At 68.9% G+C, this 54952-nt stretch carries 53 protein-coding genes and 1 tRNA gene (1 of these 54 cut by a window edge); 35 read left to right on the top strand and 19 right to left on the bottom strand.

Features of this window, described 5'->3' with window-relative positions:
- A partial coding sequence (gene ilvD, locus Q7P21_RS00790) for a dihydroxy-acid dehydratase (RefSeq protein ID WP_304175327.1) occupies positions 1–1366 on the bottom strand: 1366 nt, incomplete at its 3' end.
- A 99-nt stretch (positions 1367–1465) separates the two neighbouring features.
- On the opposite strand from ilvD, the gene Q7P21_RS00795 reads away from it, so the two are divergent.
- Positions 1466–2374 (top strand): LysR family transcriptional regulator, encoded by a 909-nt coding sequence (locus Q7P21_RS00795; protein WP_304164195.1) that lies wholly within the window; start codon positions 1466–1468, stop codon positions 2372–2374.
- A gap of 12 nt (positions 2375–2386) precedes the next feature.
- Here the strand turns inward: Q7P21_RS00795 and Q7P21_RS00800 are convergent, their stop codons facing one another.
- The 3 genes from Q7P21_RS00800 to Q7P21_RS00810 all read right to left on the bottom strand — a co-directional run bounded on the left by Q7P21_RS00800 (position 2387) and on the right by Q7P21_RS00810 (position 3610).
- Positions 2387–2722 (bottom strand): hypothetical protein, encoded by a 336-nt coding sequence (locus Q7P21_RS00800; protein ID WP_304164192.1) that lies wholly within the window; start codon positions 2720–2722, stop codon positions 2387–2389.
- A gap of 202 nt (positions 2723–2924) precedes the next feature.
- Positions 2925–3000, bottom strand: a tRNA-Ala gene (locus Q7P21_RS00805).
- Between the two features lie 139 nt (positions 3001–3139).
- Complete coding sequence (locus Q7P21_RS00810) at positions 3140–3610, bottom strand: TIGR02300 family protein (RefSeq protein WP_304164191.1); 471 nt, start codon at positions 3608–3610, stop codon at positions 3140–3142.
- Between the two features lie 109 nt (positions 3611–3719).
- Here Q7P21_RS00810 and aroA point away from each other — a divergent pair, with 109 nt between their 5' ends.
- From aroA to mscL, 5 genes are all read left to right on the top strand, one after another.
- Positions 3720–5051: a 3-phosphoshikimate 1-carboxyvinyltransferase gene (aroA, locus tag Q7P21_RS00815; protein ID WP_304164188.1), complete on the top strand. Its 1332-nt coding sequence runs from the start codon at positions 3720–3722 to the stop codon at positions 5049–5051.
- Positions 5048–5698, top strand: a complete 651-nt coding sequence (gene cmk, locus Q7P21_RS00820; protein ID WP_304164185.1) for a (d)CMP kinase — start codon at positions 5048–5050, stop codon at positions 5696–5698. The genes aroA and cmk overlap by 4 nt, the downstream gene beginning before the upstream one ends.
- 155 nt (positions 5699–5853) lie before the next feature.
- A complete protein-coding gene (gene rpsA / locus Q7P21_RS00825) occupies positions 5854–7563 on the top strand; it encodes a 30S ribosomal protein S1 (RefSeq protein ID WP_304164181.1) in 1710 nt (569 codons plus the stop codon).
- Positions 7564–7756: 193 nt separating this feature from the next.
- Entirely contained in the window at positions 7757–8041 is a 285-nt protein-coding gene (locus Q7P21_RS00830) for an integration host factor subunit beta (protein WP_242563789.1), read from the top strand.
- 85 nt (positions 8042–8126) lie between these two features.
- Complete coding sequence (gene mscL / locus Q7P21_RS00835; RefSeq protein ID WP_304164178.1) at positions 8127–8546, top strand: large-conductance mechanosensitive channel protein MscL; 420 nt, start codon at positions 8127–8129, stop codon at positions 8544–8546.
- Positions 8547–8556: 10 nt separating this feature from the next.
- Here mscL and Q7P21_RS00840 read toward each other — a convergent pair whose 3' ends face one another.
- Complete coding sequence (locus tag Q7P21_RS00840; RefSeq protein ID WP_304164176.1) at positions 8557–9075, bottom strand: GNAT family N-acetyltransferase; 519 nt, start codon at positions 9073–9075, stop codon at positions 8557–8559.
- Between the two features lie 83 nt (positions 9076–9158).
- Between Q7P21_RS00840 and Q7P21_RS00845 the strand changes: the two genes are divergently transcribed.
- Genes Q7P21_RS00845 through Q7P21_RS00865 form a run of 5 tightly spaced genes read left to right on the top strand, consistent with a single transcriptional unit; the run spans position 9159 to position 14185 of the window.
- Positions 9159–9803, top strand: coding sequence for a phosphoribosylanthranilate isomerase (locus Q7P21_RS00845; RefSeq protein WP_304164174.1), 645 nt, complete (start codon positions 9159–9161; stop codon positions 9801–9803).
- A 42-nt stretch (positions 9804–9845) separates the two neighbouring features.
- Entirely contained in the window at positions 9846–11069 is a 1224-nt protein-coding gene (gene trpB / locus Q7P21_RS00850) for a tryptophan synthase subunit beta (RefSeq protein ID WP_304164173.1), read from the top strand.
- Positions 11066–11899: a tryptophan synthase subunit alpha gene (gene trpA, locus Q7P21_RS00855; protein WP_304164170.1), complete on the top strand. Its 834-nt coding sequence runs from the start codon at positions 11066–11068 to the stop codon at positions 11897–11899. Before trpB ends, trpA begins: the two co-directional genes overlap by 4 nt.
- A 6-nt stretch (positions 11900–11905) precedes the next feature.
- Positions 11906–12838 carry an acetyl-CoA carboxylase, carboxyltransferase subunit beta gene (gene accD / locus Q7P21_RS00860; RefSeq protein ID WP_304164168.1) on the top strand — a complete coding sequence of 311 codons (933 nt, stop codon included), beginning with the start codon at positions 11906–11908 and terminating at the stop codon, positions 12836–12838.
- A 27-nt stretch (positions 12839–12865) separates the two neighbouring features.
- Positions 12866–14185 carry a folylpolyglutamate synthase/dihydrofolate synthase family protein gene (locus Q7P21_RS00865; protein WP_304175330.1) on the top strand — a complete coding sequence of 440 codons (1320 nt, stop codon included), beginning with the start codon at positions 12866–12868 and terminating at the stop codon, positions 14183–14185.
- 54 nt (positions 14186–14239) lie between these two features.
- Here the strand turns inward: Q7P21_RS00865 and trxA are convergent, their stop codons facing one another.
- The 6 genes from trxA to tsaE form a co-directional block, all read right to left on the bottom strand.
- A complete protein-coding gene (gene trxA / locus Q7P21_RS00870) occupies positions 14240–14563 on the bottom strand; it encodes a thioredoxin (protein ID WP_304164164.1) in 324 nt (107 codons plus the stop codon).
- A gap of 81 nt (positions 14564–14644) precedes the next feature.
- Complete coding sequence (addA, locus tag Q7P21_RS00875; protein WP_304175332.1) at positions 14645–18112, bottom strand: double-strand break repair helicase AddA; 3468 nt, start codon at positions 18110–18112, stop codon at positions 14645–14647.
- Positions 18109–21105: a double-strand break repair protein AddB gene (addB, locus tag Q7P21_RS00880; protein ID WP_304164160.1), complete on the bottom strand. Its 2997-nt coding sequence runs from the start codon at positions 21103–21105 to the stop codon at positions 18109–18111. The genes addA and addB overlap by 4 nt, the downstream gene beginning before the upstream one ends.
- Positions 21102–21818, bottom strand: coding sequence for a nucleotidyltransferase family protein (locus tag Q7P21_RS00885; RefSeq protein WP_304164158.1), 717 nt, complete (start codon positions 21816–21818; stop codon positions 21102–21104). Before Q7P21_RS00885 ends, addB begins: the two co-directional genes overlap by 4 nt.
- Positions 21815–22924, bottom strand: a complete 1110-nt coding sequence (gene amgK, locus Q7P21_RS00890) for an N-acetylmuramate/N-acetylglucosamine kinase AmgK (RefSeq protein WP_304164157.1) — start codon at positions 22922–22924, stop codon at positions 21815–21817. The genes Q7P21_RS00885 and amgK overlap by 4 nt, the downstream gene beginning before the upstream one ends.
- On the bottom strand, positions 22890–23351 hold the full coding sequence (gene tsaE / locus Q7P21_RS00895; protein ID WP_304175334.1) for a tRNA (adenosine(37)-N6)-threonylcarbamoyltransferase complex ATPase subunit type 1 TsaE: 462 nt from the start codon (positions 23349–23351) through the stop codon (positions 22890–22892). The genes amgK and tsaE overlap by 35 nt, the downstream gene beginning before the upstream one ends.
- A gap of 91 nt (positions 23352–23442) precedes the next feature.
- Between tsaE and zapE the strand changes: the two genes are divergently transcribed.
- The gene (gene zapE, locus Q7P21_RS00900; RefSeq protein WP_304175336.1) at positions 23443–24558 is read left to right on the top strand and encodes a cell division protein ZapE; all 1116 of its coding nucleotides are present in this window, start codon (positions 23443–23445) and stop codon (positions 24556–24558) included.
- A gap of 3 nt (positions 24559–24561) precedes the next feature.
- Here zapE and Q7P21_RS00905 read toward each other — a convergent pair whose 3' ends face one another.
- Together Q7P21_RS00905 and Q7P21_RS00910 are read right to left on the bottom strand one after the other, a co-directional pair.
- Positions 24562–25710: an MFS transporter gene (locus tag Q7P21_RS00905; RefSeq protein WP_304164152.1), complete on the bottom strand. Its 1149-nt coding sequence runs from the start codon at positions 25708–25710 to the stop codon at positions 24562–24564.
- A 64-nt stretch (positions 25711–25774) separates the two neighbouring features.
- A complete protein-coding gene (locus tag Q7P21_RS00910) occupies positions 25775–26659 on the bottom strand; it encodes a LysR substrate-binding domain-containing protein (RefSeq protein ID WP_304175338.1) in 885 nt (294 codons plus the stop codon).
- A 104-nt stretch (positions 26660–26763) separates the two neighbouring features.
- On the opposite strand from Q7P21_RS00910, the gene Q7P21_RS00915 reads away from it, so the two are divergent.
- The 7 genes from Q7P21_RS00915 to Q7P21_RS00945 all read left to right on the top strand — a co-directional run bounded on the left by Q7P21_RS00915 (position 26764) and on the right by Q7P21_RS00945 (position 32248).
- Complete coding sequence (locus Q7P21_RS00915) at positions 26764–27075, top strand: hypothetical protein (protein WP_304164149.1); 312 nt, start codon at positions 26764–26766, stop codon at positions 27073–27075.
- A 56-nt stretch (positions 27076–27131) separates the two neighbouring features.
- Positions 27132–27578, top strand: a complete 447-nt coding sequence (sdhC, locus tag Q7P21_RS00920; RefSeq protein WP_304164147.1) for a succinate dehydrogenase, cytochrome b556 subunit — start codon at positions 27132–27134, stop codon at positions 27576–27578.
- 2 nt (positions 27579–27580) lie between these two features.
- Positions 27581–27973, top strand: a complete 393-nt coding sequence (sdhD, locus tag Q7P21_RS00925; protein WP_304164145.1) for a succinate dehydrogenase, hydrophobic membrane anchor protein — start codon at positions 27581–27583, stop codon at positions 27971–27973.
- Positions 27974–27977: 4 nt separating this feature from the next.
- Entirely contained in the window at positions 27978–29765 is a 1788-nt protein-coding gene (gene sdhA / locus Q7P21_RS00930; protein WP_304175340.1) for a succinate dehydrogenase flavoprotein subunit, read from the top strand.
- A 48-nt stretch (positions 29766–29813) separates the two neighbouring features.
- Entirely contained in the window at positions 29814–30596 is a 783-nt protein-coding gene (locus Q7P21_RS00935) for a succinate dehydrogenase iron-sulfur subunit (protein WP_304164141.1), read from the top strand.
- A gap of 80 nt (positions 30597–30676) precedes the next feature.
- Entirely contained in the window at positions 30677–31906 is a 1230-nt protein-coding gene (locus Q7P21_RS00940; RefSeq protein ID WP_304164139.1) for an NAD(P)/FAD-dependent oxidoreductase, read from the top strand.
- Positions 31907–31927: 21 nt separating this feature from the next.
- Complete coding sequence (locus tag Q7P21_RS00945; RefSeq protein WP_304164137.1) at positions 31928–32248, top strand: 2Fe-2S iron-sulfur cluster-binding protein; 321 nt, start codon at positions 31928–31930, stop codon at positions 32246–32248.
- A 178-nt stretch (positions 32249–32426) separates the two neighbouring features.
- Here the strand turns inward: Q7P21_RS00945 and Q7P21_RS00950 are convergent, their stop codons facing one another.
- A complete protein-coding gene (locus tag Q7P21_RS00950; RefSeq protein ID WP_304164135.1) occupies positions 32427–34745 on the bottom strand; it encodes a PAS-domain containing protein in 2319 nt (772 codons plus the stop codon).
- An 87-nt stretch (positions 34746–34832) separates the two neighbouring features.
- Here Q7P21_RS00950 and Q7P21_RS00955 point away from each other — a divergent pair, with 87 nt between their 5' ends.
- The 5 genes from Q7P21_RS00955 (at position 34833) to mmcB (ending at position 38342) form a co-directional block, all read left to right on the top strand.
- Complete coding sequence (locus tag Q7P21_RS00955; RefSeq protein WP_304164133.1) at positions 34833–35420, top strand: hypothetical protein; 588 nt, start codon at positions 34833–34835, stop codon at positions 35418–35420.
- Positions 35413–35838 (top strand): metallopeptidase family protein, encoded by a 426-nt coding sequence (locus Q7P21_RS00960; protein WP_304175342.1) that lies wholly within the window; start codon positions 35413–35415, stop codon positions 35836–35838. Before Q7P21_RS00955 ends, Q7P21_RS00960 begins: the two co-directional genes overlap by 8 nt.
- A gap of 134 nt (positions 35839–35972) precedes the next feature.
- The gene (locus tag Q7P21_RS00965; protein ID WP_304164129.1) at positions 35973–37103 is read left to right on the top strand and encodes a ferritin-like domain-containing protein; all 1131 of its coding nucleotides are present in this window, start codon (positions 35973–35975) and stop codon (positions 37101–37103) included.
- A 202-nt stretch (positions 37104–37305) separates the two neighbouring features.
- Positions 37306–37845, top strand: coding sequence for a lipocalin family protein (locus Q7P21_RS00970; protein ID WP_304168229.1), 540 nt, complete (start codon positions 37306–37308; stop codon positions 37843–37845).
- Positions 37846–37889: 44 nt separating this feature from the next.
- A complete protein-coding gene (gene mmcB, locus Q7P21_RS00975) occupies positions 37890–38342 on the top strand; it encodes a DNA repair putative endonuclease MmcB (protein ID WP_304168227.1) in 453 nt (150 codons plus the stop codon).
- 5 nt (positions 38343–38347) lie between these two features.
- Here mmcB and Q7P21_RS00980 read toward each other — a convergent pair whose 3' ends face one another.
- Positions 38348–38905 carry an ActR/PrrA/RegA family redox response regulator transcription factor gene (locus Q7P21_RS00980; RefSeq protein ID WP_304168224.1) on the bottom strand — a complete coding sequence of 186 codons (558 nt, stop codon included), beginning with the start codon at positions 38903–38905 and terminating at the stop codon, positions 38348–38350.
- A 46-nt stretch (positions 38906–38951) separates the two neighbouring features.
- The gene (locus Q7P21_RS00985; protein ID WP_304168222.1) at positions 38952–40313 is read right to left on the bottom strand and encodes an ActS/PrrB/RegB family redox-sensitive histidine kinase; all 1362 of its coding nucleotides are present in this window, start codon (positions 40311–40313) and stop codon (positions 38952–38954) included.
- A 121-nt stretch (positions 40314–40434) separates the two neighbouring features.
- Between Q7P21_RS00985 and Q7P21_RS00990 the strand changes: the two genes are divergently transcribed.
- The 3 genes from Q7P21_RS00990 (at position 40435) to Q7P21_RS01000 (ending at position 43144) form a co-directional block, all read left to right on the top strand.
- Positions 40435–41022: an SCO family protein gene (locus Q7P21_RS00990; RefSeq protein WP_304168219.1), complete on the top strand. Its 588-nt coding sequence runs from the start codon at positions 40435–40437 to the stop codon at positions 41020–41022.
- 102 nt (positions 41023–41124) lie between these two features.
- Entirely contained in the window at positions 41125–42396 is a 1272-nt protein-coding gene (locus Q7P21_RS00995; RefSeq protein ID WP_304168216.1) for a polyhydroxyalkanoate depolymerase, read from the top strand.
- A 10-nt stretch (positions 42397–42406) separates the two neighbouring features.
- Positions 42407–43144, top strand: a complete 738-nt coding sequence (locus tag Q7P21_RS01000; protein ID WP_304168215.1) for a M48 family metallopeptidase — start codon at positions 42407–42409, stop codon at positions 43142–43144.
- A gap of 3 nt (positions 43145–43147) precedes the next feature.
- Here Q7P21_RS01000 and Q7P21_RS01005 read toward each other — a convergent pair whose 3' ends face one another.
- Both Q7P21_RS01005 and Q7P21_RS01010 read right to left on the bottom strand, forming a co-directional pair.
- On the bottom strand, positions 43148–45139 hold the full coding sequence (locus Q7P21_RS01005) for a transglycosylase domain-containing protein (RefSeq protein WP_304168212.1): 1992 nt from the start codon (positions 45137–45139) through the stop codon (positions 43148–43150).
- 133 nt (positions 45140–45272) lie between these two features.
- Positions 45273–46463, bottom strand: a complete 1191-nt coding sequence (locus tag Q7P21_RS01010; RefSeq protein WP_304168210.1) for a tetratricopeptide repeat-containing glycosyltransferase family protein — start codon at positions 46461–46463, stop codon at positions 45273–45275.
- A 77-nt stretch (positions 46464–46540) separates the two neighbouring features.
- On the opposite strand from Q7P21_RS01010, the gene Q7P21_RS01015 reads away from it, so the two are divergent.
- Together Q7P21_RS01015 and Q7P21_RS01020 are read left to right on the top strand one after the other, a co-directional pair.
- A complete protein-coding gene (locus Q7P21_RS01015; protein WP_304168232.1) occupies positions 46541–47842 on the top strand; it encodes a tetratricopeptide repeat-containing glycosyltransferase family protein in 1302 nt (433 codons plus the stop codon).
- Positions 47843–47909: 67 nt separating this feature from the next.
- Entirely contained in the window at positions 47910–48767 is an 858-nt protein-coding gene (locus Q7P21_RS01020; protein WP_304168207.1) for a hypothetical protein, read from the top strand.
- On the opposite strand, the gene Q7P21_RS01025 is transcribed toward Q7P21_RS01020, so the two are convergent.
- On the bottom strand, positions 48764–49684 hold the full coding sequence (locus Q7P21_RS01025; protein ID WP_304168205.1) for a tartrate-resistant acid phosphatase type 5 family protein: 921 nt from the start codon (positions 49682–49684) through the stop codon (positions 48764–48766). The two genes, Q7P21_RS01020 and Q7P21_RS01025, sit on opposite strands and share 4 nt — an antisense overlap.
- A 296-nt stretch (positions 49685–49980) precedes the next feature.
- On the opposite strand from Q7P21_RS01025, the gene Q7P21_RS01030 reads away from it, so the two are divergent.
- The 6 genes from Q7P21_RS01030 to atpD all read left to right on the top strand — a co-directional run.
- Complete coding sequence (locus Q7P21_RS01030) at positions 49981–50289, top strand: hypothetical protein (protein ID WP_304168203.1); 309 nt, start codon at positions 49981–49983, stop codon at positions 50287–50289.
- A 153-nt stretch (positions 50290–50442) separates the two neighbouring features.
- Positions 50443–50769 (top strand): PaaI family thioesterase, encoded by a 327-nt coding sequence (locus tag Q7P21_RS01035; protein WP_304168200.1) that lies wholly within the window; start codon positions 50443–50445, stop codon positions 50767–50769.
- A 186-nt stretch (positions 50770–50955) separates the two neighbouring features.
- Positions 50956–51510, top strand: a complete 555-nt coding sequence (locus tag Q7P21_RS01040) for a F0F1 ATP synthase subunit delta (RefSeq protein WP_304168197.1) — start codon at positions 50956–50958, stop codon at positions 51508–51510.
- A 3-nt stretch (positions 51511–51513) separates the two neighbouring features.
- Positions 51514–53049, top strand: coding sequence for a F0F1 ATP synthase subunit alpha (atpA, locus tag Q7P21_RS01045; RefSeq protein WP_304168194.1), 1536 nt, complete (start codon positions 51514–51516; stop codon positions 53047–53049).
- A gap of 22 nt (positions 53050–53071) precedes the next feature.
- Positions 53072–53941, top strand: coding sequence for a F0F1 ATP synthase subunit gamma (locus Q7P21_RS01050; protein ID WP_304168192.1), 870 nt, complete (start codon positions 53072–53074; stop codon positions 53939–53941).
- 18 nt (positions 53942–53959) lie between these two features.
- Positions 53960–54952 carry the 5' portion of a F0F1 ATP synthase subunit beta gene (atpD, locus tag Q7P21_RS01055; RefSeq protein ID WP_304175343.1) on the top strand. Its footprint extends 576 nt past the window's final position, so 993 of the gene's 1569 nt are visible here — the first part of the coding sequence; its start codon is at positions 53960–53962; the stop codon falls past the right edge of the window.

The raw sequence follows: 54952 nt of genomic DNA on the forward strand, positions 1-54952 counted from the left end.
CAAAGACCTTGGCGGGACCAGAGAACTTCAGGATGCTCTCATCGACCCCGGCGGTCTTGACGATACAGCCGTCCAGGGCGAGGTCGCCCTTCAGCACGGCCAGGCCCCCATCCTGGGAAAAGGCGTGGGCGGCGTCGCGGATCACGCCCTCGGCCCGGTCCAGATCCAGCTCCTCCCAGCGGCGGCTCTGGCTGAAGGCGACTTGCGTCGCCACCCCGCCCGGGGCGGCGCGGAAGAAGGTGCGCACGTCCTCGCTGTTGGTGCGGGAGATGTCCCAGCGGTTCAGCGCCTCGGCCAGGGTCGCGGCATGCACCGTGGGCAGGTCGGTGGTGAGCAGGCCGGCGCGGTCCAGTTCGCCCAGGATCGCCATCACGCCCCCGGCGCGGTGGACGTCCTCCATGTGCACGTCGGCCTTGGCCGGCGCGACCTTGGACAGGCAGGGCACCCTGCGCGACAGCCGGTCGATATCGTCCATGGTGAAGTCGATCTCGGCCTCGTGGGCGGCGGCCAAGAGGTGCAGCACGGTGTTGGTCGAGCCGCCCATGGCGATGTCCAGGCACATGGCGTTCTCGAAGGCCGCGAAGCTGGCGACCTTGCGCGGCAGCACGCTCTCGTCGTCTTGCTCATAGTAGCGCCGCGTGATGTCGACGATGGTGCGGCCGGCCTCCAGGAAAAGCCGCTCGCGGTCGGAGTGGGTGGCCAGGACCGAGCCGTTGCCCGGTAGGGAGAGGCCCAGAGCCTCGGTCAGGCAGTTCATCGAATTGGCCGTGAACATGCCCGAGCAGGAGCCGCAGGTCGGGCAGGCGGCGCGCTCGATGGCGGCCAGGTCGCCGTCCGACACCGACTCGTCGGCCGCCGCGACCATGGCGTCGACCAGGTCCAGGGCGACCTGCTTGCCTTTCAGCACCACCTTGCCGGCTTCCATCGGCCCGCCGGAGACGAAGACCGTGGGGATGTTCAGCCGCAGCGACGCCATCAGCATGCCGGGCGTGATCTTGTCGCAGTTGGAGATGCAGACCAGGGCGTCCACGCAGTGGGCGTTGGCCATGTACTCGACGCTGTCGGCGATCAACTCGCGCGAGGGCAGGCTGTAGAGCATGCCGTCATGGCCCATGGCGATGCCGTCGTCGACCGCGATGGTGTTGAACTCCTTGGCCACCCCGCCGGCCTGCTCGATCTCGCGGGCGACCAGCTGGCCCAGGTCCTTCAGGTGCACATGGCCGGGCACGAACTGGGTGAAGCTGTTGACCACGGCGATGATCGGCTTGCCGAAATCGCCGTCCTTCATGCCGGTGGCGCGCCACAGGCCGCGGGCGCCGGCCATGTTGCGACCGTGGGTGGAGGTGCGGGAACGATAGGCGGGCATGGCGGGATCTCGCGAAAGCTGTCGCGTCCCGATAGACCATCGCCAATTGGTGGTGAAATATATTACTCAGGGCCAATTAGGTCGTGGAAAATATCACAAATGGACGTGCGCCAGCTCCGGCACTTCGCGGCCGTCGCCGAGACCCTGCATTTCGGCCGCGCGGCTCTCAAGCTCGGCATGACCCAGCCGCCGCTCAGCCAGTCGATCCTGGCCCTGGAGGCCGAGCTGGGCGCGGCCCTGTTCGCGCGCAGCAAGCGCAGCGTGGCGCTCACCCCCTTCGGTGAACAGTGGTTGATCCCGGTGCGCGCCGTGCTCAGCGATCTCGGCGACCTGCCGGGGATCGCCCGGCGGCTGCGCGATGGCGATGCGGGGCTCCTGGAGCTCTCCTTCGTCTCGACCGCCGACTATTCCATCCTGCCGGCCCTGGTTCGCCGCTTCGCCGGCCTCTATCCGGCCGTCGAGTTGGCGCTCACCGAGGCGACCAGCGATGTGCAGATCGAGGGCCTCGTCGAGGGCCGCGGCCATGCCGGCATCATCATCCCGCCGCCGGGCGGAACCCTGCCCGAGCCCTTGAGCTACCGCGCCCTCATGACCGAGCCCCTGGTCGCCGCCGTGCCGGACACCTGGATCGAGGAGGGCCGCCTGCCGGCCGCCGCCGCGCCCCTGTCGCCGGCCGCCGTGATCGGCGCCCCGTTGATCATCTTTCCGCGCCGTTCTGCCCCGGCCTTCTACGACCTGGTCACCGGCTATTTCAACGCTCACGGCGGCAAGGCCCAGATCCTCCAGGAAGCCGTCCAGATGCAGACCATCATCAGCCTGGTCTCGGCCGGCATGGGCATCGCCCTGGTGCCGGCCTCCCTGCGCCACCTCGCCCGCACCGGTGTCCGCTACCTGCCCCTGGCCGGCGAAGCCCCCACCCTGGAGACCGGCCTCGCCTGGCGCCGCAACGACGCGACCCCGACCCTGGAGCGGTTCCTCGATGTAGCGTGGGAGGTGGCTGAGGGGTGAGGCCGAGACCGGTCAGGCGCCGGGAATGGGCAGGCGTTCCATCACCTCGACCCGGTCGCCTGGGAAGATCGTGAAGTGCGGATGGCCTACGAACAGCGCCGCGGCTTCTTCATGGCTCTCGGCGGTCAGCACCACATAGCCGCCCACGTGATTGCGGATGTCCTCGACGCCCCGGTTCGAGACGCTCTTGGTCCCGCCGACCGGGCCGCCCGCCTCGACGAGGCGCGCCGCGTTCGCCCCCATCCAAGCGCCCCAGGCGGCCATGCCCCGTGCCAGGTCCGCCTCGCTCATGTCCGGAGGCCCACCGCCATCAGCCGAACCCATGAACAGCGCCAGAAAAGTCTTCATGTCCGCATCCTCCATCCGTCGGCCGCGTGGCCGACGCCCCAAGAACGCACAGGATACCGCCGATCCGACAAGCCAGAGCGAAATCGCTCACGGCCGACCCTGAGCCCGCCGCGTTTCTCAGTTCATCCGTGCGCAAGTCGGGGGCCGCGACGCCGTGCGCCCCAAATGGAAACGGCCGCTTCCGGTGAGGAAGCGGCCGCTATGGTGGAGCTAAGCGGAGTCGAACCGCTGACCTCTTGAATGCCATTCAAGCGCTCTACCAACTGAGCTATAGCCCCGAAGTCTCGGGCCTTCAGGCCGTGGGCGAAAACCCCGTCCCCGAAGAGGCGCGGAACCTAGTCCGACAGTTTGCCGCGATCAACCCCGCCCGGAGGAATTTTTCGGGCGGGATCGTCGCAGGCGTTTCAGAGCCGGAGCCTAGCGATCGTCGTCGTCGCCTTCGCCGGGCAGGCCGTCGATCTCGGTGTCGTCGAAATCGTCTTCCTCGTCTTCCAGGAAGGGCACATCGGCGTCGTCTTCTTCCAGGTCTTCCTCGTCTTCCTGGAAGCCGGCCAGCTCGTCTTCCGGCGCGACGACGGGTTCGCCGTCCTCGTCGTCGTCGACGGCGATGATCGGCTCATCGACGGCCTCGTCGATGGCGGGGGTGACGACCTCGTCCTCTTCCTCGTCCTCCGCCTCAGGCTTGGCCCGGACTTGATCTTCGCGCTCGTCGTCGAGCTCGTGGTCGGTCGGGGTCACACGGGCCCGCACGCGGCGGCTACGGACAGCCTCGTCGGGGTCGAATTCGTTGGCGCATTTCGGACAGACAGCAGGACGACGAGTGAGGTCGTAGAACTTCGCCTGGCAGTTGGGGCAGATTTGCTTTGCGCCCAGTTCAGGATTGGCCAAGTGGAGGGCCTCTAAGCAGGGGTTCAAATTGAAGCCGGCTCACTTGCCACGCGAAGTCGCCGCTGTCAAAAGCAAACCCCCTCGGCAAAACAACAGGCTTGGTATTCCCATGACGTCAGCTGGACTGACCGCGCACCGCGGCGGCCCGCTGCGGGGTCGCGTGCGCGCCCCTGGCGACAAATCCATTTCCCACCGGGCGTTGATTTTCGGGGCGCTGGCGAGCGGCGTGACCGAGGTTGAGGGGCTGCTGGAAGGCGAGGACGTCAAGCGCTCGGCCCAGGCCATGGCGGCCTTTGGCGCCGGCGTCGAGCGGCTGGGCGAGGGCCATTGGCGGGTTGTCGGCCAGGGCGGGTTCGCCGAGCCGGCCGACGTGATCGACTGCGGCAACGCCGGCACCGGGGTGCGGCTGATCATGGGGGCGGCGGCCGGCTTTGATCTCGCGGCCACCTTCACCGGCGACGCCTCCCTGCGCGGCCGGCCGATGAACCGGGTGATGAAACCCCTGGCGGAGATGGGCGCGGTGTTCCTCGGCCGCTCCGGCGGTCGCCTGCCGCTGACCCTGAAGGGCGGCGGCCTGAAACGCATTTCCTATCGCCTGCCTGAGCCCTCGGCCCAGGTGAAGTCGGCGGTGCTGCTGGCCGGCCTGCACGCCGACGGCGGGGCCCTGGTCCTCGAACCCGAAGCCACCCGTGACCATACGGAGCGCATGTTGCGAGGCTTCGGGGCGGTCGTCCATGTTGAGGTCAAGGACGGCGTCCGACACATCGACCTGCCGGGCGGCCAGTCCCTGACCGGAGCCCATGTGCGGGTCCCGGGCGATCCGTCCTCGGCGGCCTTCCCCCTGGTGGCGGCCCTGATCACCCCGGGCTCGGAGGTGACGGTGGAGGGGGTGCTGCTGAACCCGCTGCGGACCGGCCTGTTCACGACCCTGATCGAGATGGGCGCGGACCTGGTGATCTCCAACGTCCGGGTCGAGAGCGGCGAGGAGGTCGGGGATATCACCGCGCGCTATTCCGAATTGAGCGGCGTCGAGGTGCCGGCCGAGCGGGCGCCCTCGATGATCGACGAATATCCGATCCTGGCGGTGGCGGCGGCCTTCGCCCGGGGCGCGACCCACATGCGCGGCATCGGCGAGATGCGGGTCAAGGAAAGCGACCGGATCGCCCTGATGGCCACGGGCCTGGCCGCCTGCGGCATCGGGGTCGAGGAAGAGCCCGAGGGCCTGATCGTGGTCGGCGCAGCGCAAGCCAATCATCCGGCCCGGGGCGGGGCGCGGGTGGTGACCCGGGGCGACCACCGGATCGCCATGTCCCACCTGGTCATGGGCCTGGCCTCCGACCAGCCGGTCAGCGTCGATGAGCCGGGCATGATCGCCACCTCGTTCCCCGGCTTCGTCGAGATGATGCGCGGGCTGGGCGCCGAACTGGGGGAGAGCGCGTGAGCGGCTTCGTAATCTGCGTCGACGGCCCGGCCGCCTCCGGCAAGGGCACGATCGCCAACCGGCTCGGCGCGCTCTACGGCCTGCCCGTGCTGGATTCCGGCCTGCTCTATCGCGGGGTCGGGGTGATGATGCAAAGGGCCGGCGGGGATCTGGACGACGCCACCCAAGCCGGGGCCATGGCCCGGACCCTGACGGCTGGCATGCTGACCGATCCGGCGTTCCGCACCCGGGCGGCCGGCGAGGCCGCCAGCCGCGTCGCGGTTCACACCCCCGTGCGCATGGCCCTGCGCGACCTGCAGCTCGGCTTCGCACGCCAGCCGGGCGGGGCGGTGCTGGATGGCCGCGACATGGGCACGGTCATCTGCCCGGAAGCCCCGGCCAAGCTCTACGTCACGGCCGATCCCGAGGTCCGCGCCGAGCGTCGCTGGAAGCAGCTGGCCGGCCAGGGCGAGGCCGTCGACCTGGCCGATGTGCTGGATGATATCAGGAAGCGCGACGCCCGCGATTCCGGCCGGGCCGACTCGCCCATGGTGGCCGCCGCCGACGCCGTCTTGCTGGACACCAGCAAAATGACTATAGAGCACGCCACCGATGCGGCCCGCCGCATTGTCGAGGCGGCGCGCGCGCGCTGGGAGCAGTCCCGGTAAGCAAATCCACCCGCGCCTTTCCCTCGTCGCCGCGGGCAGAACTAACCGGCGCGGGCTTCCGCGCTATCGGTCGCAACCCTTAACCCGACATGGGGATTCCGTCTGGACGCCAAGCGGCGGCCGGGCCCCATGTCATTTGAAGACGAAAGACCATTATGGCTGACGATATGGGCCTCAACCCCTCGCGCGACGATTTCGCCGCGCTGCTCGACCAATCCATGGGCGGGCGCGATTTCATGGAAGGCTCGGTCGTTCAAGGCCAGGTCGTGGGAATCGAGAAAGACTTCGCGATCATCGACGTCGGTCTGAAGACCGAAGGCCGGATCTCGCTGAAGGAATTCGGCCTCGGCGACGACGGCAAGAGCCCGATCAAGATCGGCGACACCGTCGAAGTGTTCCTCGAGCGTGTCGAGAACGCCATGGGCGAAGCGGTCATCAGCCGCGACAAGGCCCGCCGCGAGGAAGCCTGGACCCGTCTCGAAGGCGTCTATGAGCGCAACGAACCGGTCATGGGTTCGATCGTGGGCCGCGTGAAGGGTGGCTTCACCGTCGACCTCGGCGGCGCCTCGGCCTTCCTGCCGGGCAGCCAGGTCGACATCCGCCCCGTGCGCGACGTCGGCCCGCTGATGGGCCGCGAGCAGCCGTTCGCGATCCTCAAGATGGACCGCCCGCGCGGCAATATCGTGGTCTCGCGCCGTGCGATCCTGGAAGAAGCCCGCGCCGAACAGCGCACCGAGCTGGTCTCCCAGCTGCAGGAAGGCGAAATCCGCGAAGGCGTCGTCAAGAACATCACCGACTACGGCGCGTTCGTGGACCTGGGCGGCATCGACGGCCTGCTGCACGTCACCGACATGAGCTGGAAGCGCGTCAACCACCCGAGCCAGGTGCTCGCGGTCGGCGACACGGTGAAGGTCCAGATCGTCAAGATCAACCCGGACACCCAACGCATCTCGCTTGGCATGAAGCAGCTGCAGTCCGACCCGTGGGACGGCGTGGAAGCCAAGTATCCGGTGGGCGCGAAGTTCACCGGCCGGATCACCAACATCACCGACTACGGCGCCTTCGTGGAGCTGGAAGCCGGTGTCGAAGGCCTGGTCCACGTCTCGGAAATGTCCTGGACCAAGAAGAACGTCCACCCCGGCAAGATCGTCTCGACCTCGCAGGAAGTCGACGTGGTCGTGCTGGACGTCGATCCGTCAAAGCGTCGCGTCTCGCTTGGCCTGAAGCAGGCCATGGACAACCCCTGGGACGCGTTCGTCGCCTCTCACCCGATCGGCTCGACCGTCGAGGGCGAAGTCAAGAACGCCACCGAATTCGGTCTGTTCATCGGTCTGGAGAACGACATCGACGGCATGGTCCACCTGTCCGATCTGGACTGGGCGGTCTCCGGCGAAGAAGCCATCGCCCGCTATCACAAGGGTGAGATGGTCAAGGCCCGCGTCCTCGACGTCGATATCGAAAAGGAACGCATCAGCCTCGGCATCAAGCAACTGGCCGGCGATCCGATGGCCGGCGACGGCTTCCGCAAGGGCCAGACCGTCACCGTCACGATCACCGAGGTCACCTCGGGCGGCGTGGAAGTGCGGTTCGGCGAGGACGATGCTCCGATGACCGCCTTCGTGCGCAAGTCGGACCTGTCGCGTGACCGCGCCGATCAACGCCCCGAGCGCTACGCCGTGGGTGACCGCGTCGACGCTCAGGTCACCAATGTCGACAAGGCCGCCCGTCGCGTCTCCGTCTCCATCAAGGCCCTGGAAATGGCCGAGGAGAAGGAAGCCATCGAGCAGTTCGGCTCCTCGGACTCCGGCGCTTCGCTGGGCGACATCCTGGGCGCGGCTCTGCGCGAGAAGGCCCAAAAGGAGTAGGCGTCAGCCTGCAATTGGAAGTTGGTGGAGCCCCGTCCGGCATGTCCGGGCGGGGCTTCGTCGTTTTCGGGCGCCGGGTTTGGCGGCGCCCAGCCCCAGCTTGGGATAGTGAATTGCCGAAGAACCCTTTTCCCGCCTTGAACATCCCAAAGGACTCGACCATGTTCCGACCGCCGCAAGACCGGAACAGGGTATGATCAAGTCGGAACTCATCGCCAAACTCGCCGAAGAGAATCCGCATCTCACCCAGCGCGACATAGAGCGCGTGGTGGGGGTGATCCTAGAGCGCATGATCCTGGCCCTCGAAGAGGGTGGTCGGGTTGAGCTGCGGGGCTTCGGAGCCCTGTCGGTCCGCTCAAGGGACGCCCGCGCCGGCCGCAATCCCCGCACCGGCGAGGCCGTCGATGTCCGCGCCAAGCACGTGCCGTTCTTCAAGAGCGGCAAGGAATTGCGCGAGCGCCTGAACGCCGACGAATAGTCGGCCTCGCCCAATCTGGACGGCCCAGGATTGACCACCGGCCCCGGATCGGGGGAATCGGGGGTCTGCACCTCAGGAGGCCGCCATGGGCATTTTCAGCGAATTTCGGGAATTCATCGCCCGCGGCAGCGTCATCGACCTGGCGGTCGGGGTTATTGTCGGTGCGGCTTTCAGCAACATCACCAAGAGCCTGGTCGAGCAGGTGATCATGCCGCCGGTCGGACTGATCACCGCCGGTGTCAATTTCGCCGATATGAAACTGGTGCTGCGGCCCGACAATCCCCTGACCAAGGTCGACGAGCTGGTCGCCATTCAGTACGGCGCCTTCATCAACACCGTGATCCAGGCCCTGATCGTCGCCTGGGTGGTGTTCCTGATGGTCAAGGCCGTCAACGCCATGCGCCGCAATGAGGACGCCAAGCCGGAGGTCGAGCAGCAGCCGAGCCATACCGAGGCTCTGCTGATGGAAATCCGCGATCTCCTGAAGGCCCCCGCCGCCAAATAGGCCAGACGGTTCAGTCGGCCTGGAAGGTCCAGATCGGTCCGGTCCAGTGCTCGCCGTCGCCCTCCAGCCGTTCCAGGCCCGAGACATTGGCCGCTCCGGCGATCGCGCGAGGCCAGAAGGCCTTGGCCGCCAAGTTGCGCTCGGCCACCGCCACCTCCCAGCGCCCAGGGTGGAGGGCCAGGATCTGACGCACGGCCTCGGCGCCCCGTCCGCCGCGCCGGTGTTTCCGGGCGATGAAGAACTCCCCCATGTTCCGCTCCACATGCCCGCCGCGATGAGACTGGGTGTTGAGGAGTGCGAAACCGATCGGCCGCTCATCGGCCAGGATCAACAGGGCGGCGCGGTCCGGGGCCGTGAAATAGTCTTCCAGATGCGGCAAGTCGCCGAGGCCGCCGTGCGGGTCGAACTCGAACCGGTCCGATTCCGCCGGCTCCAGTTCGGAAAAGTCGTAGATGTAGAAATTCGCCAGGCCCGCGATCAGCGGCCTCTCCGCCGCGCTGGCCGGGCGCACCCGCGTTTCAAGCTCCATCCGCCCGCGCTCCCCCGTGCTCGGGACGGCGATATCACGCCCAGGCTCTTGCGTCGCCGGGCCCAAGTCCCCTAATCCGCCGCATGACCGTCGCGGCCAAGATCTGTGGAATGAAGACCCCCGAGGCCGTGCGCGCGGCCGTCGACGGGAAGGCGAGCCATATCGGTTTCATCTTCTTTCCCAAGAGCCCGCGGAACATCGCCCCCGACGCTGCGGCGCGCCTGACGCCGCCCGCCCGGGCGAAGAACGTCAAGATCGTCGCGGTCACCGTCGATCCGGACGACGAACTCCTGGACCGGCTGGCCAGCATCCTGGCGCCCGACCTCATCCAGTTGCACGGCAGCGAGACCCCGGCTCGGGCCCGCGACGTAGGCCGGCGGACGGGCGCCGGCGTCATCAAGGTGCTGCCGATCACCACCGCCCACGATCTCTCGGCCGCCAAGGCCTATGAGGCGGCGACCGACCACCTGATGTTCGAAGCCAAGGCGCCGGCGGATTCGGAGCTGCCGGGCGGCAACGGCGCCCGCTTCGACTGGAGCCTGATGATGGGCCACCGCTTCCAGCGGCCCTGGTTGCTGGCCGGCGGTCTGGATCCCTGGAATGTCGTCGACGCCGTGCGGCTGTCCGGCGCGCCCATGGTGGACGTTTCCTCTGGCGTGGAGCGCGGTCCCGGCTTAAAGGACCCGGCCTTGATCACGGCGTTCCTTGAAGCCGTCCGCCGCGCCTGACCGTATTGCCTGAGCCCCGATCCAGAGCCGAGTGATAGTGCCGTGAACGCGCCCAGTCCCGCCCCCAACGACTATTCAGCCTATCCGGACGCCCAGGGCCGGTTTGGCGACTATGGCGGCCGCTATGTGCCCGAGACCCTGATGCCGCTGGTCCATGAGCTGGATGCGGCCTATCGGGCGGCCAAGGCCGATCCCGCCTTCCAGGCCGAGCTGTCGAGCTTCCTGACCCACTATGTCGGCCGCCCCAGCCCGCTCTATTTCGCCGAGCGCCTGACCCAGCACTATGGCGGCGCGAAGATCTATCTGAAGCGCGAGGAGCTGAATCACACCGGCTCCCACAAGATCAACAACTGCATGGGCCAGATCCTGCTGGCGCGGCGCATGGGCAAGACCCGGATCATCGCCGAGACCGGCGCCGGCCAGCATGGGGTGGCCTCGGCCACGGTCTGCGCCCGCTTCGGCCTGCCCTGCGTGGTCTATATGGGCGCCGTCGATGTCGAGCGGCAGAAGCCCAATGTGTTCCGCATGAACCTGCTGGGCGCCCAGGTCGAGGCGGTGACCTCCGGCTCGGCGACGCTCAAGGACGCCATGAACGAGGCCCTGCGCGACTGGGTCACCAACGTCCACGACACCTATTACATGATCGGCACCGCGGCCGGCATGCATCCGTATCCGGAGATGGTCCGCGACTTCCAGTCGGTGATCGGCCAGGAGGTGCGCGAGCAGATGATGGCCGCCGAGGGCCGCCTGCCCGACGCGGTGGTCGCCTGCGTGGGCGGCGGCTCCAACGCCATCGGCATTTTCCATCCGTTCCTGAATGACGAGGGCGTCCGCCTCTATGGCGTCGAGGCGGCCGGCGAGGGCATGGACAGCGGCCGTCACGCGGCCGCGATCAATGGCGGCCGCCCCGGTGTCCTGCATGGAAACATGACCTATCTACTGCAGGATCCCGAGGGCCAGATCACCGAGGCCCATTCGATCTCGGCCGGCCTCGACTATCCGGGCATCGGGCCCGAGCACTCCTGGCTGCACGATGTCGGCCGGGCGACCTATCTGACCGCCACCGACCAGGATTCCCTGGAGGCGTTCACGCTTCTGGCCCAGCTTGAGGGCATACTGCCGGCGATCGAGTCCGCCCACGCCCTGGCCCGCCTGCCGGAGGTGGTGAAGGACGTCGGCAAGGACGGTATCGTGGTGCTGAATCTCTCCGGCCGGGGCGACAAGGACGTCGCCACCGTGGCCGCCCATCTCGGACGGACGATTTGACCAAGACTCGTATCGACGCGCGGTTCGCGGCGCTCAAGGCTGAGGGCCGTGCGGCCTTCGTGGCCTATGTCATGGCCGGCGACCCGGACTATGCGACCGGTCTGGAGATTCTCAAGGGTCTGCCGGGCGCGGGCGCCGACCTGATCGAGGTGGGGTTCCCCTTCTCCGACCCCATGGCCGAGGGGCCGCCGATCCAGCGCGCCGCGCTTCGGGCCCTCAACAAGGGCATGACGCTCTCCAAGACCCTGCAGATGATCGCCGCGTTCCGGCAGGTGGATCAGACCACCCCGATCGTCCTGATGGGTTACGCCAATCCGTTGATCAACCGGGGCTTCGAGACCTTCGCCCGCGATGCAGCGGCGGCCGGCGCCGACGGGCTGATCGTGGTCGACATCCCGCCGGAGGAGGCCGATCCCCTGGCCGACGCGCTGGACGCCGAACAGCTGTCCCTGCTGCTGCTTTCGACGCCCACCAGTGACGACGCGCGGCTGAAGATCATCCTGAAGCGGACCTCGGGCTTCGCCTACTATGTCTCGGTGGCCGGGGTCACCGGGGTGAAGGAAGCCGACGCCGCGACCGTGGCGCCCCACGTCGAACGGGTCCGGGCGGCCGGCGGCCTGCCGGTCTGCGTCGGCTTCGGAATCAAGACGCCTGAGCGCGCCGCGGCGGTCGCCCGGGTCGCCGATGGCGTGGTGGTCGGCTCGGCCCTGGTGGATGAAGTCGCCGAAGCTCTGGCGGTCAACGAAAGCGTGACCGCCCGGGTGCTTTCCAAAGTCAATTCCTTGGCTAAGGCTGTGCGTTCCGCGCGAGTCGAAAGCCTCACGGTGTAAGACCCCATGGCGATGGCTGAACAGCGAAACGACAAGGCCGGCAAGTCTCCGGCGTCCACGGCCCCGCGTGAGCGGGGCGGGTGGCTGGCCAAGATCGCGCCCGGCGTGCGCAATCTGGTCTCCAAGCGTGAGACGCCCGAGAACCTGTGGGTCAAATGTCCCGACACCGGGGAGATGATCTACCGCTCGGACCTGGAGGCGGCCCTGTGGGTCACGCCGTCGGGCAGCCATATGCGGATCGGCGCGGCGCAACGCATGCGCTACACCTTCGATGACGGCCAGTACGAGAAGATCGCCTCGCCGGTGGTCGTCGAGGACCCGCTGAAGTTCCCGGATGACAAGCCCTATCCCGAGCGCCTCAAGGCCGCCCGCAAGGCGACCGGCGAGCAGGATTCCATGGCCATCGGCTTTGGCAAGATCCAGGGCCAGGACGCCGTGGTCGTGGTCCAGGACTTCTCCTTCATGGGCGGTTCGCTCGGCATGGGCGCCGGGGAGATCTTCATCAAGGCCGCCCAGGAAGCCGTAACCCGCGGCTGCCCCTTCGTGATCTTCACGGCCTCGGGCGGCGCGCGGATGCAGGAAGGGACTCTGTCCCTGATGCAGATGGCGCGGACGACTCTGGCCCTCAATGAGGTCAAGAGCGCCGGCCTGCCCTATGTGGTGGTGCTGACCGATCCGACCACGGGCGGGGTCTCGGCCTCCTACGCCATGCTGGGCGACGTGCACCTGGCCGAGCCCAACGCCATGATCGCCTTCTCCGGCCGTCGCGTGATCGAGCAGACCATCCGCGAGGTCCTGCCCCCCGGCTTCCAGCGCGCCGAATTCCTGGTGGAGCGCGGCATGGTCGACCAGGTGGTGGCTCGGGCCGATATCCCCCGCGTTCTGGCCTCGATCCTGAAGACCCTGATGATGGGTCGCGCGCGCTCAAGGGCCGCCTGACCTTCTCCACACAACCGGCAGACCGCGATGTATGACCCCATCCGCGCCTCCGACGCGGTAATGCAGCGTCTGCGCGCCAACCATCCGTCGCTGATCGACCTGACCACCGGCCGGGTCGAGCGTCTGCTGGCGGCCCTCGGCCATCCCGAGCGGCGGCTGCCGCCGGTGATTCATGTGGCGGGCACCAACGGCAAGGGCTCGACGGTCGCCTATCTGCGGGCCATCGCCGAAGCTGCGGGGCTGAAGGTCCATGCCATCACCTCGCCGCATCTGGTGCGGTTCGCCGAGCGTATCCGGGTGGCCGGGACCCTGATCACCGATGCGCGGCTGGAGGAGCTCACCGACCGGCTGGAGACCGCCAACGCCGGCCAGCCGATCAGCTTCTTCGAGATCACCACCGTGCTGGCCTTCGAGGCCTTCGCCGACACGCCCGCCGATCTCTGCATCGTCGAGGTCGGTCTGGGCGGCCGCTTCGACGCCACCAATGTGTTCGACGCCCCGGCGGTCAGCGTCATCACCCCGGTCGACTACGACCATCTGGAGATGCTGGGTCCGGAACTGGGCAAGATCGCCTGGGAGAAGGCCGGGATCATCAAGCCGGGGCGGCCGGTGGTCTCCGCCCGCCAACTGATGGAGGCCGAGGACGTCATCCTCGCCGAGGCGGTGGCCCAGGGCGCGCCGATCACCCTGATGGGCCGCGACGCCGACGCCTGGGCCGAGCGCGGCCGGTTGATGGTGCAGGTCGGCGAACGCCATCTCGACCTGCCGGCGCCGTCGTTGTTTGGGGTGCATCAGTTCGACAACGCCGGCCTGGCGGTCGCGGCCATACTGGCGCTGAATGATCCGCGCATCGACGAGGCGGCTATCGCCCAGGGCGTCGCCTCCGCCGTCTGGCCGGCCCGTTTCCAGCGGCTGACCACCGGGCCGCTCGGGACCATGGCCCAGGCGCGGGGCGCGGACCTGTGGCTGGACGGCGGGCACAATCCCCACGCGGGGCGAGCCCTGGCGGAATCGACACGCCGGCTGCTGGCCCGCGATCCCCGGCCCCTGGTGCTGGTCGCCGCCATGTTCGCGCGCAAGGATTCGATGGGCTTCTTCGCGCCCTTCGCCGATCTCGACCCTCAGGTCTTCGCCACCAGCTTCGACTCGCCCAACGCCGCGACCGCCGAGGACATCGCCCAGGCGGCGGGTCAGGCCGGATTGCGGGTTGAGGTGGTGACCGACGTCACCGAGGGCGTGCGCCGGGCGTTGGCCCAGCCAGGTCCGCCGCCCCATGTGCTGGTCTGCGGCGGCCTGCACTTCGCCGGCGAGGTCCTGGCGCTCAGCCCCGAGACCTGGCCGACCTGACGCGCCGCCCGGCTCCAAATCAAAAACCAGAGCCGGGACGGGGTCAGGGCAGGATCAGATCCCGGCTTCGTTCAGCCATTCGACGATCTTCTGCTTGGGCATGGCGCCCACCTTCATGGAGGCCATCTGGCCGTCCTTGAACAGCATCATGGTCGGGATGCCGCGCACGCCGTAGCGCGAGGGGGTGGTCGGCGATTCTTCGATGTTCAGCTTGACCACGGTGACCTGGGCGCCCAGCTCGGCGGCGATCTGTTCCAGGGCCGGGGCGATCTGCTTGCAGGGGCCGCACCATTCGGCCCAGAAGTCGACCAGCACGGGCTTGGAGGACTGCAGGACGTCCTTGTCGAAGGATTCGTCGGTAACCGCTACGGTGCTCATCAAGAAGCTCCCTTTGACGCCGATCCGCGACGCGCGGCGGGCGTGTTTCGAACCGCCATATGGGCGGCTTCCCGTCCGGTATCAACCGTTACGACCAAGCTCCGCAAGGGTTTCGGCGATGAGTAATTCTGGGATGGGCATCAGCTTGGGCCCGTCGGTCCAGACCAGGGCCGCCTCGATGCGGCGCCCCGGGAACACATCGGCCAGCACCCCGGCATAGAGCGCCATCTGCCGCAGATAGGCGGGATCGGCCGCCTCGATGCGGTCGGGGGAGGGACGGTTGGTCTTGAAATCCGCCACCAGCACCCGGTCGGGCAGCACCACCAACCGGTCGAGCCGGCCGGAAATCGCCAGGCCAGGGGGCAGGGCCTTGGCCGTGCCGGCCACGGCGACCTCGGCGCGGGAGCCCGGCCCGAACACCTCGGCGAAGCGGTCGTCGTTCAGCACGCCCATCGCCGCGGCGACCATCTCGTCGGCCTGGTCGGGGGCGAGGTCGGGTTCGCGGCCCAGCATGCGGCGAGCGGAAGTCTCGCGCACGGCGGACTCGAGATCGGGCAGCACCTGCAGCAGGCGGTGGATCAGTTCGCCACGTCGGAATCGGCCCAGGCCGCGCGACCGGGCGAGCGGCGAGGCGGCCGGCGCGACCGCGTCCTCCCCCAGATCTGAGGGCGAGGCGTAGCGGGCATAGGCTTCCTGGGCGGCGGGCTCCGACGTCCAGGCCGGGGCCGGAGCGGTCGCGGCGTCTGCCCCGGCGGCGGGACCCAGGGCCGTGGGGTCGGGCCCGAACCGCTGGAACTCCAGGTCACCGGAGCGGACGGCGCGCACCTGAGGGCCGACGTCGGGGTGGGCCAGGGCGTCGTTCAGGGCGCGCCACCAGCCCTGCAGCGTCTCTTCCTTGGTCCGTGACGAGACCCGGCCGCAGAGCACCAGCCGGTCGCGTGCGCGGGTCAGGGCGACATAGAGCAGGCGGAAGGCCTCCTCCTCGTCCTTCCTCACGCGCCGCGCGCGGGCGGCGGCCGCAGCGGGGCCATCGGCCTTGCCGGACGCCGACCACAGGAAACCGCCGGCCTCGGTCTCCAACAGGGGCGAACCCCGGGCGGTGCGGCTGAGCGTGGTCTCCGGCAGGAAGACGATCGGCGCCTCCAGCCCCTTGGCGCCGTGGGCGGTCATCACCCGCACCTCGTCGCGACCGGCCTCCAGCTCGCGCTTCACGGTGATGTCCAGGCTGACCAGGGCGGCGGCCAGGCTCTCCAGATCCTCGATCCCCCGCTGCTCGGCCGCCAGCACCTGGGCCAGGAATTCGTCCAGGGCGTCCTGGGCCTCGGCCCCCAGCCGGCGCAGCATCCGGGCGCGCTGGGTGCGGCCGGCCGCGTCGCGGGCGCCCAGCAGATGGGAATAGAACTCGAAGGGCCGCCGCCGCGCCGCTTCTGCCCGAGCCAGGGTCAGGAAGGCCAGGGCCGAGGCCCATTCGGGCCGCTCGGCGGCGCGCTCGGCCAGCCTGGTCCAAAGTCGGGTGTCCCCGCGCCGGAAGGCCAGGGCGTAGAGGCTGTCATCGTCCAGGTCGCAGAACGGGCTTTTCAGCAGGGCGGCCAGGGTCAGGTCGTCGTCGGGGAACTGGACGAAGCGGGCGAGCGCCAGCAGGTCGTCGAACAGGATGTGCTCGCTGAGCGCCAGGCGGTCGGCCCCGGCCACCGGAATCTCCCGGCGCTTCAGCGCCCGCAGGATCTCCTCGAACAGGGCCCGGCGGCGGCGCACCAGGATCAGCACGTCGCCGGCCTTGGCGGGGCGCCAGACCTTGTCGTCCTTGTCGAACACCGCGTCGCCCCGGGCGATCAGGGCGGCGATCTCGCCGGCGATGCGTTCGGCGAGGCGGCGGTTGGCGGAGGTCTCGGCCACCTGGTCCAGGGGCGCGTCCCAGGCGTCGCGGTCCTCGCCGGCCACTTCGCGCTCGAGCGGCCAGAGATCGACGCAGCCGGCGTCGGCCTTGCGCATGGCCTCGTGCAGGATCGGCTCCGGGTCTCCGCCGGCGCCCAGGCGAGGCAGGATGGCGGCGGCTCGCTCGGGCGCCGCAAAGGCCGCATCGACGAACTTCAGCACCTGCGGCGTCGAGCGCCATGAGGCCAGCAGGTCCACCCGCTCGAAGCGCTGGCCGGCCCCGGCCGCGCGGTCGCGATGGTGCTCGAATTCCTGGATCAGGATCTCCGGCGCGGCGCCCTGGAAGGAATAGATCGACTGCTTCTCGTCGCCGACCACGAACATGTTGCGGGTCAGGCCGTCCCGGGTCGGCAGGCCGTCGCCGGAGAAGAACTCGCCGGCCAGCGCTCGGACGATGGCCCACTGGTCGGGCGCGGTGTCCTGGGCCTCGTCGACCAGCATGTGGGCGATGCCGCCGTCGAGCTTGTAGAGCACCCAGGCCGCTTGCGGCCGAAGCGCCGTCAGGTCGCGGGTTTTCTCGATCAGGTCGGCGAAATCGAGACCCCCGATCGCCGCCTTCTCGAGGCGGTAGGCGGCCAGATAGGCGTCGGCGAGCGCCAGCGCATAGGCCGTGTCCCAGGCGATGCTGGCGCTGGCGGCCAGTTCGCGGGCGGCGGCCAGCCGGTCCTGCTCGGCCAGCAGGGCGTCCCGCAGGTCCTCCCGCGACTTCAGCCCCGAGGTCTTGGCGACCCAGGTGGCGGGGGTCCCGGCCAGGGTGAACAGGGCGGAGGTCGCCGCGTCGAACCCGGCGTGGGGGTCGGCGGCCACGGCCGCGAGCTTGCCGGCGTTGGTCTGGTCCTGCTTGCCGCCCTCCGACAGCAGCTGGGCGGCCGCTCGCCACAGGGAACGATCCAGTTCGGCCATGGCCTGGGCGAGGACAGCGTCGGGGTCGCAGGGCTGGTCGAAGCCGCAAACCCGCCAGACATCGGCCACCGCGCCCGCGAAACCGCCCTGTGCCGCCAGATAGGCCGCGAGCCGTCCGCGCTGGGCCTCGAAGGCCGCGAACATCGACTGGAAGCTTTGATAATCCAGCGCCACCGAGAACCGGGCATAGGCCTGCGCCACCGGGCCCTCGCCCTTCAGGGCGTGCCGGGCCACGGCCTTGCGGGCGGCGGCGGCCACGGCGGCCGAGGCGGCGTCATCCATCACCCGGAAGCCCGGCGACACGCCCGCCTCCAGCGGGAAGCGCCGCAGCAGCTTCTCGCAGAAGGCGTGGATAGTCTGGATCTTCAGCCCGCCCGGGGTCTCCAGGGCGCGGGCGAACAGGGCGCGGGCGGCGGACAGCCGCTCGCGGTCATAGCTTTCGACCTCGCGACCCTCCAGCTCGGCCAGCCGGCTGCTCAGCCGGGCGTCGTCATAGACCGACCAGTCGCCGAGCAGGCCGAACAGCCGGCGCTGCATCTCGGCGGCGGCCGCCTTGGTGTAGGTCACGCACAGAATGGTCTCGGGCTCGGCCCCCGCCAGCAGCAGGCGGGCCACCCGGTCGATCAGGGTCTTGGTCTTGCCCGAGCCGGCGTTGGCGGTGACGAACACCGACAGGCCCGGATCGGCGGCGATGCGCTGCGGATCGCTCATTCGCTCTCCCCGTCCTCGCCGCTGGCCGACCATTCGAACACACGGGCCAGGTGGTCATAGTCGCTGGCATAGGTCTTCACGAACTGCGGGGCGGTGCGCGAGGCATAGGGCTGGTCCGGGTCGTCGAAGCGATTGATCAGGGTTGCAAGGCCTTCGAGGGCCTTGATCGCCGCCTCCTCGCTCTCCATGCCGGCCTGGGCGCGGGTCTCCACCCGTCCCGCCGGCTTGCGGCCGGTGACTTCCAGATAGGTCAGGTCGCCGGGGCTGGGGAAGCCCAGGCCCTCGAACCCCCCATGGGTGAGGATCGCCGCGGTCAGGGTCAGCTGCGGCGAGAAGCCGGTCTCGACCTGCTTCTTCGAGGGCGCAGCGCCGGTCTTGTAGTCGAGGATGTGACCAAAGCCCTTGGGGTCGATCTCGATGCGGTCGGCGGTGGCCTGGACGGTGAAGGCGCCGCCGGGCAGGGCCAGGGTGTGGCTGCCCTTGAGCTCGACATGGATGGTCCGGCCGTCGGCCCGGCGCTCACGCTCCAGGGCGGCCACCCACTCGGCGGCCTCGCCGGCCAGGGCCTGTTCGCGGGCCATGGCCTCCTCCGGCATGCCCTCGGCGCGCAGGGCTTCCAGATAGTAGTCGGCGAACCGAGCGGCGGCGTCCGGCGGCACGGCGCCGGGATGGTTCAGGGCGAAGCGTTCGAAGGCCTTGTGGATGGCCGTGCCGCGGGCCCGGGCGTCGATCGCCTCGTCCGGTCGCGGGGTCGGATAGAAGCGCAGGATGTCGCGGGCCCAGACGGCGTAGGGGTCCCGCGTCAGGGCCTCGATCCGGGTCACGGCCATCTTGCGGGGGCGGTCGGCGAGCGGCGGGGTCGGGGCAGGGCGCCTGGCGGGAGCGTAGCCGTCAGGGGCGTCCAGGGATCGGGCCCATTCGAGCATCTCGGGCCGGCCGGCGATCTTCACATCGGCGCCGCGCGCCAGGGTCTCCAGCCGCCACAGCCAGCGGGATTTCACGGCCGGCGCGCCTTCGCGGCGTTCGGTGTGCAGCAGCACCACTTCGGCGGCGCAGGCGGCCTGGGCGAAGTCGTGGGCGGCCAGGCCGACGCGGCGCTCCGGCGGCGGCAGGCCCAGCCGGGTGCGCATGGGGCGTGACAGGAAGGGATCGATCGGCGCCCCCTGGGGCCAGACGCCTTCCTCCAGCCCGGCGACGATCAGCCGGTCGGCGCGGGTCAGGCGGGCCTCGATGGCGCCCAGGATGCGCAGGCGCGGATGGGTGGCGCCGCCGGTGCGGACGGTCTCGCCGGCCATGAGCCGCTGGACGAGTTCGGCGAAGGCCCGGGCGGTAGTGGCGGGCAGGCCGCCGGACTCCTCGATCAGCCCAGCCAGCAGGCGGGCCAGGGCCTCGCCCTCATGGCCGGACCACAGGGCGCCGGTCGATCCGGCGGGGTCGGTCGCCAGGGCCTCCAGGGTCACGGCCAGGGCGCGGGCGGCCACGGCGGGCGGGCCTTCACCGATCCCAAGCACGGGGGTCAGGGCGGCCTTCAGGCGGTCGAGCAGGTCGCGGGAATCGGCGGGGCAGCGATCCTCCAGCTCGGTCCAGACGGTGCGCCGGGGGCCGCGCAGGACCTTGAGCTCCAGCTGGGCGCAGGCTTCTTCCATGGCCTCGGGGGCCAGGCCCAGTCGCACCAGCGGATGCTTCAGGATGGCCAGCAGGGTCACGGGGTCGAGCGGATCGACCAGCACCCGGCCGACCAGCCCCGCCAGCACTCCGCAGGGGGCGCCGGACAGGGCTTGGCCGGCGGAGCTATCCGCGCCGACCCCCCAGCGGGCCAGCTTGGCGGCGACCCGGCGGGCGAGGTTCTGGTCAGGCGCGACCAGGGCGGCGGTGCGGCCGGGAACCTCCAGGGCCTCGCGCAGCAACAGGGCGGCGAGGGTGGCGGCCTCGTCCTCGGTGCGGGCGGTGAGGATGGACAGACCCGTCAGCCCCTCGGCGATGGGGTCGACGCCGTCGGCCTTGCCCTCCTCGCGCAGGGCGGCGATGGCGGTCAGCCAGTCGGCGGTGGCCTCGGCGGGACGCAGGGCCTCATTGATCACCCGCCGGCGCCAGCGGCCCTGGCTCTTGAAGCTCTCAGAGGTCGGCCAGGTGCGGACATCGGCGCGGGTCAGGCCGGCCCGGGTCAGGAGCCGCTTCATGGCCCCCTGAGGGTGCTGCTCTCCCACCTTGATCCAGGCGGTGTCGGCCAGAGCGTCGTCCAGCCCTGGCAACACCACGGCCCCCTGGGGCGCCTGGGCGATCACGGCCAGCAGGTCGGCGGTGGCGGGCGCCGTGCCGGTGGAGCCGGCGGCGATCAGCACGCCCCGGGGCGGATCGATTCTCCACTTGGCGGCCAGGGACCGCAGCAGGGCCACGCGGCGTGCGCTGACATCCACCAGGCCAAGTGCCGCGAGCCGGCGGGGCCATTCGTCTAAGGCCATTTCCAGGAACTCGCGGGAGATCTTCCAGTGCTCGGCCAGGTCGGCCTCGACCAGGTCGGCCAGGCCCTTGTCGGCCGAGACCTCCTCGATCTGCAGGCTGTCGAGGAAGGACCCGAGCGCGTCGGCCAGCTCCAGGGCGGCGGGGGCGTCGAGGTCGCGGCCGAGCGCGCCCTCGTGGGCCTTCACGAGCGCGATCAGCTCGAAGCGGCGGCGCAGGGGGGCGATCGCGGCCGGCAGGTCGACGGCCAGGTCGCCGGGCTCGAAGGGCGGCTCGCCCTCGTCGAGGTCGCCGAGCGGCCGGATCTGCGGCGGCAGGACGGCGCGCCCGCCGCCGGCCGCCACGAAGGCGTCGGCCAGGGACCGGGCGCCCCGCCGGGTCGGGGTGAGCACCACGGCCTGGGACAGGGCTTCGGGGCCCAGTGGGGCCAAGGCGTCATAGAGGCCTTGGGCCAGGTCCTGCACGAAGGGCCGGTGGGCCGGGATGCTGAACCAGCGCGGGGCCGGTCCGGTCAGCAGCGGGCGCGGGCTCACGTCAGCCGCGCTTCCGCGGCCTCCCGCGCCTTGGGATCGCCGACGTGCAGCCAGAAGGCGTCCATGACCACGCCGAAGATGCGGCCCTCGTCCTGCAGCCGCCACCAGAGCGGCAGGATCGAGAAGGCCCCATCCGGCTGGTCGTCCAGCAGCTGCGGCTTCATGATCTGGAAGCCGATATTGGCCAGGGGGGCGGGATTGTCGTCATCGGCCATGTGGGTGATGCGGCCCTCGGCGTCCATGCGGAAGCCGCGCGGTCCCTCCAGCCCGATGCCCTGGTTGCGGGGCACCAGCAGCAGCAGCATGTCCATGCGCTCGGGATCCCAGGCCTGCTTCAGGGCCTCCAGCGGCGGGGTCTCGCCCCCGACCCACAGGGAATCGATATTGGCGATCAGGATCGGGTCGTCGCCGATCAGGTGGCGGGCGGCCTTGATGCCGCCGCCGGAGTCCAGCAGACCGGCGCGTTCGTCGGAGATCACCACCCTGGGCGCGGCGGTCCGCCGGGCGAGATGGGCCTCCATCTGGTCGGCGAAGTGGTGGACATTGACGATGGCGGTCTCGATCCCGGCCTGGGCCAGGCGGTCCAGAACGTGGTCGATCAGCGGCTTGCCGGCCACCTCGACCAGGGCCTTGGGCCGGTCGTCGGTCAGGGGCCGCATGCGCGAGCCGATGCCGGCCGCCAGCACCATGGCGATCTTGGGGCCCGTGTTCATTGGCGAGACGCCGCCGGAACATGGGCGTCGAACCAGGCCTTGAGTTCGACGAGCGACGGATCGGCCAGGCAGAGGTCGAGATAGCCCCAGAGTCTCGGCATGAAGGCGGCGTAGCGGGGCTTGCCGTCGCGGAACACCAGCCGGGCGAAGATGCCGAGGATGCGGCTGATATTGAGCGCGCCGAGCGCATGATAGTCGGCGAGGAAGGCGTCCCGGTCGAGGTCAGGCCGAAGGGCGAAATAGCGGTCGAGCGCGGTGGCCGCCCGGGCGGGCGTCACGTCGCGCCGCGCGTCGTGCAGCAGCATCGACATGTCCCAGGCCGGGTGGGCGCGGACGGCGTCCTGGAAATCCAGCAGGCCGACGCGGGCGGGCCCGGCGCGGTCCGGCAACCAGATCAGGTTCTCGGCGTGATAGTCCCGGTGGCAGAACACGCTGGCCCCGGCCGCGCCGCGGGCGATGATCGGCGCCCAGATCGCGTCCCATCGCGCCACCGCCTCATCCGTAAAGGCGAGCTCGGGCTTCAGCTTCGGCAGCCACTGCGGCAGCAGGTCGCCAGCGGTCTTCAGGGCCACGGCGTCATAGTCGAGCAGCGGCCAGGCCAGGCCGTCATGCTCCAGCACCGGCGGCGGGCTGGCTGCATGCAGGCGGACCAGGGCCTGGATGGCGGCGTCATAGAGCGGGCCCTCGTCCTGGCCGTCCTGGATCAGGTTGGCGAACAGGCCGTCGCCCAGGTCCTCCAGCACCGCCAGGCCGTTGGCGGCGTCCTGGGCGATGATGGCCGGCGCCGACAGCCCCTGCGCCTTCAGCCAGGCGGCGACGGTGACGAAGGCGTCGACCCGACCGGCGGCGAGGCGGGCCAACGCATTATAGCCGGCGGCCTGGCGTTGGGCCGGGGTCATGCCCGGCGTGCAGGGAGAGGTCTCGGCGCTGGGCGGCTGGTCCATGAAGATCAGGCTGGGGCCGGCGGCGGGGTGCAGGCGTTCATAGGCCCGGGTCGAGGCGTCGCCGGCCAGGGGCTGGCGGCGCGCCTCGGCCAGGCCGTGGGCGGCCAGGAACTCGGCCTTCAGGGTCTCACGATCCGAACTCAAGGTCCCTCCAGGCGCCATGGGGCACGAGCCGCGCCCGGCGCGCCTCCCCGTCGAGCGCTATGTCTATATCAAGTCGGTCAGCCGGCAGCTGGCCTTCCAGCCTCTGTGGCCATTCGATCAGGGCCGCGCCGTCCTCCAGCGCCTCATCCAGGCCGATCTCATAGGCCTCGTCCGGCGAGGTCAAACGGTAGAGGTCGAAATGGGCGACCGGGAAGTCGGGCCCCTCATAGAACTGCACCAGGGTGAAGGTCGGGCTGGGCACGTCCTCGTCCGGGGTGGTCAAGGCCCGGATCAGGGCCCGGGCCAGGGTCGACTTGCCGGCCCCCAGCGGGCCCGACAGGCAGATGGCCGAGCCGGGCCGCAGCGCCTGCGCCAGGGCCACGCCCAGGGCCTGGGTCGCGGCCTCGTCGGCGAGGCGCAACTCGAGGGGGGCGGCGGCGGTCATGGGCTGAACATGCCCTCGGCGCCGGGGGCGGGGCAAGGGGCGCCGCCAAGCCCGCGATTGAGAAATGCCGCCGTCCGGGTTAGGCGGAGCCATGGCCTCCCCGCTCAACGCCGCCTACCAGGCCCGACTGGCCGCCGGCGCGCTCCGTCCCGATCCCGCCCAGGCCGAGGGCCTGAAGGCGCTGGCGCGTCTGGAGGACGACCTGGGCCAGGCCGAGCCGTCGGGCTTTTCCGCCTTCTTCCGCAAGCCCGAGGGCCAGAGGGGGGTCTATCTCTGGGGGCCGGTCGGGCGCGGCAAGTCCATGCTGATGGACCTGTTCTTCGAGACGGCGCCCGTGGCCAAGAAGCGCCGCGTCCACTTCCACGTGTTCATGGGCGAGGTGCACCGGCTGATCGACGCCTGGCGCAAGGGCGACGCGGCCGAGCGCAAGGCCCGGTTCGGCCAGCACAAGGGCGACGATCCCATCGTCCCGGTGGCCGATGTGGTGATCGCCCAGGCCCGGCTCATCTGCTTCGACGAGTTCCAGGTCACCGACATCGCCGACGCCATGATCCTGGGGCGGCTGTTCGAGGCCCTGTTCGCCCGGGGCCTGACCCTGGTGGCGACCTCCAACCGGGTTCCGGACGAGCTCTATAAGAACGGCATCAACCGCCAGCTGTTCACGCCGTTCATCGACCTGCTGAAAGCCCGGATGGAAGTGGTGAGCGTGGCCGGCGGCCATGACTATCGCCTCGACCGGCTGCGGGCGGCGGGCACATGGTTCTCGCCCTCCGACCCGGACAACCAGCGCAGCTTCCTGGGGCTGTGGCGCGACCTGCTGGACGGGGCCGAGGAGATCGGCGAGACGGTCGAGGTGCTGGGCCGCAAGATCCACCTGCCCCACGCGGCCGGCGGCCTGGTGCGAGCGAGCTTCATGAGCCTCTGCGCCGTGGCGCTCGGCCCCAACGACTATGTGGCGATCGCCGGCCGGTTCCACACCCTCTTCCTGGAGGACCTGCCGAGGCTGACCGCCAATCGGCGGGAGGAGGCCAGGCGCTTGGTGATCCTGATCGACGCCCTCTACGAGGCGAGGACCAAGCTGATCGTCCTGGCCGAGGCCGAGCCCGACAAGCTCTATCCGGAAGGCGACGGCGCTTTCGAGTTCGAGCGCACCGCCTCGCGCCTGCAGGAAATGCGTTCGGCGGACTGGCTGGCGGAGACGGAGTAGGGGTCAGGCGACCGCCAGCTTCTCCCGCGCATAATAGCCGCGCAGCAGCATCAGGGTGGTCACCGCGCCGGCGAGGCAGAGCAGCAGGGCGGCCTGCAGCGGTACGCCCAGGGCCAGCAGGCCGGCGGCGGCCAGGCAGCCTGAGCCGCAGCCCATGTCGAAGGCGCCCTCGGTGGCCATGTGGAACCGGAGCGAACAGGGCGAGGCCTTGGCCAGGTTGTAGACGGCGGTCATCATGGTCGGGGTCGACAGGCAGGTGACCAGGGCCCCCAGGGCGTTGGCGGTGAGCGCCAGGGCCGGGGTTGTCGCCCCCGCCCGCGCCAATATGGTGACGGCCAGCACGGCGAAGGCCAGCCAGACCGCGCGGCCGCCATGGCCGGCGTCGATGTGGCGGCCCAGCAGCAGGCCTGCGACAGCGCCGACCAGGGCCGCCAACGCCATCGCCCCGCCAAAGGCCGCAAAGCTTTCCCGCAGGGTGACGAACAGGGCGATCTGCCAGAGGAAGAAGGTTCCGGACGCCGTCCAGCCGTCGGCGGCGAACAGGGCCGCACCCAGCCGCGAGGCCCGCAGGGCGCCCGGAGCCTCGGCCAGAACCGGCACATCCGGGGCCTTGAGGAGCGGAAAGGCCGAGGCCAGTTGCACGGCGCCGGCCGCGCCGAAGGCGGCGACGGGCCCCAGCGTGACCAGGGCCCAGCCGCCCAGCACAGGGCCGACAATGCCGACGGCCTGGGCCAGGGCTTCGCGGGCGCTGATCTGGTGGCCGCGATGTTCGGCGTCGCCGAGGGCGGCGAAATAGGCGTGGTAGCTGGTCCAGTAGAGGGTCTCGCCGATCGAAGAGACCGTGCACATGGCGACCAGCATCAGGTCCAGTCCGTGGACCTGGGCGAGCAGCGGATATTGCGCGGCGGTGATCGCGGCTCCGGCGATGACCACGCGCCTCAGCCCGAACCGCTTGGCGATCGGCAGGATCAGCGGGCGGATCAGGAAGCGCCCGGCCAGGATCGCGGCCATGGAGGCCAGGGCCTCGGCCGGGGACAGGCCGGCCTTGAGCAGGAACACGGTCAGGAACACGCCGCCGCCGCTCATGGCCAGGGCGTGCAGGCCATAGTGCAGGTTCAGGCGGTTGACGGTGCGATTGCCCAGATAGGCCAAGGCGGATCTCCAGCGTCGCCGAAGGTCGCCGCGCGGCCCTGCATAGACCGCGTGGCGGGGGCGCTCAACCGGCCCTCAGGCTCTCCACCAGGTCGCGGGCGAAGGGTCGCAGGGCCTCGAGATTGCGGACGCAGATCGTCAGCTCGCGCACCGCCCAATCGTCGTTCAGCTCGACGACGCTCAAGCCCACCGTAGCGGCGACGCGCGCGGCGGTGGTGTGGGGCACGATGCCGATGCCGACGCCCGCCTCCACCAGCCGGCAGACGGCGTCGAAGCTGCGCAGCTGCACGCGCAGGATCAGGCCGCGCCCCAGCCGCGCCGCCTTGCCGGCCAGGAAGCGCTGCAGAGCGCTGGACCGGTCCAGCCCCACGAAATCGAAGCCCAGCACCTGGGCGAAGTCGACCCGCGCCTGGTCGGCCAGGGGGTGGCCCTTGGGCGTCACCACCACGAAGCGGTCTGAGCGGAAGGGATAGGTCTCCAGCGGGCCCACATCCACCGTGCCGGCGACGATGCCGATATCGGCGACGCCCTCGGCGATCAGCCCGACGATCTCGTCGGACAGGCGCTCTTCCAGATCGATGCGGACATTGGGATGCTTGGCCAGGAAGCCGGACAGGGCCTCGGGCAGGAATTCGGTGGAGGCGTTGGTGTTGGCCAGGATCCGCACCTCGCCGGAGACCCCCTTGGTGTAGGCGTCGAGATCCTCGCGCAGGCGCGCGGCCTGCTCCAGCATGGTGCGGGCGTGCTTGACGAGGGTGAGTCCGGCGGCGGTGGGCTTGACCCCTGTGCGGCTGCGGACCAGGAGCTCGACGCCTATGGCCTGCTCCATTCCCCGGATGCGGGTGGAGGCGGCCGCCAGGGCCAGGGCCGCGCGCTGGGCGCCGGCGGTGATCGAGCCGGCGTCCACCACGTCGCAGAATAGCTTCATATCGATCAGGTCGAACTTCATCCTTCGCCTTTCGCGAAGGAAAACTATCGCAATCGCGCATTGCGTCTAGCCAAACTCGCGGACAGGTTTCGCCAATAGCGAATGCTGGTCATTTGGAGGCCGCGATGCCAACCTTTGTCGTGGAGCGGACGATCCCTGCGCTGATGCGGGTTGCGGATCGCGACAACGTCGCCCTGCACTGCCGCTGGGCAAGGGACGCCTATCATCAGGTCGGCGCGTCCTGGTTGGGCGGCGTGATCACCGAGGATCGCATGTTCAGTCTGGTGGTCGCCGAGCAGGCTGAGGACTTGCGGGCCTTTGCGCGCGGCCTGCGAATCGCCGACCAGGACATCACCCTGCGTCAGGTGGTCCAGCCGCTCGGTCCTTTTCTCGCCTTGCCCCTCGACGATCCGCAGTATCGCCCACCCCTTCGTTGACACCCCCGGGACGCGGCTTAAAAGCGGAGCCGCTTCGTCCCTATCGGAACGCCATCATGACCGACGCCTCCGGCGCGCCCCGCGAACGTCCCAAGTCCCCACATCTGATGACTGGGGGCTTCGGCTCTCCGCTGCTGTGGCGCTGGCACATCACCATGTTCACCTCGATCGCCCACCGGGCCACCGGGGTTGCGCTCTATCTCGGCGCCCTGATGCTGGCGGGCTGGGCCGTGGCCCTGGCGACCTCGCTGGGCGAGACCGACCACAAGACCTATGTCGACTACATGGCGCTCCTGGGCTCGCCGCTGGGCAAGCTGGTGCTGTTCGGCCTGACCCTGTCGGTCTTCTATCACCTGGCCAACGGCGTCCGGCACCTGATGTGGGATTCAGGCCAGGGCCTCGACATCAAGTCCGCCAATTTCACCGCCGTCGCGGCGATCGCCTTCTCCATCGCCGCCACCCTGGCGGTCTGGGGCATCGCCGCCATGACCGGAGCGCTCTGATCATGAGCACTGAATTCCGCACCCCGCTCTCCCGCGCCCGCGGCCTGGGCTCGGCCAAGCATGGCGCCGCTCACTGGATCGCCGAGCGCGTCAGCGCCCTGGCCCTGATCCCCCTGGTGCTGTGGGCCGTGTTCGGCGTGATCCGCCTGGCCCGCGCCGATTTCGACACCGCCGTGGCCTGGCTGGCCAGCCCGGTCAACGCGGTCCTGATGGTCCTGCTGGTGCTGGTGGCCTTCTGGCACATGCAGACCGGCGTCCGGGTGATCATCGAGGACTATATCCACAAGCTGCTGACCAAGTCGGTGCTGCTGCTCGCCAACCTGTTCATCGTGTCGCTGGCCGGGGCCCTGGCCATCTTCTCCATCCTCAAGGTCGCGCTGGGAGGCGCACTCTGATCCCATGGCGACCTATCAATTCATCGACCACAAGTTCGACGTCGTCGTGGTGGGCGCGGGCGGTTCGGGCCTGCGCGCTGCGCTCGGCTGCGCCCAGGCCGGCCTGAAGACCGCCTGCATCTCCAAGGTCTTCCCGACCCGCTCGCACACCGTGGCGGCCCAGGGCGGCATCTCCGCCAGCCTTGGCAATATGAGCCAGGATGACTGGCGCTGGCACATGTACGACACCGTCAAGGGGTCGGACTGGCTGGGCGACCAGGACGCCATCGAATATCTCTGCCGCAACGCGCCGGCCGCCGTGTACGAGCTGGAGCACTGGGGCGTGCCCTTCAGCCGCACGCCGGAAGGCAAGATCTATCAGCGCGCCTTCGGCGGCATGACCAAGAACTATGGCGAGGCCCCGATCCAGCGCACCTGCGCGGCGGCGGACCGCACCGGCCACGCCATGCTGCACACCATGTACGGCCAGGCCCTGGCCCAGGACACCGAGTTCTTCATCGAGTATTTCGCCCTCGACCTGATCATGGACGAAGGCGTCTGCCGGGGCGTCACCGCCTGGAAGCTGGATGACGGCACCCTGCACCGGTTCCAGGCCCAGATGGTGATCCTGGCCACCGGCGGCTATGGCCGCGCCTATTTCTCGGCGACCAGCGCCCACACCTGCACCGGCGACGGCGGCGGCATGACGCTGCGCGCCGGCCTGCCCCTGCAGGACATGGAGTTCGTGCAGTTCCACCCGACCGGCATCTATGGCGCCGGCTGCCTGATCACCGAGGGCGCCCGGGGCGAGGGCGGCTATCTGACCAATTCCGAGGGCGAACGCTTCATGGAGCGCTATGCGCCGACTGTGAAGGACCTGGCCCCGCGCGACATGGTCAGCCGGGCCATGACCATCGAGATCCGTGAAGGCCGCGGCGTGGGTCCGAAGAAGGACCACATCTTCCTGCACCTGGACCACCTTGACCCGAAGATCCTCGCCCAGCGCCTGCCTGGCATTTCGGAAAGCGCCAAGATCTTCGCCGGCGTCGACGTCACCAAGCAGCCGATCCCGGTCCTGCCGACCGTGCACTACAACATGGGCGGCATCCCCACGAACTTCTATTCGGAAGTGGTCACCCGCCTGGGCGACGATCCCGACAAGGTGGTGCCCGGCCTGATGGCGGTGGGCGAAGCCGCCTGCGTGTCGGTCCACGGCGCCAACCGCCTGGGCTCCAACTCGCTGATCGACCTGGTGGTGTTCGGCCGCTCGGCCGCCCTGCGCGCCGCCTCGGTGCTGAAGGCCGGCGCGACCCAGCCGGAACTCAAGCCGGCCATGACCGACGGTCACATCGCCCGCTTCGACAAGCTGCGCAACGCCAACGGCGCGACCAGCACCGCCTCGCTGCGGTTGGAGATGCAGCAGGTCATGCAGGAGGACGCTGCGGTGTTCCGCACCTCCGAAAGCCTCGCCTCGGGCGTCAAGCGCCTCGACGCTGTCATGGCCAAGCGCGGCGACCTCAAGGTCTCCGATCGCGGCCTGATCTGGAACACCGACCTGATGGAGACCCTGGAGTTCGAGAACCTGGTGGTTCAGGCCCAGGTGACCGTGGTCGGCGCCGCCAACCGCACCGAGAGCCGGGGCGCCCACGCCCATGAGGACTTCCCGGACCGCAACGACAAAGAGTGGATGAAGCACACGCTCACCTGGCTCGACGACGCGACCGGGGCGGTCAAGATCGACTACCGTCCGGTGCACGACTTCACCATGACCAACGAGGTCGCGCCCTTCCCGCCCAAGGCGCGGGTCTATTAGGACCCGAGAGCCGAGCGTGATGGGAAAAGATTCCAAGGAAAGCGTCTGATGGTCGAACTCGCCCTGCCGAAGAACTCCCGCGTCCAGAAGGGCCGTCATCACCCGGCCCCGGCCGGCGCCAAGAAGGTCAAGACCTTCAAGGTCTATCGCTATGATCCGGAACAGCCGGGCAATCCGCGCTGGGACACCTATGACGTCGATATCGAGGCCTGCGGCCCGATGGTCCTGGATGTGCTGATCCACATCAAGAACGAGATCGACCCGACACTGGCCTTCCGCCGTTCCTGCCGCGAGGGGGTCTGCGGCTCCTGCGCCATGAACATCGGCGGCCGCAATACGCTGGCCTGCACCCACGGCCACGCGGAAATCCCGGGCAAGGAGTGCCAGATCGCACCCCTGCCCTCGATGCCGGTGGTCAAGGACCTGGTCCCCGACCTGACCATGTTCTACGCCCAGTACGCCTCGATCGAGCCCTGGCTGCACACCAAGACCCCGGAGCCGCAGCAGGAGTGGCGCCAGTCGCCCGAGGACCGCGAGAAGCTCGACGGCCTCTATGAGTGCATTCTTTGCGCCTGCTGCACGACCTCGTGCCCCAGCTACTGGTGGAACGGCGAGAAGTACCTCGGCCCGGCCACGCTGCTGCACGCCTATCGCTGGCTGATCGACAGTCGCGACGAGGCCACCGGCGAGCGGCTGGACGCCTTGGAGGACCCCTTCAAGCTCTATCGCTGCCACACCATCATGAACTGCGCCCAGGTCTGTCCGAAGGGTCTGAACCCCGCCAAGGCCATCGCCGAGGTGAAGAAGATGCTGGTGGACCGCGTCATCTGATCGCGGTTCCTTCGGTTCGCGGCGATCCGAACGACGTTTGACAAGTTGACGCCGCCGTCACTTTTCTGCATGGGGCTGTCATGAGCTCGTCCGACGCGCACGTTGTGATCATCGGGGCGGGGCACGCCGGCGGAACCGCCGCGGCCCTGCTGCGGCAGTATGGCTTCGCCGGACCCATCACCCTGGTGGGCGAAGAGCCGATTCCGCCCTATCAGCGGCCGCCGCTCTCCAAGGCCTGGCTGAAGGGCGAGGCCGACGCCGACTCCCTCGCGCTCAAGCCGTTGGAGTTCTACGCCGAGAACAACATCGACTTCCGGCCGAACCTCAAGGCCGTGAAGCTGGCGCGTTCGGACAAGATCGTGACGCTGTCCGACGGCGCGACCCTGACCTATGACTTTCTGATCCTCGCCACCGGCGCCCGGGCCATCAAGCTGCCGGTCGAGGGGGCGGACCTGAAGGGTTTGCTGGAGCTGCGCACGGCGGCCGACGCCGAGGCCCTGAAGGCGACGCTCGGCCCCGGCAAGCGGCTGGCCATTGTCGGCGGCGGCTATATCGGCCTGGAGGCGGCGGCCTCGGCCCGGTCGCTGGGCGCGGAGGCCGTGGTGCTGGAGCGCGAAACCCGCCTCCTGGCCCGGGTCGCCTGCGAGACCCTGTCGACCTTCTTCCAGGGCCGGCACGAGGCCCATGGGGTCAGGTTCGAGCTGGGCGCCTCGGTGGTCGGCTTCGAAGGCCGAGACGGCCACGTCACCGGGGTCAAGCTGGCCGACGGCCGGACCATCGCCTGCGACGCCGCCCTGATCGGCGTCGGCGCGGCGCCTAATGACGAGATCGCCAAGGACGCCGGTCTCGACTGCGCGCGCGGCATCGTCGTCGACCTGGAGGCCCGCACCTCCGACCCCTCGATCTTCGCGATCGGCGACGTGGCCCACCGGCCGATGCCGATCTATGACCGCATGTTCCGCATGGAAAGCGTGCCCAACGCCCTGGAACAGGCCAAGCAGGCGGCCAGCGCCATCACCGGCCGCCCGGCGCCGGCCGGCGAGACGCCCTGGCAGTGGTCCGACCAATATGATCTCAAGCTGCAGATCGCCGGCTACGCCTTCGACGCGGACGAGATCCTGCTGCGCGGCGATCCCGCGACCGGCAAGTTCGCCATCTTCCATTTGAAGGGCGATCTGGTTCAATCGGTGGAGGCGATCAATTCGCCGCCGGAATTCATGATGGGCCGCCAGCTCATCGGGGCCCGCAGGCCCGTCAACAAGGCGAAGCTTGCGGATACGACAGTTTCTATGAAAGAGGTCGCCGCGTAAAAGCTGGCGGGAAGGGGAGACATGGCCAAGATCACCTATATTGAGCATGACGGAACCGAGCACGTTCTCGACGTGAAGGCGGGCCTGACGGTCATGGAAGGGGCGGTGAAGAACAACGTCCCGGGCATCGACGCCGACTGCGGCGGAGCCTGCGCCTGCGCCACCTGCCACGTCTATGTGGACGCCGCCTGGCAGGACAAGACGGGCGAGAAGTCGGCGATGGAAGAGTCCATGCTGGACTTCGCCGAGAACGTCGAGCCGAACAGCCGGCTGTCGTGCCAGATCAAGGTCTCCGACGCCCTGGACGGCCTGGTGGTCCGCCTGCCGGAAAGCCAGCACTAGGATAGAGCGCCCTCCCTCCCCTTCCCCCGGGGCGCGTCGCTAAGCGACCCGCCCAAGGGCAGGCATGGGGAGGGTGGATCGCGCATCAGCGCGAGACGGGTGGGGGGCTGCGAGGTCATCGCGCCCCACCCTCTCCGCTACGCGGCCTGTCCCTCCCCATGAAAGGGAGGGAGACCGTTCAGAACCCCAGCTCGGGATGGCCCGCCGCGCCCTGCGCGGCTTCGGGCAGGTGGCAGGTGAAGGTCGCGCCGGAGCCCGGCTCGCTCTCCAGGGCCACCCAGCCGCCATGCAGCTCGACCAGGGCCTTGACCAGGGCCAGGCCCAGGCCGGGCCCGCCGCGCTCGCGGCCGATGAAGCGGTCGAAGATGTGGGCCTGGACGTGGAAGGGAATACCCCGGCCGGTGTCCGACACCTGCAGCTGGATCTCGCCCAGGGCGCGCCGCGCTGACAGGGTGACCACGCCCTCTGGCGGAGTCTGGCGGATGGCGTTCTCGGTCAGGTGATCCAGGGTCTGGGCCAGGCGCTTCACGTCGCCGCGGATCAGGCCGACATCGTCACTGTGCTCGATCTTCAATGTCACCTTGGCCTGCTCGGCCTCCCGCGCCCAGCGCTCCGACGCGTCGCTCAGCAGTTCGGCGACATGGACGTCTTCCAGGTCCAGCGCCATCTCGTCGGCGTCGATCTGGGCCATGTCCAGCACGTCGTCGATGGACCGCGCCAGCTGGGTCGCCGCCGTGCGCACCGCCGCCGCATGGCCGCGCCCGCGTTCCGACAGGCCCTCGCCCGACCGCTCCAACAGTTCCGAATAGCCGATGATGGTGGTGAGCGGCGTGCGCAGCTCATAGGAGACATTGCCGACGAAATCGCGCTTCAGCCGCTCGGCGTCGGCCAGGGCGGCTGAACGATCGGCCAGGGCGCTTTCCAGCTTCCGCGCATCGGTGACGTCGGCGAAGGCGATCAAGGTCGCCCCATCCGGCAGGGGGCGCGACTGATAGACGATGATGCGTGAGTCCGAGGTCTTCACCTCGCCCTGCATGGGCGCGCGGGCCTGGGGATCGGTGTCGGCCACCCGGCCCTTGAGCTCACGCCAGAACACCATGTCGTGCAGGCGCGGGATGCACAGTTCGACCACGCCTTCGAAATCGTGGGCGACCTCGATCTGCTGCGGGGTGATGTTCCAGAACCGCTCGAAGGCCTCGTTGTGCAGGCGCAGGCGCCCGTCGGAGCCGAACACCGCCACGGCGTCATTGAGCTTGTCCAGTGTGGCCTGCTGCACCTGGATCAGGGCGTTGTACTGGGCCTTGAGCTTCAGCTCGCCGGTGATGTCGGAGAACAGGAGCACCACGCCCCCCAGGGGATGAGGCTGGCGAACCACGCGCAGGGTGCGGCCGTCGGGGATCGACCACAGGTCGTCGGGCGTCGATTCCAGGGTCTCGTAGCGCTCAAGCTCGCTGGCCTTCCACTTGCCGTAGTCGGCGGTCTCCGGCAGGCGGCGGCGCTGGCGCAGGCGATCGAGCACCTCGCCATGGGTCGGCCGCTCGGCCAGCCAGGCGGGCTCCAGGCCCCACAGCTCCGCGAAGGCGGTGTTGTGGAAGATCATCCGCTTGGTCTGGGAGAAGATCGCCACGGCGTCGGCGATGTGGTTCAGGGTCTCGTCGTGGGCCTCGATGTTGCGCTTGAGCGCCTCGCGCAGCTCCTCGGCCTCGGTGACGTCCTCGGTCCAGACCCCGACTCCGCCGCCGTCCAGGGGCTGGGCGGTGATCTGCAGCGAGCGGCGGCGGCCCTCGAAGGTGGTCCAGCGCTTGGACTCGCGCTTCTGGCCTAGATTGGCGGCTTCGCTGGCGAGCGCGTCGGCCGCCTTGTCGAAGCTGGCGCCACGGCTGGCGGCCTCGTCCAGGCTGGCGCAGCCCACGGCTGACAGCCAGGCGGCGTTGACCCAGACCGGGCTGCCGTCGGCCGCCGAGATCCAGGCGGGATAGGCGCGCGCGTCCAGGAAGGCGGCGAAGCGCGGGGCGGTGGGCAGGCCGGCGTCCTCGCCGACCACCGAGGACAGCCGCAACCAGGCCAAAGCGCCGGCGGCCCGGCCCTCGACAGCGACGACGCCCGCGGGACCGCGGACCTCGAAGGCGCAGGCCTCGCCGCGCTCGAACAGGGCGCGCAGCCGGCGGGCATGGTCCGGATCGGCCCGCATCAGGGCGGCGACCACGGCCTGGGGCTCGGATTCGGCCAGGCCCAGCACCGAGGCGCAGACCGTCAGGCTCTCCTCGCCGGACGCCACCAGGGCGTGACCGTCCTCGACGGCGAGCAGGGCGGAATCGAAGGCCTCGGCCGAGGCCTGGGCGGTTTCGGCGCCGGCCTTGAGGGCGTTGATCTGGCGGCGCAGGGCGGCCATGCTCAGTTCCGCCTGGCCCCGTTGGGCCAGCGCCCACAGGACAGCACAAATGGCCAGCAGCACCGCGCCCGCGGCAGCCGCCAGAATGAGCTGCATCTCGCTCATCGCGCCATCCTCGACGCCCGTCCCCGTCGACAGCGAATCATCTTTTGGAACATAGGCCGCTTAAGCGAATTCGGCGATGATCGGCGCATGACCGCGATCCTCTATCCCCTGGCGACGACGCCCGACGCAGCGCTTTCCGCGCCCCTGGGCCGCGCGGCGCGGGAAAGGGAGGCGCAGGCCCTGGCCGGCGAGCCCGTCGCCTTCGTCAGTGGCCCGGCCGGTCCGGCCTATGCCAGCCGCGAGGCGGCGCTGGACGCCCTGGCCGGACGGATCGAGGACGACCGCCCCGGGCGACTGGTCCAGGTGGCCGTGGAGGACCGGTTCTGTCGGCTGGTGGAGGTGGCGACCACCCGCCGCGCCCCGCCGCCGGTCGCGACCATCAACCGCGACGGCCGCCGCTGGCCCACCCCGCCGGTCGCCCCGCCCACGGTCTGGCGCCTGTCGGTCTCCTATTGGCGTCCGGTCTCGGCGGCGCCCGCCGCCGGCGCGCCGGATGTCGATCATCCCCAGGCCCGCCGCGCGCGGCGGCTGAAGCAGACCGAGGCGGAGCCTGAGACCCTGAAGGCCATGAGCCGCCAGCCCCTGCGCGCCTTCAAGCCGCAGCAGCCGCTGGACATCGGGCTGTTCGAGGTCCGGCTGCCGGAGAACCCCGACCTGGTGATGCCCGATGAGTGAAGCCGATCGCGGCCATATCCATGTCCACGCGCATAGGCCGGCGCCCTCGCTGGACGACTTCGGAGCCCTGGCCCAGGCGGCCTTCGAGGCCCTGCCCGACGATTTCCGCGCCATGACCGGGGCCGTGATCTTCCGGGTCGAGGACTTCCCGCCCCAGGAGGTGCTGGACGAAATGGGGATCGAGGACCCTTTCGAACTGACCGGCCTCTATCACGGGGTCGATCTGGCCCACCGCTCGATCCTGGACCCCAGTCCCGAACCCTCCATGGTGTTCCTCTATCGCCGTCCGATCCTCGATGAATGGGCCGAGCGCGGCGACGTGACGCTGAGCGAACTGATCACCCACGTCCTGGTCCACGAGATCGGCCACCACTTCGGGCTGTCCGACGACGACATTGATGAGATCGAGGGGGAGTAGCGCGCGCAACCGCGTCTGGGAAAGTGACGCCGCCGTCACGTTTCTTGACTTATCGGCGGTCATATGGATTTTTGACGCAGGTCAAAACCGGCGACGCTGACGATCGCCGATGTCTGGCTTCAGGAGGACGACCGATGGCCGCCGACGGCAACATCACCAAGGACATCATCTACGACGCCGTCGCGCCGGACGACTTCGAGTCCATGCTGGAACTCGACCGCTACAACGCGCGGTCGACCGCCTTTGACAAGATCATCTCGGCCACCCACGACCACTTCTGGGATCCGCTCGACAAGAAGTACATCGACTTCGACGAGCCCTTCGACATGGAAAACCAGATGCTGCTGCCGGAGGAGATGATCATCTCGCTCGGCACCGAATATGTGTCGAACCACCTGAAGGACCCCAAGACCCGCATCCGCTTCGCCAACCAGCAGGCCCTGCGCTCGTTCTCCTCGATCCTGCACGGCGAACAAGGCGCGCTGAACCTGTCGGCCAGCCTCTGCCACGTGCTGAAGGACCAGGGCGCCCAGGAATACGCCGCCAACCAGACCCGCGAGGAAGCCCGCCACGTCACGGCCTTCGCCAAATATATCAAGGCCCGCTGGGGTCGCCCGGTGGAAGCCGGCCCGACGCTGAAGGCGCTCTTGATCGACATCATCGGCAGCCCCGAGGTCTATAAGAAGATCATCGGCATGCAGATGCTGGTGGAAGGCCTGGCCATGGGCGCCTTCGCCACCTTCTTCAACAATATCAATGACCCGCTCGGCAAGAAGCTGATGCAGCTGGTCATGACCGACGAGGCTTTCCACCATAAGTTCGGGAAGATCTGGGCCGACCGCACCATCCCCAAACTTTCCCCGGAAGAGCACGCGATCATCGAGGACTGGGCGGCGCACTGCTTCCAGACCCTGCTGTTCAACCTCGTGGCCCCCTCGCAGCAGCGCGACCTCTATGAAGAGTTCGGCATGGACCCTGACGTGGTGATGGCCGAGATGGCCGCCATGGTCACCGACGAGAGCCGTCGGGAGAACATGAAGGAGCAGTCCAACATCTTCCGCGTGCTGGTGAAGACCCTGCTCAATGCCGGCATCATCACCGACCGCACCCGCGCCTTCTACGCCATCTATGTCGACATGGAGGAGCTGAAGGGCGAGGGCGATCGTATGGTCGGCGACGACATCGCCGAGGAGGGGATCAAGTATCTCCAGGAGATCAATTTCAAGGACCGCGTCGCCGCAGCCGTGAAGATCGCCGCCGAATAGGCCCTCCGCGCCAAACCTTCGCGAAGCGCCCGCCGGCCCCGCGTCGGCGGGCGTTTTCGCGAGCGGGACCCGGAGTGGGCGGGACCGGCCTTGACCATTGGTCTTGGCCCCGCCTCAATCCCAGGGTTTGTCGCTATTGGCGGCTCGCCCCCGGGGCGTTTCCGGTTCCACAGACCTGGGCTAACTTCTAGCGATGTCGTCCATGCGTATCCTGCCGTTCGCGCTCTGCGCCGTCCTCGCCCTGGCCCTTCCGGCCGGGATGAGCGCCGCCGCGCCTGCGCCGCCGCCGGCCCCGACCGATCGCATCGAACTGACCAAGATGACCGGCCGCTGGTACGAGGTGGCCCGCCTGCCCAACCACACCCAGAAGGACTGCCAGGCGGGCGTCTCCGACTGGGCCCGGGACGCCGACGGCTATGATGTGCTGCAGGTCTGCCACCGGGGCTCGGTGTCCGCCCCGCCCACCGAGTGGAAGGCCAAGGCCAAGGTCCTCGACCCCAAGACCAACGCCAAATTCAAGATGAGCTTCTTCGGCGGGCTGGTGAGCCAGGAATATTGGGTGCTCGACCACAAGACCGACCAGGGGTGGCTGATCCTCGGCACGCCCAATGGCAAGTACCTCTGGCTGATGTCCCAGCATCCTCTGCTGGGCGCCGGCGCCAAGGCCCAGGCCGTGGCCCGCATCAAGCAGCTGGGCTACGACGTCAGCGCGCTCGAATATCCGCAGCCGGCCCGCAACTGATTTCGCCCCTTGCGTCCGGAACGAAGCCGGAACAAGATTTCGGCATGGGAGCGCCCCAAGCCGTCAGCCGTCCGGAGATCACCGCCGCCGTCACCCGTGGCGCGGCGCGGCTGTTGGTCGACCTGGGCTATGTGCCCCTGACCGAGGTCACCCTGCCCAATGGCCGGCGCGCCGACCTGATGGCCCTGTCGGCCCGGGGCGAGTTCATCATCATCGAGGTGAAGTCGGGGATCGAGGACTTCCGGGTCGATCGCAAGTGGCATGAATACGCCCCCTATTGCGACCGCTTCGCCTTCGCCGTGGCCCCGGAGTTTCCCCAGCACGTCCTGCCGCAGGACCCGGGCCTGATCGTCGCCGACGGGTTTGGCGGCGCGGTGTTGCGCGAGCCGCCGGCCGTGGTCCTGGCCGGCGCCCGACGTAAGGCGCTGACCATCGCCTTCGGCCGCATGGCGGCCATGCGGGCGGCGGGCTTTGCGGTGGTGAACCTGGAAGTCTGAGGGGGTCAGCGCGGCGCGCGCTTGGCCAGGATCCGCTGCAGGGTGCGGCGGTGCATGTTCAGCCGGCGCGCCGTCTCCGAGACATTGTGGCCGCAGAGCTCATAGACCCGCTGGATGTGCTCCCAGCGCACCCGGTCGGCGCTCATGGGGTTTTCCGGCGGCGGCGGGCTCTCGTCGCCAACCGCCAGCAGGGCGCGGGCCACGTCGTCGGCGTCGGCGGGCTTGGAGAGATAGTCGATGGCGCCCGACTTCACGGCGGCCACGGCGGTGGCGATATTGCCATAGCCGGTCAGCATGATGACCCGGGCCTCGGGGCGGGCGTCGCGGACCGCCTCCACGACCTTCAGGCCGGTGCCGTCCTCAAGCCGCATGTCCAGCACGGCGAAGGCGGGAGGAGAGGCGCGCACGGCGGCCAGGGCCTCGCTGACGCTGCCCACCAGGGTGGTCTCGAATCCGCGCTGCTCAAGCGCTCGACCCAGTCGCGTGCGGAGGGGGGCGTCATCGTCCAGGACCAGCAGGCTTCTGTCCGGCAGGGCGGCGATATCGGCGGAGAGATCGGCCATAATCAACTCCAGATGGCGGCGCTCGCGTCGTGCGCTCTTGAAGGTATCATGTCGCCTGTTCGAACGGCTGCGCAAGGGGTTGTTCGGTTTGCCACCCCGCCTGACCCACCTCGATCTGGCTGCGGGCCCAGCGGGCGGAGACCACGGCGCCGCGCGGGCGACCGTTCTGGAAGGCGACCTTGGCGCCCGTGCGCTCCAGCAGGGTCTTGGCGATGAAGAAGCCCAGCCCCATGCCGACATGGCCGGTGCGCGATCCCTCGGCCCCCGGACGGGTGGTGACATAGGGCTCGCCCAGCTTGGCGAGCACCTCCGGCGCGAAGCCCGGCCCGTCGTCGCGCACCTCCATGGAGATCGAGCCGGCGTCGAAGCGGGCGGTGATCAGCACCTCGGAGGTCGCGAAGTCGACGGCGTTCTCGACGAAGGAGGTCAGGGCGTGCAGCACCTCGGGCATGCGCCAAATGTCCGGGGCGGCGACGCCGGAGGCGCCGGAGACGATCGCCTCGACGCGAACCCCCTTCACCCCGGCGTGCGGCTCGATCACCTCATGGACCAGCTGCAACAGGCTCATCCGCTCATGCACCTCGTCGGTGGCGTCCGGCGTCTCGGTCAGGCGGCGCAGGATCTCGCGGCAGCGCAGGGCCTGGGCCATCAGGAGATCGGCGTCCTCCTTGATGGCGGCGGTCGGCGCCTCACGCGACATTTCCTTGGCGACGATGGAGATGGTGGCGAGCGGCGTGCCCAGCTCATGGGCGGCGGCGGCGGCGAGCGCCCCCAGGGCCGAGAGCCGCTGCTCCCGCGACAGCACCGCCTGGGTGACATCGAGGGCGAGCGCCATCCGCGCCGATTCCTCGGCCGACTGGCGGACATAGCCGGCGATCAACAGGATGCCGGCGATATTGGCGGCCGCAGCGCCGACCAGATAGCTGCCGGGCAGGCTGAACGCCATGCCGGGGGCCGCCGGCAGGGGCATGTGCAGGAAGGCCAGGCCGATCGAGGCCAGTATGCCCATCACCCCCAGTATGGCCACAGGCGCCAGCGGCAGGGTCGCCGCCGCCAGGGTCACCGGGGCGATCAGCATCAGGGCGAAGGGATTGGCGATGCCGCCGGTCAGGAACAGCAGGCCGGTGGTCTGGGCGATGTCGAAGGCCAGCTGGGCGGCGGCCTCCCATTCCCCGGTCAGTCTCTGGCCTGGCGAGGCCACGGCGGTCAGCAGATTGATCCAGGCCGAGGCCCCGATCAGGCTGAAGCACCAGGCATAGGGGGCCTTGAAGCCCAGGAACACGCCCATTGTCGCCAGGAGGGCGACCTCCCCGGCCAGCACGATCCAGCGCAGGGTGATCAGGTTGCGCATCCGCAGCCGGCCGCGCGACGACCCGCTCTGCGCCCAGGCGAGTTCACCTTGCGCCATGGCGGGGCTTTGCCTATCGAGACCGGGCGAGGCCTTGGATCTCGACGGCGCCGGCTGGTTTTCGGACGCCATCAGACCGCGAGCATCGCCGAGATCGTGACGCCTGACGAGGCCCATCTGCATGACCCGCCGAAATCTGTCCCTGATCGCCGTCTGCCTCGTGGGCCTGGCCGTGCTGGCCGGTCTCGCCTGGCGGGCCGGTGTGTTCGCAGCCCAGCCCTCGGCCCTGGTCGGCGGACCCTTCCAGCTGGTCGACCAGACCGGCAAGCCGGTCACGGAAAAGATGCTGAAGGGCAAGTGGAGCGCAGTGTTCTTCGGCTTCACCTACTGCCCGGACGTCTGTCCGACGACGATGCAGGTGCTGGCCCAGGCCCAGGACCAGCTGGGGCCGAAGGCCAAGGATCTGCAGGTGGTGTTCGTGACGGTCGATCCGGAACGCGACACGCCGGCCCAGCTCGCCAACTATCTGAACAACAGCGCCTTTCCCAAGGGCGTGGTCGGTCTGACCGGAACCCCGGCCCAGGTGGCGGTCGCCGCCAAGGCCTATCGGGTGTTCTATGAGAAGAGCGGAACCGGGTCCGACTATCTGATCAACCACTCCACCCCCACCTATCTGATGGACCCCAAGGGCCGCTTCAACCGGGTGCTGCCGTTCGGGATCGGGCCCGAGGAGGTCGCGCGGCAGATCTCCGACGCCATGCGCCGCTGATCGCCACGGGCATTGGCCCCTGCGACAACTTGGGGCGGAAGGGGCTGGACTCTCTTAACGGTCAGGGTGTTATGCTGCGGCGCACAATAGGACCGTACTCGGATGCTCTACTCCCTCTATGAGGCCGGCTACTACGCCTCCACGCCGTTGCGGATGCTGGCGCGGGTGACCCGCGAGTTCTGGGGCGCGGACGTCAATCCGGCCAAGGACAGCGACCTGGGCCGGCGAATCTTCGCCAATGCCGACCTGTTCGCCAATCTGACCCGCCGCTATGGCCGCCCGGCCTGGAACCTCGACACGGTGGAGATCGACGGCTACCCGGTCCGGGTCCGCGCCACCGAGGTCTGGTCCAGCCCCTGGGTCAAGCTCACCCACTTCACCCGCGATGTCGCCGACATGCGCCGGGCCGGCCGCCGCGAGCTCGAGCCGCCGGTGTTGATCGTCGCCCCGCTGTCGGGCCACTACGCCACCCTGCTGCGCGGCACGGTCGAGGGCTTCCTGCAGGATCACGAGGTGTTCATCACCGAATGGACCAACGCCCGCGAAGTGCCCCTGCTCGAGGGCAAGTTCGATTTCCACGACTATGTCGACCACATTCGCGAGATGCTGCGCCTGCTGGGCCCGCGCCCGCACGTGGTCGCCGTCTGCCAGCCCGGCCCCGCCGTCCTGGCCGCCGCCGCCCTGATGGCCGAGGACGGCGAGGAATGCCGCCCCGGCACCATGACCTTCATGGGCTCGCCGATCGACGCGCGCCTGTCGCCGACCGTGACCAACAAGCTGGCCGAGGAACGGCCTTTCGCCTGGTTCAAGTCGAACATGATCTTCAACGTCCCCGCCCCCTATCCGGGCATGGGCCGGCGGGTCTATCCGGGCTTCGTGCAGCTCTACAGCTTCATGTCGATGAACATCGAGCGCCATAAGGAAGCCCACCAGAAGTACCTGCAGGACCTGATGGATGGCGACGGCGACTCCGCCGAGAAGCACCTGGAATTCTATGACGAGTACCTGTCGGTGCTGGACCTGACCGAGGAGTTCTATCTCCAGACGGTCGACTATGTGTTCCAGCAATACCTGCTGCCCAAGGGCGAACTGTGGCATCGCGGCCGCCACGTTGATCCTTCCAAGATCACCGATATCGGCCTGCTGACCGTCGAAGGCGAGAACGACGACATCTCCGGCATCGGCCAGACCCAGGCGGCGCACACCCTGTGCTCCTCCCTGCCGAGCGCCCTGAAGGAGGACTATGTGCAGCCGCATGTGGGCCACTACGGGGTGTTCAACGGCCGCCGGTTCCGCGAGGAAATCTATCCCCGGGTGCGGGCGTTCATCCGCCGCGTCGAAGCGGGTGTCGAAAAGGCCGCCAACGCAGCTTAAGATTGGGACCATGTCCCTGTTCGGAAGACCCCTGGCGGATGGCGATCGGCTCGAAGTGGCCGGGGCGACCGTCCGCCTGAAAGTCCACAGCCGCGCCCGCCGCGTCTCCCTGCGGCTGGACCGCACCCGCCGCGAGGTGGTGGCCACCGCGCCCTCGCCGCGCCGCCTGGCCGAGGCCGTGGCCTTCGCCCGCGACCGGGCCGAGTGGATCGCCGCCCGCCTGGCGGAACTGCCCCAGAGCCAGGACATCGCCCCCGGTGTCACCATCTCGCTGTTCGGCCAGCCCTGTCGCCTGGAGTCCGCCAGCCATCCGGCCCGGTTCATGGCCGCCGGCGACGACCAGCCGGCCCGCATCGCCGCCCGGGGGGAGGGGGAGGTCTTCGCCCGCGCCGTGACCCGGACCATCCGCCGCCAGGCCCTGGAGGTGTTCGCCGCGCGCACGGCGTTCCACTGCGCGCGACTGGGGGCCAAGCTGCCCAGTGTGACGATCATGGACGCCAAGGGGCGTTGGGGTTCCTGCCGCTCGGCCCTGCCGGGCAAGCCCGCCGCGATCCGCTATAGCTGGCGCCTGGCCCTGGCCCCCTTCGAGGTGGCCGACTATGTGGTCGCCCACGAATGCGCCCACCTGCTGGAGCTCAATCACGGCCCCAAGTTCTGGGCCCATGTGAAGGCCCTGGTCGGCGACGAGCGCCCACACCGCGCCTGGCTGCGGGCCGAAGGCGCCCGGCTGCACGCCTTCGGGGGTTAGGCGTCAGAACGGAATATCTTCGGTCTTCGGCTTCTCGGCCGGCGTCTCGGGGGTCGGCGCGGGATTGCCGGACAACAGATCGCCGATCGGATCGGCGGGGGCGGCGACCGGAGGCGGCTCCACCGTGCCGCCCGGAATGGCCTGGGTCCTCAGGCGCGGCAGGGCCGCAGTCATGAACTCGTGCCAGATTCCAGCCGGGGGACCGCCGCCGGTGACCTTCTTCATCGGGGTGTTGTCGTCGCGGCCCACCCAGACGGCGGTGACGAAGCCGCCGGTGTAGCCGACGAACCAGGCGTCGCGGTAATCGCTGGTGGTGCCGGTCTTGCCGGCGATGTCGAAGCCCGCGACCTTGGCCTTGCCGCCGGTGCCGGAGACGATCACCTGGCGCATCATCTGGTTCATGTACTGCAGGGCGGGTGAGCCGATCACCGCCTGGCGATTGGCCTTCTCCACCCCATGGTCATAGAGCACCTTGCCGCTGGCGGTGCGGATCCGCTCGATGCCGTAGCCATGGGCCGAGAAGCCGCCATTGGAGAAGGGCGCATAGGCCTGGGCCATTTCCAGGGGCGAGACCTCGACGGCGCCCAGCGCCATGGAAGGGTCCAGCTGGATGTGGCTGGTGATCCCCAGGCGGCGCGCCGTGGCCGCGACATTGCCGGTCCCGACCTCGTTGGCCAGGCGGGCGGCCACCGTGTTGATCGACTGGGCGAGCGCGGTCTGCAGGGTGATCGGGCCGAGATATTTGTTGGTGTAGTTCTTCGGCTCCCAGGTCCCGATCTTCAGCGGCTCGTCGACCACCGGGGTCGAGGGCGTGCGGCCCTGCTCCATGGCGGTCAGATAGACGAAGGGCTTGAACGAGGATCCGGCCTGGCGCTGGGCCATGGTGGCGCGGTCGAACTGGCTGTCGGCGTAGCGGGCCCCGCCGACATAGGCGCGGATGCGGCCTTCGCCGTCGATGGCGACCAGGGCGCCCTGCTGCACCCCCTGGCTCTGGGCGGCGGCGACGCCACGGGCCAGAGCCTGCTCGGCGGCGGCCTGGATCGGCAGGTCGAGGGTGGTCTCGACCACCAGATCCTCGGTGGGTTCGCCGACCAGGGTGCGGACCTGATCATCGACCCAGTCGGTGAAATACTGGGCCCGCTGGTTGGCCAGCACCGGATTGACCCGCACCGGCGTGCGGAAGGCCTCGGCCCGCTGTTCGGCGGTGATGGCGTGGGTGCGGACCATCTCGTCCAGCACCACGGTGGCGCGCCGCGCCGCGCGATCGGTGGAGGAGACCGGAGAATAACGCGACGGCCCCTTCATCATGCCGGCCAGCAGGGCGCTTTCGCCGATGGTCAGCTGGCTGGCGGGCTTGCCGAAATAGCGCTGGGCGGCGGCCTCGATGCCATAGGCGCCGGCGCCGAAATAGACCCGGTTCAGATAGAGGGAGAGGATCTCCTTCTTGGAGAACTTGGCCTCCAGCCAGACCGCCAGGATCAACTCCTGGGCCTTGCGGCGATAGTTCTGGTTGGGCGTCAGGAAGAGGTTGCGGGCCAGCTGCTGGGTGATGGTCGAGCCGCCGCGCAGCGGGCCGCCATGGTGGGTGATATTGTAGAGCTGGCTGCGGATGATGCCCCAGGGATTGAAGCCCAGGTGCCAGTAGAACCAGCGATCCTCGATGGCCACGAAGGCGGCGGGCACATAGGCCGGCAGCTTGTCCAGGTCGACCGGCGGGGCGTACTGGCTGCCGCGCACCGCCACCAGGGCGCCGGAGCGGTCCAGATAGTTGATCGAGGGCTGGCGCTTGACGTCATAGAGCTTGGAGGTGTCGGGCAGATCGACCGCGAACACCGCGAAGAAGGCCACGATGAAGATCAGGCCCCAGACCCCGACCACGGCGCCCCAATAGAACACCGCCTGGGCCGGTGTGCGGGCCGGCTTGCCGCCCTTGCCGCCACCTTGGGGGCCTGAACCGCCAGACTGCGGGCCGCGGGGACCCTGAGCATTGGCCATGCGACCTGAAACCTTGTCTGAGGTGAACGCCTTAGGCGCGCAGAGATAGCTGAGCGCGAGGGAACACGCGACAAGATTGACGGGGGATGAATGGGGCGCGGGTGAGGCGGTGGCGCGCGATCATCCGGCGGACCTAGTCGAGGGCCCGCAGCTCCGCCAGGACCTCGTCGATGACCCGCGTCCAGTCGCCCACCTGTCGCTGTCGAAAGGTTCGGGTCCCGGGGTACCAGTCGAGGTCCGCGGCGCCGGGTCGCGGCCAGCGCCAGTCGGTCCCCATCACCGGCAACAACACCCAGCAAGGTCCGCCAAGCGCCCCGGCCAGGTGAGCGACCGAGGTGTCGACGCTGATGACCAGGTCAAGCCCGCCGATCAGGGCCGCGGTGTCACTGAAGTCCCGCGCGCCTGTCTCCTCTGGATGCAGGCTGACGGCGCCGGCCGCGAACAGCCGCTCAGCCTGATCCCACGGCAGGGACCTTTGCCGATCGACGGGGTTGTTGGGATTGCCGCGCCAGATCAGACCGATCCTGGCCTTGCCGGCGGCGCCTGGGTCCCATTCCGGTCGTCGCTCCGGGATGGGAAGATAGGGGGGATAGGGCAGGTCCGCAGGCGTGGCGCAGATGTGAAGCGGCGCCGAACCCATGCGAATCCAGACGTCATGCGGCGGAAGGGGCATCTGGCTCTGGAGGGGCAGGACCAGATCCGCGCCGCTCAGCCCCCGGAAGAGGGTCGCCAGGCGCGGATGGCACACCACGGTCACCTGCCGGGCGCCCAGGGCCTTCAGCCTGCTGATGAACCGCGCGAACAGGATCTGATCGCCGATCCCCTGCTCGGCCCAGACCAGGATCGCGCGGCCCGTCAGGGGTTCGCCAGCCCACTCCGGGCGGCAAACGTTCGGCGGCGGGCGACAGGTCTCCGGCGCCACCTCCATTCGCGCCTCATAGAGCGGCCAGCCCTCGGCGAAACGGCCCTGGTGCAGGCACAGCGTAGAAAGGATGAATCGCGCCCAGGCATCGTGCGGATCAATCTCCAGGGCGGCCATCAGCACCTGCTCAGCCCTGTCGTCCCGTCCGGTCAGGATATGGAGGCTGGCAAGCCGGCTCCTCAACACCAGGTCTGCGGGCCGGTTCACAACCGCGACGTCCAGCAGCGCGGCGGCCGAGGCGAAGGCGCCCAACTCCCGCCGCGCCTGGGCGAGATTGACGAGCAGGTTCACCGTTTGGCGAAATCGGGAGGCGGCGACGAAGGCCTCTTCCGCCTCGCGCCAGCGGCCGGCCGTCGCATGGTCGAGGCCCGCCTTGAATAAGCTGTCGAACCCGCCGTCCATGTCCGGCCTCTGTCACGCCTTTGGCGTGGCCATAATGTGACTTGGGTGGAGAGTCGAAAACTGTTTCCTTGGTGAAGATGAAACCGGGCAGCGACAGGTCGTCGGATGGCGCGATCTGGCGGGCGCCCGTTTTCAGCGCCGCGCGCCGATGCTATGGCGCGGGCATGTCGCTGGCCGATAGCCCTGAAGCCCTGTTTCGTCGTGCCGTCGACCTGCAGATCGCCGGGAGTGCGGCCGAGGCCGAAAGCCTGTATCTCGCGGCCGTAGGGGCAGGGCTCGGGCCGGATCTTCTGCCCGACGCCCACGGCAATCTCGGCGTGCTCTATCGCGCAACCCACAGATTGGCGGAGGCCGAGGTCGCGCTTAAGACCGCGATCCGGCTAAGATCCGACTGGGCGGCGCCACACTACAATCTCGGCAATCTGTACAGCTATCAGCGGCGGCTACTGGACGCTGAAGCCGCCTATCTTGAGGCGCTTCGCATCAAGCCGGACCACCCCAAGGCGCCGTTCAATCTTGGCCAGATCTATCTCAGCCAGGGCCGCTTCGCCGAAGGCTGGCCAATGTACGAGGCGCGACCCGACCGAACGGAATCCCCCCTGATGCGGGTCCGGGTTCCTGAATGGACCGGCCAGCCGCTTGAGGGAAAATCGATCCTGGTGTGGCGGGAGCAGGGCTATGGCGATGAAATCCTGATGGCCCGCTATGTCCCCCTGCTGAAGGCTCAGGGCGCGCGACAGGTGAAGATCGCCCCTACCTTGGCCATGCTCCGGCTGTTCGAATCCCTCGGCGGGGTCGACGAGGTCGTCACTCTGGTGGGCGATGTCCAAATGCCGGACGTCGACTACTGGGTGTTGCCCTGCTCCCTGCCAGCCAGCCTCGGGACTGATGACACGCTGAAGTCCCAAGGCGCCTATCTCTCCGTCCCCGAGGCGGCGCGCGCGCGCTGGTCAGGCTTCGGCGGGCCGGGATTCAAGGTCGGCTTCACCTGGCAGGGAAATCCCAAGCAGCCCAACAACTTCAATCGTTCCATGAAGGGCCCGGAGCTGTTCAATGGCCTCGCTGACCTGGGTGTCGAGATGATCGATCTCCAGGAGCCGCGCGGCGATTTTGCTGATACGGCCGCGATCCTCGAGCAGCTGGATCTGGTGATCACCGTTGACACCGCCATGGCGCATCTGGCGGGCGCGCTAGACAAGCCCTGCTGGGTGGTGCTGGCCGCGCTTGGCACCTGCTGGCGCTACCCGCCGCCACAGCAGTCCGTCTCTCCCTGGTACAGGTCGACCACGATCTACCGCCAGACGACGCCCGGCGACTGGGCGGAGGTCTTCGCACGCGTGCGCCGAGACCTCGCCGCGCGGATCGCCCCCGATGTTTGAGGCCCGCCCAGGTCCATGCCGGCCCCAGCAAGGCCGTCGGCTCCGGAGGTGCTGGCGCGCCGTCATCATGGCCCTCGGGCTGGTCCTGGCGACGTCCCCCGTGAATGCGGCCCCCATAGACCGATCGCCCCTCGATCCGGCGACCGCCGCCAACCCCGACCTGGCCCGACACCGGGGCGACCCGGTCTGGGCGCGGCTTTCGGTGGCGACCCTGAGGTTCGCCGAGGGCGACTATAGCTGGACCCTGATCGTGATCACCGACCCGGCGCGGCCGGCCGGGCCCTTCTGGTTCGTGCCGCATGACGACGAGGACGCCGCCTTCGACGCCGGCTTCCAAGGGTTGACCACCTATGGCGGGCGGCTGGTGGCGGTGGCCAATGGCGGCCGCCGCGCCCTGTCGGCGGCCCATGGCGGCGGGGCCGGATGCGTCCACCCCTGCGATCCCAACCGCGATTTTGGGCCACGGGGCCCACTCTATAGTGCGACGGTGCTGGGGCTGATGGCGCCGGGCCAGCCTGCGGTGGGGCTGCACACCAACGCGCCGGGGTCGGTCGGCCACGGAGGACGGGGTTCGATCTTCGCCGATCCAGCCGATGTCGCCCGCATCTTCGCCAGCCCCACGGCGGCCGGCGCCTTCGCCAATGGCGACACCATGGCGATCGTGGCGGGCCGCGCGCCCAAGGCCCTGGCCCATCCCCCCTGTGTGGACACGCTCAACGCCGGCGGCGTGCATGTGGCCTATGAACAGGTGTCCGGTCCGCCGGACGCCTCCGGCGACGGCTCGCTCTCCAACCACCTGGCCCTGGAAGACCGCGATCCGCCCCGGACCTATGTCGGGCTGGAGGCGCGCCATGGCGACGCCGCCAGCGAGATCGCCATGATCGACCTGCTGATGACCTGCCCGGCCTTCGCCGCTTCGCGCTAGGCGGCCCGGCGCTGGGGGATCACCGCCTGGTGCAGAGCCTGGCCCTCATAGTCGCGGAAGGTGACGGTCAGGGTCCGGGCGGTGAGCTCATAGGCGGTGAAGCCCGAGCGCGAGAGGCAGAATTTCGTGCCCGCGATCGCCTTGACCGGCCGCGTCTCCGAGCCTGCCCCGGTGCAGATATAGCTCACCCCATCGACCTCGATGTGCTGCAGGTCGTGGTCGTGGCCGTTCAGATAGGCCTGGACCCCGTGGCGCTCGAGCAGGGGCTTGAGGTCGTCGACCAGCCGGCCAGTATTGCCGTGATCGCCGCCGGAAAAGGTCGTGTGGTGGCCGAACACAAGCTTCCAGGGCGCGGTCGACCGCGCGAGCTCGGCGTCCAGCCAGGCCAGCTGGGCGTCACCGGTCGCGCGCGCGGCCAGGGGCGAGACGATTGGGGTGGTGTCGAGCCCAAACAGGTCGAGGTCGGGAAAGCCCAGCTCTGCCCCGGAAACCTTGAAATAGGCCGAGGGCATGCGCCAGCGGGGGCTGGTCGCCGAATAGTCGATCTGCGCCTGGGGCGAGCCCCGATGGTCGTGGTTGCCGAGCGTGACGTACCAGGGGCGCTGGAGCGCGGCGGCGACATAGACCTCCTCGAAGGAGGTCTTCCACTGGGGGTCCTGGGTGGAGGCCACGCCGTTCTCATAGAAATTGTCGCCGACCGAGAGGATGAACCGGGCGTCGATCGCCTGGGCGGTCCTGCCCATCTGGGCGGCCACGTCGCGCTGGTGCGAGGCGCCGTCACGGCCCCAGTCGCCGACCGCCAGGAAGCGCAGCGCCGAAGGTTGAGCCTCGGCCGCCGGCGCGAGGCCGGCGATCGCCCCGACCGCGAGGCCGCCGATCACCTGACGGCGATCGGGATACAGGCGATAGTCGGTCATCCGGCGGTGTCCTTTGAGGGTGGGGGGATCATTCCGCGATCAGGGCGCGGGCGCAACGTCCCCGGCGCCCAGCACCGGGGCATGATTTCGCCGTTCAGGCCCGATTTCGGGGCAGGTCTGCAATTCCGCATATCGGTGTTGCGAAAAAAGCGGTTGCCCTTGATCTTAACACCGTTATCTTAGCGTTGCTTAGTTCACGTCGCGGCCCGGGTGGGGATACCTGGGTCGGCTCCACGACGAGAACCGGGCCGGGCCCTTCCGGGTTCGTTTCCTCCCCAACCCGTGGAAGACCCAAGATGAAGCTTCAAACTCTCGCGGCCGCCTGCGCCGCCCTCGTCGCCCTGTCCGCCGCCGGTCAGGCCTTCGCCAATGACGCCGTCGTGGTCAAGCTGTCGGCTCCTATCGCCGGCAACGCCAAGTTCATCGCTGGCGGCGCCGTGTTCATCTGCACCGGCGACACCTGCGTCGCCGCCGCCCCGACCTCCCAGACCTATGCGGTTTCCGCCTGCAAGGTGGTGAAGAAGAACGCCGGTCCGGTGGCGTCCTACTCCGTGGCCTCCAAGTCCCTCGAAGCCGACAAGCTCGCCGTCTGCAACGCGAGCTGATTGGTCGCCCACTCCTCTCTCCGCAGGACACGAGCGCTAGGGCGCGCGCCTCCCAGCCAAACCTTAGTCGAGCCTGCCACTCTGGGCGTCGCGGTCCGCCGCGACGCCCTTTTTCTTGGCTGCGGCCACGATCGCTTCTATGAGGCCCGCGTCATGTCGGATGTCTCCCCTTCTCCCCAAGTCCTCACCCGGTCCCTGGCCGTTCCGCAGGGCGCGGCCGCAGCCGCGTTGCTGATCCAGCCGGTCCTGGCCCAGGTTGCGGGCGACGACGCCCATCCGGTGTCGCTCAGCCTGGACTATGGCCCCGCCCTGGTCCCGGGCCAGACCGTGCGGGTGGAGGCCTGGGTCGACCGGGCGACCCGCACCATCGTCTTCGCTCAGGCCCGCGTTCTGGCGCCGGATGGAGCGCTCGCGGTCCAGGCCTCGGCCGTGTTCCGTAGGGTCGTTCCCACGAACCCTGCTAAAGAGGACGGAACTTGAAGGCCCTAAAGGGCGCCGGCTTGGTTGCGGCGCCGAAAATCGCGTGCTAACAGGCGCGCGGCTTTGGGCCGGGGGGCCTCCCAGGTCCCAAGTGCCAGTGTTCTTTTCCGAGCGCTTTCAAGCCTTTAGGTCGCGGTGAAGAGTTCTTCCCCGGGGCCGTACATTCGCACCGGGCGGACAATATAAGTGGCGGACGATTCCAGGACTTCCAATGTGGGCGGCAGATACGCCCAGGCCCTCTTCGATCTGGCGACCGATGAGAAGATCGTCGCTGTCGTGGAGGCCGACCTTCAGGCGCTGAAACGCATGAGCGCCGACTCCAAGGACTTCCGCACGCTGCTCGCGTCTCCGGCTTTCAGCGCCGAGCAGAAGGCCAAGGCGCTTTCGGCCCTGGCCGCCAAGGCCAAGCTGCACGCCACCACCCAGAAGTTCCTGGGCCTGCTGGCTCACAACGGCCGGGTTTCGGTTCTGATGTCGGTGGTCACCGGCTTCGAGGAACTGGCCGCCAAGGCGCGCGGCGCGATCGCCGCCCAGGTGGTCACCGCCATCCCGCTCACCGCCGCCCAGACCAAGGGCGTGGCTCAGGCCCTGCGCACCGCGCTGGGCGCTGATCCGGAAATTTCGACCCGCGTCGATCCGTCCATCCTGGGCGGCATCAAGGTGCAGGTCGGCTCCCGCCTATTCGATGCTTCGCTTCGTTCGAAGCTCGATTCCCTCAAGTTCGCCCTGAAGAGAGCGTAAGCCATGGATATCCGCGCCGCCGAGATTTCGGCCATCCTGAAATCCCAGATCGCCAACTTCGGCCAGGAAGCTGACGTCTCCGACGTCGGCCAGGTGCTGTCGGTCGGCGACGGGATCGCCCGCGTGTTCGGCCTCGACAATGTCCAGGCCGGCGAAATGGTCGAATTCCCGAAAGCCGGTGTGAAGGGCATGGCCCTGAACCTGGAACGCGACAATGTCGGCGTCGTGATCTTCGGCGAGGACCGCGCCATCTCGGAAGGCGACGAAGTCCGCCGCCTGTCGGAAATCGTCGACGTGCCGGTCGGCAAGGGGCTGCTCGGACGGGTCGTGAACCCGCTGGGCGAACCGATCGACGGCAAGGGCCCGCTCACCAACGTGGCCGAGCGCCGCCGGGTGGACGTCAAGGCTCCGGGCATCATCCCGCGCAAGTCGGTGCATGAACCGGTGCAGACCGGCCTGAAGGCCATCGACACCCTGATCCCCGTCGGCCGCGGCCAGCGCGAACTGATCATTGGCGACCGCCAGACCGGCAAGACCGCCGTGGCGATCGACACGATTCTGAATCAAAAGTCGGTCAATGTCGGCGACGACGAGAGCGCCAAGCTCTATTGCATCTACGTCGCCATCGGCCAGAAGCGCTCGACCGTCGCCCAGATCGTCAAGACGCTCGAGGAGCGCGGCGCGCTCGAATACACCATCATCGTCTCGGCCACCGCCTCCGAGCCGGCCCCGCTGCAGTTCCTGGCCCCGTTCTCGGGCTGCGCCATGGGCGAGTGGTTCCGCGACAACGGCATGCACGCCGTCATCATCTATGACGACCTTTCCAAGCAGGCCGTCGCCTATCGCCAGATGTCCCTGCTGCTGCGCCGCCCGCCGGGCCGCGAAGCCTATCCGGGCGACGTCTTCTATCTGCATAGCCGCCTGCTGGAACGCGCCGCCAAGCTGAACGAAGACAATGGCTCGGGCTCCCTGACCGCCCTGCCGATCATCGAGACCCAGGCCAATGACGTGTCGGCCTATATTCCGACCAACGTGATCTCGATCACCGACGGCCAGATCTTCCTGGAAACCGACCTGTTCTTCCAGGGCATCCGCCCGGCCGTGAACGTCGGTATCTCGGTGTCGCGCGTGGGCTCCTCGGCCCAGATCAAGGCGATGAAGACCGCCGCCGGTCCGATCAAGGGCGAACTCGCCCAGTATCGCGAAATGGCCGCCTTCGCGAAGTTTGGCTCCGACCTCGACGTCACCACCCAGCGCCAGCTGGCGCGCGGCGAACGCCTGACCGAACTCCTGAAGCAGCCGCAATACGCGCCGCTGACCGTCGAGGAGCAGGTGGCGGTGATCTATGCCGGCACCCGCGGCTATCTCGACGGCATCGCCACCAACCAGGTCGGCCGCTACGAGGCCGAACTGCTGGCCCACCTGCACGGCAAGCATCAGGCGCTGCTGGACGCCATCCGCACCACCAAGGATCTGAAGGGTGATGTGGAAGTCCAGCTGAAGGCCGCCCTGGAAGCTTTCACCAAGACCTTCGCTTAAGCGTCGGTTGGAGAGCTAGGGTATGGCCAGCCTCAAGGAGATGCGCAATCGGATCGGAAGCGTGAAATCCACGCAGAAGATCACGAAGGCGCTGCAGATGGTCGCGGCGGCGAAGCTTCGCCGCTCGACCGAAGCGGCTCAGAACGCCCGGCCCTATGCGGAACGCATGGCTGCGGTGATCGCCAATCTGGCGGCGGGTGTGTCCGGCGACGGCGCGCCCAAGCTGCTGGTCGGCACCGGCAAGGACACCAAGCAGCTGGTGGTCGTCGCGACCTCCGACCGCGGCCTGGCCGGCGGCTTCAACACCTCGATCGTGCGCCTGGCGCGCGAGCGGATTTCGAAGCTGATCGCCGAGGGCAAGGACGTCCGCATCATCACCCTGGGTCGCAAGGCCCGCGACCAGCTGAAGCGCGCCTATGGCGACCGCTTCGTGGCCAGCTTCGAGGTGGGTGGCAATCCGGGCCTGGCCGTGGCCCAGCAGGTCTCGGCCAAGATCGGCGAACTGTTCGAGGCCGGCGAGGCCGATGTGGTCACGCTCGCCTTCTCGCGCTTCAAGTCCGTGGTCCTGCAGACCCCGACGCTCGCCCAGCTGATCCCGGCTCAGGTGACGGGCTCCAAGCCCATCGACCTGAAGGGCGCGGCCTATGAATACGAGCCGGACGGGGAGACTATCCTCGAGACCCTGCTGCCGCGCAATCTGACGGTCCAGGTGCTGTCGGCGATGCTGGAGAACCAGGCCGGGTTCTTCGCCGCGCAGATGACGGCGATGGACAATGCGACCCGCAACGCCGGCGACATGATCGCCGCCCTCACCCTGAAATATAACCGTTCACGCCAGGCGCAGATCACCAAGGAGCTGATCGAGATCATCTCCGGCGCCGAAGCGATCTAACCGAAAGAGTCCGAACCCATGGCTACGACCCCGAAGGCTCCCGCCAAGAAGGCCGCCGCTCCGAAGGCCGCCGCCGCCAAGGCTCCCGCCGCCGCCAAGAAGGCTCCGGCCGCCAAGGCCGCGACCCCGACCCTGGCTCCCAAGTCGTCCGTGGTCGCCACGGGCAAGATCGTCCAGGTCATCGGCGCCGTCGTCGACGTCGAGTTCGTGGGCCATCTGCCGGCGATCATGAACGCGCTGGAGACCACCAACGTCGACCAGCGGACCGGCCAGCCCTTCCGCCTGGTGCTGGAAGTCGCCCAGCACCTGGGTGAAAACACCGTCCGCACCATCGCCATGGACACCACCGAGGGTCTGACCCGCGGCCAGCCGGTCAGCGACAGCGGCGCCGGCATCACGGTCCCCGTGGGCCCCGCTACGCTCGGCCGCATCATGAACGTCATCGGCGACCCGATCGACGAAGCCGGCCCGATCGCCACCACCCACATGGCCCCGATTCACCGCGAGGCCCCGTCCTTCGCCGATCAGTCGACCTCGGCCGAAGTGTTGGTCACGGGGATCAAAGTCATCGACCTGCTCTGCCCCTACACCAAGGGCGGCAAGACCGGCCTGTTCGGCGGCGCGGGCGTCGGCAAGACCGTGACCATGCAGGAACTGATCAACAACATCGCCAAGGCCTATGGCGGCTATTCGGTTCTGGCCGGCGTGGGTGAACGCACCCGCGAAGGCAACGACCTCTATCACGAGATGATCGAGTCCAAGGTCAACATGCCGGGCGGCGGCGAAGGCTCCAAGTGCACCCTGGTCTATGGCCAGATGAACGAGCCCCCCGGCGCCCGCGCCCGCGTGGCCCTGACCGGCCTGGCGCAAGCCGAGTACTTCCGCGACCAGGAAGGCAAGGACGTGCTGCTGTTCGTGGACAACATCTTCCGCTTCACCCAGGCCGGCGCCGAAGTGTCGGCTCTGCTGGGTCGGATCCCGTCGGCCGTGGGTTATCAGCCGACGCTCGCC

The sequence above is a fragment of the Phenylobacterium aquaticum genome (assembly GCF_947378715.1).
Taxonomy (GTDB): Bacteria; Pseudomonadota; Alphaproteobacteria; order Caulobacterales; family Caulobacteraceae; genus Phenylobacterium; species Phenylobacterium aquaticum_A.

Excerpts from the sequence above, each read along its gene's own strand:
- Q7P21_RS00795 (WP_304164195.1), top strand. The coding sequence starts at position 1,466 with ATGGACGTGCGCCAGCTCCGGCACTTCGCGGCCGTCGCCGAGACCCTG.
- Q7P21_RS00800 (WP_304164192.1), bottom strand. The coding sequence starts at position 2,722 with ATGAAGACTTTTCTGGCGCTGTTCATGGGTTCGGCTGATGGCGGTGGG.
- aroA (WP_304164188.1), top strand. The coding sequence starts at position 3,720 with ATGACGTCAGCTGGACTGACCGCGCACCGCGGCGGCCCGCTGCGGGGT.
- rpsA (WP_304164181.1), top strand. The coding sequence starts at position 5,854 with ATGGCTGACGATATGGGCCTCAACCCCTCGCGCGACGATTTCGCCGCG.
- Q7P21_RS00830 (WP_242563789.1), top strand. The coding sequence starts at position 7,757 with ATGATCAAGTCGGAACTCATCGCCAAACTCGCCGAAGAGAATCCGCAT.
- mscL (WP_304164178.1), top strand. The coding sequence starts at position 8,127 with ATGGGCATTTTCAGCGAATTTCGGGAATTCATCGCCCGCGGCAGCGTC.
- Q7P21_RS00840 (WP_304164176.1), bottom strand. The coding sequence starts at position 9,075 with ATGGAGCTTGAAACGCGGGTGCGCCCGGCCAGCGCGGCGGAGAGGCCG.
- Q7P21_RS00845 (WP_304164174.1), top strand. The coding sequence starts at position 9,159 with ATGACCGTCGCGGCCAAGATCTGTGGAATGAAGACCCCCGAGGCCGTG.
- accD (WP_304164168.1), top strand. The coding sequence starts at position 11,906 with ATGGCGATGGCTGAACAGCGAAACGACAAGGCCGGCAAGTCTCCGGCG.
- Q7P21_RS00865 (WP_304175330.1), top strand. The coding sequence starts at position 12,866 with ATGTATGACCCCATCCGCGCCTCCGACGCGGTAATGCAGCGTCTGCGC.
- trxA (WP_304164164.1), bottom strand. The coding sequence starts at position 14,563 with ATGAGCACCGTAGCGGTTACCGACGAATCCTTCGACAAGGACGTCCTG.
- addA (WP_304175332.1), bottom strand. The coding sequence starts at position 18,112 with ATGAGCGATCCGCAGCGCATCGCCGCCGATCCGGGCCTGTCGGTGTTC.
- Q7P21_RS00885 (WP_304164158.1), bottom strand. The coding sequence starts at position 21,818 with ATGAACACGGGCCCCAAGATCGCCATGGTGCTGGCGGCCGGCATCGGC.
- amgK (WP_304164157.1), bottom strand. The coding sequence starts at position 22,924 with ATGGCGCCTGGAGGGACCTTGAGTTCGGATCGTGAGACCCTGAAGGCC.
- tsaE (WP_304175334.1), bottom strand. The coding sequence starts at position 23,351 with ATGACCGCCGCCGCCCCCCTCGAGTTGCGCCTCGCCGACGAGGCCGCG.
- zapE (WP_304175336.1), top strand. The coding sequence starts at position 23,443 with ATGGCCTCCCCGCTCAACGCCGCCTACCAGGCCCGACTGGCCGCCGGC.
- Q7P21_RS00910 (WP_304175338.1), bottom strand. The coding sequence starts at position 26,659 with ATGAAGTTCGACCTGATCGATATGAAGCTATTCTGCGACGTGGTGGAC.
- Q7P21_RS00915 (WP_304164149.1), top strand. The coding sequence starts at position 26,764 with ATGCCAACCTTTGTCGTGGAGCGGACGATCCCTGCGCTGATGCGGGTT.
- sdhC (WP_304164147.1), top strand. The coding sequence starts at position 27,132 with ATGACCGACGCCTCCGGCGCGCCCCGCGAACGTCCCAAGTCCCCACAT.
- sdhD (WP_304164145.1), top strand. The coding sequence starts at position 27,581 with ATGAGCACTGAATTCCGCACCCCGCTCTCCCGCGCCCGCGGCCTGGGC.
- sdhA (WP_304175340.1), top strand. The coding sequence starts at position 27,978 with ATGGCGACCTATCAATTCATCGACCACAAGTTCGACGTCGTCGTGGTG.
- Q7P21_RS00935 (WP_304164141.1), top strand. The coding sequence starts at position 29,814 with ATGGTCGAACTCGCCCTGCCGAAGAACTCCCGCGTCCAGAAGGGCCGT.
- Q7P21_RS00940 (WP_304164139.1), top strand. The coding sequence starts at position 30,677 with ATGAGCTCGTCCGACGCGCACGTTGTGATCATCGGGGCGGGGCACGCC.
- Q7P21_RS00945 (WP_304164137.1), top strand. The coding sequence starts at position 31,928 with ATGGCCAAGATCACCTATATTGAGCATGACGGAACCGAGCACGTTCTC.
- Q7P21_RS00950 (WP_304164135.1), bottom strand. The coding sequence starts at position 34,745 with ATGAGCGAGATGCAGCTCATTCTGGCGGCTGCCGCGGGCGCGGTGCTG.
- Q7P21_RS00955 (WP_304164133.1), top strand. The coding sequence starts at position 34,833 with ATGACCGCGATCCTCTATCCCCTGGCGACGACGCCCGACGCAGCGCTT.
- Q7P21_RS00960 (WP_304175342.1), top strand. The coding sequence starts at position 35,413 with ATGAGTGAAGCCGATCGCGGCCATATCCATGTCCACGCGCATAGGCCG.
- Q7P21_RS00965 (WP_304164129.1), top strand. The coding sequence starts at position 35,973 with ATGGCCGCCGACGGCAACATCACCAAGGACATCATCTACGACGCCGTC.
- Q7P21_RS00970 (WP_304168229.1), top strand. The coding sequence starts at position 37,306 with ATGCGTATCCTGCCGTTCGCGCTCTGCGCCGTCCTCGCCCTGGCCCTT.
- mmcB (WP_304168227.1), top strand. The coding sequence starts at position 37,890 with ATGGGAGCGCCCCAAGCCGTCAGCCGTCCGGAGATCACCGCCGCCGTC.
- Q7P21_RS00980 (WP_304168224.1), bottom strand. The coding sequence starts at position 38,905 with ATGGCCGATCTCTCCGCCGATATCGCCGCCCTGCCGGACAGAAGCCTG.
- Q7P21_RS00985 (WP_304168222.1), bottom strand. The coding sequence starts at position 40,313 with ATGGCGCAAGGTGAACTCGCCTGGGCGCAGAGCGGGTCGTCGCGCGGC.
- Q7P21_RS00990 (WP_304168219.1), top strand. The coding sequence starts at position 40,435 with ATGACCCGCCGAAATCTGTCCCTGATCGCCGTCTGCCTCGTGGGCCTG.
- Q7P21_RS00995 (WP_304168216.1), top strand. The coding sequence starts at position 41,125 with ATGCTCTACTCCCTCTATGAGGCCGGCTACTACGCCTCCACGCCGTTG.
- Q7P21_RS01000 (WP_304168215.1), top strand. The coding sequence starts at position 42,407 with ATGTCCCTGTTCGGAAGACCCCTGGCGGATGGCGATCGGCTCGAAGTG.
- Q7P21_RS01005 (WP_304168212.1), bottom strand. The coding sequence starts at position 45,139 with ATGGCCAATGCTCAGGGTCCCCGCGGCCCGCAGTCTGGCGGTTCAGGC.
- Q7P21_RS01010 (WP_304168210.1), bottom strand. The coding sequence starts at position 46,463 with ATGGACGGCGGGTTCGACAGCTTATTCAAGGCGGGCCTCGACCATGCG.
- Q7P21_RS01015 (WP_304168232.1), top strand. The coding sequence starts at position 46,541 with ATGAAACCGGGCAGCGACAGGTCGTCGGATGGCGCGATCTGGCGGGCG.
- Q7P21_RS01020 (WP_304168207.1), top strand. The coding sequence starts at position 47,910 with ATGGCCCTCGGGCTGGTCCTGGCGACGTCCCCCGTGAATGCGGCCCCC.
- Q7P21_RS01025 (WP_304168205.1), bottom strand. The coding sequence starts at position 49,684 with ATGACCGACTATCGCCTGTATCCCGATCGCCGTCAGGTGATCGGCGGC.
- Q7P21_RS01030 (WP_304168203.1), top strand. The coding sequence starts at position 49,981 with ATGAAGCTTCAAACTCTCGCGGCCGCCTGCGCCGCCCTCGTCGCCCTG.
- Q7P21_RS01035 (WP_304168200.1), top strand. The coding sequence starts at position 50,443 with ATGTCGGATGTCTCCCCTTCTCCCCAAGTCCTCACCCGGTCCCTGGCC.
- atpA (WP_304168194.1), top strand. The coding sequence starts at position 51,514 with ATGGATATCCGCGCCGCCGAGATTTCGGCCATCCTGAAATCCCAGATC.
- Q7P21_RS01050 (WP_304168192.1), top strand. The coding sequence starts at position 53,072 with ATGGCCAGCCTCAAGGAGATGCGCAATCGGATCGGAAGCGTGAAATCC.